Origin of the sequence: Bacillus sp. V33-4, from assembly GCF_002860225.1 — a bacterium.
Classification (GTDB): Bacteria; Bacillota; Bacilli; order Bacillales; family Cytobacillaceae; genus Bacillus_BJ; species Bacillus_BJ canaveralius.
The window spans coordinates 57,672-107,188 of sequence record NZ_PGVC01000027.1 but is presented as its reverse complement, the minus strand read 5'-3'; the positions used below and the strand labels follow the sequence as shown (position 1 = coordinate 107,188).

Sequence of the window (49,517 nt, the reverse complement as noted above, 5' to 3'; positions counted from 1 at the left end):
ACGAAATTATCTTTTATTTCTTTTCAACGAAAGTGGTTTGAATGCGCGCTTCCGATAGACTGGGCCTCAGAAATGGCACTCGTCATAAGTAAGTACAGTACGAATAACGGGATAGGTTTGTCTAATTATGGATAATCAACACTCATGTAAAATCATGTCTGATGAAAACAACATTCATACCATTCATCAGGCCGCGTCAGCAAAAGAATTTATGCAACCCGCCAGAACACCCGTGATTTCAAACGTGAGATGAATGGCGGGTGTTTTCTTTTGGTTTAAATACGGAACTTATGTTCTTATTTGTGTATAATAATACAGAAAGGCAGGTGAAGACTCAAATGAGTTCCGGTTCAAAAAAAATGTACGGAGTTCAAAAAGTACATTTAAAAAATCTTACCAAAAAGGAATTCTTAGCATTAAGACAGCTGTGCCGTTTAAGTAAAAATATGTACAATGTCGGTTTGTATAACGTTCGTCAACATTTTTTTGAAACAAAAGAATTTCTAACATATGAAAGTTGTGGTCGGCCACAACAAAGAGTGGAAACAACAAGTGAAAATGCGAAAAAAAGATAAACAGTCGTTTGTTCAAATCCCTCATTCACAGTGGATAAACAAGCTTCATTCCATGTGTAAACGCTATGGTATTGAATTGATCGTACAGGAAGAATCCTACACTTCACAAGCCAGTTTTCTGGACAATGGATGAACTGCCTATCTACAAAAAAGAAACAGAACCAGTTACAAAGTTCTCCGGAAGTAGAATTAAAAGAGGACTGTATCGCACAGGACAAAAGATACTTGTTAACGCTGATCTTAATGGTGCAGCCAATATCTTAAGAAAAAGTAACCATAATGTCCATATGGACAAAGTGGCTAGGGGGCTTTTGGCGGTCCCAATGAGAATTCGTATGGTTTAAACCTACAAGGTACAACCTAACCTATCTCATAAAAGAATCCCACGAATTAATTCGTGGGAGGTTCAAGCATTAATCGAAAGTCTTTCTGCTTAAAGATGATTGTGCTTCAGAATGAGTCTTTTCTCTCGCCAATACAACAAATAACGCTCCGGTGAGCACGATGATTCCGCCGCTTAATTGCAAAATCGACATGTTTTCTCCGAACAATAAGGTCGAGCAAACAATCGTAACGACAGGTTCTGCCATGCTCAGAATTGACGCTTTTGTAGGGCCGATTATGTTCATTCCCGCAAAAAATGTAAACATGGCGATAACGGTTGAAAACAAGGCAATGCCAACAATCGGAATCCAGCCTGACATTTCAAATTGAAAGTTAAGGGTGTTTGTTAATAAGCCGCCAGCTAAGAATGAGATCGAGGCAAATAAAGCAGTAAAGGCGCTTGTGATGATCGGCTGTACTTTTATAGCAACAAGGTTTCCGAAGATGATATAAACAGAGTACACAATCGCAGCGCCAAGGGCTAGCAAAAGTCCTGTATAATTTACATTTCCCGCCGGTGCACCGAGGATAAGGACCATCCCAAATAAAGAAACTATGATCGAAACAAGCAGCGGCTTTGATAGTTTTTCTTTGTTGATGAAAAAGGAGAGCACTGCCACAAAAACAGGATATAAATATAGAATTAATGCTGCTAAGGAGGCGGGGATATATTGAACCGCCACAAAGTAAAAAGTCGATTGTAAACTGTATAAAACTCCGCCAAGAATAAACAGTGAAACCAATAGTTTTTTCGTTATCGCCAATGGCTGCTTTTTTATCAGAGGATAGGAGAATAAAATCATCGCAGCAAACGCAAAACGTAAGAACAATAGAGTCGCCACACTTATGCCGCTGTCATAAGCATAAAGCGCAAAGATGGGCAGCAAACCGAACCCCGTTGCAGATATTAAAATTAAAAAAATACCCACATACATATTGCCAATCCCCCTATGACTCGCCTTGTATGATATTATTCCACCAGCCAATATACAATCCCTTTAAATTGTTTAGGAGATGTGACAAATTATTCCCGACCTTTCGACCTATAAGGAGCGGGCTGTTAGTAGTGTTTTTACAAATGGTATAGACAACTAGACTTAAATAATGATAATTTCAAAATATTAAAACTACTTTAGGAAGAAGTGATAAATGAATTTCTTTTAGGACTATCTTGAAAAGCGGTTTCCCCGAAGATTGATCAGTCTGAAAAAATAATCCCATCTAGGTCTTTCTTTACTATATTTACTTGTTTTTAACAAAAGCTGAACATTGGGCTAATGTGCAGTTGGTAATGTTGTAGTTGTGAATCTACTAATCTATTGGGGGGAAAGTGCGTGCATGCAATCAGGAAGACAGTAGTTTATTTGTTGGCTATTTTGCTAGTTTCACAATCAATTCTACTTCAAGTTTCGCCCGGTTCCAATACAGCGGTTGCGGAAACGGCAACGCCTTACTCGCTTGGTCCGGTTATTGAAGAGTGGGCGAGACCCGTTGCACCTGGTGTCCAGGAATCATTGATGACAATCGACAGCGGAGCAGGGCGGCAGGAAGCATTTGTCATGAACGTTGACACAAAGCATCCAGACATACATATAGAGGCAGGTCTTCCGTATGGAAAGGATTTTGGGATGCAGACTGTCCGCCAGCAAGCCTCGTTTGTATCGAAGCCAGGCAATGTGGTCGTCGGCGGCGTGAATGCCGATTTCTACAATACTTCAAACGGCATTCCATTTGGCTCGGTGATCCGCGATGGCAAGATTCTGCAAGCTTCCACTACTGAAACATTTGGCATCAAAGAAAACGGGGAAGCGGTAATCGGCTACCCCAATCCAAGATTTACATTGCTGGTTAACGGCGTGGACACAAAACTGAATGGTGTGAATGGAACACGAGGCACCAACCAATTGGTCGCCTATACTCCTGATAAAAAAACAACCGGAACAAATGCGTCGGGAACAGAGGTGGTGTTAACCCAAGTTTCCGGTGATGTTCGAGGAATTGGGACGATTACCGCCCATGTAGAAGACGTAAAAATCAATCAGGGAAATACGGAAATTGCCGAAGGAAAGCTTGTCCTTTCCGGCCATGGAACCGCAGCTGATTTATTAAAAAGCTTGCAGGTTGGCCAGCAAATTGAATTGCGGACTTCGGTCGCGGCAGGCTGGGAAGATGTAAAAGAAGGGCTGGGCGGGCGCATCATCCTTGTTGAAAACGGGCAGAAGGTTCAACTTGAAGAGGGCTCTTTTACAACGACGCGGGCACCAAGAACAGCGGCAGGTATTAAAGCTGATGGCAGTATTTTCTTTGTCGTGATTGATGGCCGGCAGCCGGGTTATTCCGAAGGTGTTACCGTTTTTGAACTGCGCGATCTGATGTTTGAAATGGGCGCCGTTGATGCCTTGAATTTAGATGGCGGAGGGTCTTCAACCTTTATTACCCGTACGAATGGGGAGAGCGGCTTATCCGTGGTTAATCATCCTTCTGATGGATTTGAACGAAGCGTTGCGAACTCTTTCCTTGTTGTATCAACAGTAGCTGAAGGCGCACTAACGCAGCTCGCTGTTCAGCCGGATCATTTATTGATGCTTGCCGGCAGCTCTTACGATTTTAATGTAAAAGGAATGGATGCAGCGTACAATCCTGTTGCAATGAACGGTGAACCGCAATGGCGTGTTTCCGATGGGGCAATCGGTTCAGTGGATTCAGCCGGAATTTTCACATCTGGGCAAACTCCAGCCAGCGGGGAGTTAATCGCCGACCTCAACGGCTCTACGGGTACGTCGCGAATTACGGTCGTCAACCAGCTTTCGGCACTGCACTTGCCGCAAGATAGCTTAACCGTTAAACGAGGGGAAGAGATGAACTTTGCTGTGAAGGCTATTTCAAACGGGAGAGCTGTTCACGCCCACCCGGCTAATTTTAAATGGGAAATTACCGGCGAAATTGGAATCATTAACGAAGATGGAACGTTTAAAGCGGCTGATAAAACCGGAACAGGTACGATCAAAGTCAGCTATGGTGATAAGTCTGATACGATGAATATTCAAGTCGGAAAAATGCCGGTTATTTTGGAGACATTTGAAAATGGTCTGGAGCATTGGGTGGCAAGCGGTGCCCGTTACCAATCACTTTCGATTCGCCAGACCACCTATCCGGAGCCGGCACGCTTTGGCAACCACGCACTGCAATTGAACTATGATTTTACAGGCACGATCGGAACATCCGGTGCTTATGCGCACACGAAGGAAGACATTATTATTGAGGACTACCCTGAAAAGATTGGGATGTGGGTATACGGCGATGGCAATGGTCACTGGCTCCGTTCGCAATTGAGGGACGGAAACAACAATGCTTTTCCAATCGACTTTGTGACTAATATGGATTGGGAAGGCTGGAGATATGTTGAAGCAAGCGTACCAGCTGGAAAAACAACGCCATTAAAGCTGGATCTTGCTGTTCGTTTAATGGAAACAAGCAACGATAATAAAAACGCGGGTACTGTCTATGTCGATAATATCCGTGCCGTTTACGGGGAAACAAATGACGATTTAGTCAATCCGGTCATAACGAAGGAATATCCTGCAGAAAATGAAGTAATCGTAACAAATGAATTAAAAATCAGTGCCACCGCCCAGGACAATGAAGGCGGCACAGGTATTAATCGTGAACGTGTCTGGATGTATCTGGACGGACAAAAAGTAGAGGCTGATTTTAATGCGGAAACAGGTGAGATTTCCCATATCCCTGATTTTCCACTTTTAGACGGTTATCATCAGGCGAAAATCGTCGTTCACGATCACTTCGGCAATGAAAGTGAGCGCGTCTGGCAGTTTGAAGTCGACAGTGCAGGCACGGGAATTAAGCCAATTTACGAAAAAGAAGCTTATGTAGGTAATGAGTATGTGGCTGCGCTTGAAACGAGCCAACTGCAAAATATGAAGGGCTTAAAGCTCCATTTTACTTTTGATAAAACGAAGCTCCAGGCAGCGCCAAATCAAGTACTGCTCAATGAGGACATTCCAGCTGATAATGTTGTGAAAAACGAAATTACAGCTGACGGCGATGTAGTTCTTGAGTTAAAAAATCTAGATACCATCCCTGGCGCAGAAACGATAACAGAATTAGCGAAGCTGCCGTTTCAGATCCCAACAAACGCAATTGAACCGATCTCGTTTCAGTTTGTTGAAGGAACTGCGACACTCGCAGGAAGGGACCAGGCTGTCAGCATTTATATGCCGGATATCGAGGCTCAAGTAAAAGCACATTACAACATTGCAATCGATCGGGCATCTGTCGGATTTGACTCCGAAATTACAGTTAGAGATGAAAAAGGCAGAGCGGTGAAAGGAGCGGTCGTTCAGGTGAAATCACCTGAAGCTGAGCTTGCCGTCATTAAGTCAAAACAAGCGGCATTATTCCGTGATCCCGACCGGAACAGTGAAGAACTTGTACTGTTTTCAAAGGAGGAGAGCACCATTATCCAGGAAAAGCAAGGTGATTGGTTAAAAGTGAAGTTTGGAAAGCTTGAAGGCTGGATCGAGACTGACAAAGCAAGCATATCTTCATGGGTATTGGGCACGACCGACCAGAAGGGGAGAATTAAAACAAACAGACTGTCGATCATTCCTGCAGAGCTTGTGATCCAGGCTCAAAAAGAAAGGCGCTACAGCTTTGAAACAAAGGTAAAGGTTCTAGATCACCTTGGTACACGAACACCGGAACGAACAAACCTTACTTTTAGCGAAAAAGAGAACAGAATGAATGTCACCTGGACAACTTCACCTCTTACATCGGCTTCAGTTGTCGAGGTTATCGAAACAGGCCGCTATGAAAAAGATGGATTTAACAGAAAAGCGGTCAAAAAAGTGAAGGGCAACAGCAGGGAGTATGCTTTTGACTCTGGTGAGGTACAGGTGCACTCAGCTTCATTAAACGGTTTAAAACCGGGAACTTCCTACACATATCGGGTAGGGGACGGTGCAGAGGGAGGCTGGAGTGAAGCGGCGACATTTACAACAGCGAAAAAGACCAATGACCCGTTCAGCTTTATTTTAATGGGTGATACCCAGGCACCTCCGAATCAAACTGAAAATGGATTTGGCGTTTTTACCGAGATTTTCAATAAAGCTAAGCAAGAGTACCCTGATGCATCGTTTATGGTTCATGTTGGGGATATGATCGATGACGGGAATCTTTACTCGCACTGGAATGCGTTCTTTGAATCAATGAAGGATCCGAAGCTGGCTGCGTCAACACCGATCGTTCCTACGGTCGGTAACCATGAAAACATCGGTACAGGTGTTGAAACCTTTAAACATCTCTTTAACACGCCAAAGAATGGGCCTGATCAATTTAAAGGAACCACCTATTCTTTTGACTATGGCAATGCGCATTTTGCCGTACTCAACACTGAAACAACGAAGGAAGGTCTCATCGAACAGGCCGAATGGCTCAAAGAGGATATGCAGGAAACCGATAAAAAGTGGAAGATCGTTGTTTATCACAGGTCTCCATACTACTCAAACCCGGCAGGCGGAAGCGAAACCGTGAAGGAAGTTTGGCCGAAAGTTTTTGATGAGCTCGATATCGACCTCGCTATTTCGGGCCATGACCATTCTTACGTGCGAACTTTCCCGCTTGAAAACGGAGCTGCGGCTGATCGGGGCACCACGTATGTGATTGCCGGATCAACCGGCAAAAAGTTTTATGCGACAACCCCTCAAGATTATATGGACGTTTATTTTGACGAAGACACGCAGGTTTACACAAATGTATTGATAGACGACCAGGGAATCAACATTTTAGTGAAAACACGTGATGGAAGAATCGTTGATAATCATACGATTACAAAATAGAAAGCTATAGTTGCAGAAAAGGGACTGAACTCAAAAAAGTTTTTTACTTTTGAGTCAGCCCCTTTTCTTTTTTAGCAATAAAAATAAACATATTGCCAGTCATGAAGATGATTAATAAAATCAGTTAAACATTTTTATTAAAAACATAGTCGGGTACCGTCTGGGATTTTAGCTTATTTTATTGCTAAGTAGGGCCAGTTCACGAAAAGTTTTTGTGTTCATTTCCGGCAACAGAGACCGGAACCTTATAGCCTTTTAAAAGGACGTTGGAAGTTTTGGTCTCGGCGTTTACGGCTTTTATACCGAACGCGCCGTTATCTCCTGCAGCCTTGACGTCTGCAATGCTGGCGTTTTTGACGCGCGAGCCAATGTCGATCGCTTTTGGTGCCGAATGGTCAATTCTGACATTGCGGATTTGGACTCGATCGGCGTGATTATCTCCGCCGAAAACCTTAATATCTGTGCCTGCTTTTTTAAAACCTCTGATTGTGATGTTGTTCAAGACTACGTTTCTCGCCCGATATTGGATCGCGATAACAGGATTTTTGTGATAGTTATACTCAGGATCGCCAATCAAAGTAAAATGGTTGATGACGACATTTTTATAGGCGGACACGACAAGTGCGCGCGGCGTCGAGCCTGCATATAAATCCGTATAAATTGGCGCAAGTGCCACGAGATTGGTTGCCCTGATATTAAAGGCTGTTTTAGACTCCGGGTCAGTGATTTTATGATGGCCGATATGGCGGAAGTTATAGGATCGATTATCATTGACCGAAATATGCCCGATAATCTGGACGTCAGCTGCAGCAGAGGAATTATGATGTGCTTTAATTTCGACGCCGCCGAAGCATCTTGAAGTAGAATTGTTGACGAGCCAAACGTGGCGTGAACCGTCATCGACTTCAATCCCGTTCGAATTAGAAAAGCCCTTATTATGGGCCCGGCCGCTCGGGTCACACATATGCGAATTCGAGATTAGGATATTGTCGCTATGATGCGTGGTAATCCCGTCATCCCCGAAGCCATAGCCGTTTAAGTGATCGAGCCAAACATACTTGCTGGGGCCACGTGCCCGGTATCCATCTCCCGAGTAGTTGTACAAAGTGGATGAAACATCGAAGCAATGCAGGCCCGGATTGATCCCTTCTACTCCTTTCACCCAGCCAAATGTAACATTGGCATAAGTGAGGCAGCTGGAATGATTGCCCCAAGTACTTGTTTTGTCGGTTGGGCAAAGCCTATCGGCATTCCAGTCCAAGCTCATCCCTTCGACTAAAATATGATGATTGCCTCGCCAATGGTTGGCGTTTGTAATCAGCCTTCTTCCTTTCGGTGCTTGATGATGCAGTTTTATCGTGGTCAATCCTTTTCCAGCGCCAACGAGACACGTCCATGAAGGAAGCGTGATTCCTTTCGTGATAAAAATCCCTTCAGGCACATAAACTTGTACCCGGCCATTTCCCAGTGCTTTTCGAAAAGCTTCGGTATCATCCGTAATGCCATCTCCGGCTGCACCGAAGTCCTTTACATTTACTTCGCTATTAATCTCATTTAAAAATTTCTTGTACTCTTCATCTAACAGCGGTTTCCACTCTGGAAAAATCTCGCCTTGTTCATTTACACATGTATCTGAAGAAATCGATGGCTCATTACTGGACGATGTTAATACAAGATCAGCCAGTAGTTTTGGGAGCCTTTTGATAAACAAGAAAACGGATCGGCGTTGTGTTCCAGTATACTGATATTTATGTTTATTCAGTTGCTGAAACAATTCATCGGTTTCCTTGATTGCCTTTTTAATATCAAGTTCTTTCTTCGAAATTTGTGATATCAAGGCGCGGTTCTTACGTGGGTCATGTTTTTTATCCAAATAAATCATCTTCATACCACCTTCACCTGAAAAACATTTCTTCATGATAAAAATAATATTCCCCGTCTGTCCGGAACTAACCGTAAGGCTTTATCCTTCTATTATATGTTTATTCCAAGTAAATAATGGTAATAGCACAAATGTAATTAACAATTAATACTTGGTTTACATGTGGCTGATAGGATGAGGATGATAAAAAAAGGAGGTATCAAGCAATGAAAAATTGGATGAAAAAATTTGTTATTGTTTTATTGGCAGTCTTATTGTTGCCAGCGGCTGTACAAGCAATTAATGGTCCGATCAGCAGTGCTGGCAGTCAGGATGGGGGAATTGGCAACAGCAGTCATTACCTCGATGAAGTGCCGAACATTTCAATGGACCCAAAAGTAAAACAGATTATTTATCCACTATTTTCAACACCTTCTGTAAGCAAGAAAGGCGAGTTATTAACCATTAAAATTGATAGCCAGGGAAAAGAGGCGGCAGGATGGAGCATCAAATTAAAGCAAACGAATAACTCTTCGTTAACAACAGAGTATGAGCTGCCTGTCCAAAAGGTATCTTCTGGCCAATCACACTGGAAGAAAAGCTCAACCATTTATGATGTCACCGTAAAAATTCCAAATGATGTTCCAGAAAAACTGTATGATCTTGAAGTTTCATATACCGGGAATGGTAAGCGAATTACTGATGATCAGCCTCATTCGGTTAAAGTGGTCAATGAATTTAAGAAAGATTTCACTTTCATGCATGTAACGGATACGCATGTCGGCTCACCCCGGAATTTAGGTGATCATGGAGACCCGGCTGCAACAGAGCCAGCACAATTAATTGAAGCGGGGCTTTGGAATCCTGATCCGGAAAAACGCTGGTTATATTTGCAAAAGGCAATCAAAGAAGTCAATTTGATGAATCCTGATTTTGTGGTTGTAACCGGCGATTTAATGTTCGGGCAAATGAATCCACAGGAATATATTTACGAATATGAAGAAACGTATAAATTTCTGCAAAAATTAAATGTACCGGTTTATTTGGTCCCGGGCAACCATGATTATTATGCGCAGGATGCGACGCTTGCCGATGGCGCCAAGTACTGGGAGCAATATTTCGGGCCACAGTATTTCTCGTTTAATTATGGACCTTATGCCCATTTTATCGGCTACAATTCATTCGACTGGCATAAATTTGACAGGAGCGGACATGGAACTCTCTCTGTCCCGACATGGGGCGGACAAATCCGCGAAGAGCAACTAAACTGGATTAAACAAGATCTTGCCGACAATGAGAAAAATGCACAGGCAGGGCAAGTTCGCGGGCTTTTCTCTCACCATAATCCGTTATGGCAGGACAGGGAAATTTGGCCGCACGACGATGCTGAAGTTCAGGAATACTGGAAACAATACGATGGCCAGCATAATCCGCAGCGTCTCGATACACTGATGCTCGGCGAAAAGCTTGGACTGAAATATGATCAGCAATGGCATGGGGAGAATGCAATTGAACTGATCGACGTGATGCAGCAACACAAAGTCAATATAAGCCTGCACGGCCATACGCATGTAGATAACGTGACTGAAAAAGATGGAGTCCTTTATACAACGACGGCTTCCGTCGAGTTATCTGGAAAGCCGTGGGTCGGTTTTAGAAACTTTAAAATGAGAAAAGGACAATTCACTTCTTATAATTATGAAGAACCGGGACGCTCAATTCCGATCTATATGAACGGAGAAACGAAAAGCGGCATTATGTCATTTGAAGCGAATTACAAAGCAGCAAACGATGGGCATTCGACCTCCCAAGAAGCAACCGTAACAAATCGTCTGAATAAGCCGCTTACAGTCACTGTTCCGTTTTATATGGCTGCAGGTGATTATCGAATTTCATCCGGAAAACTCAAACAAAATTACAGTGCAGACGGAAAGCAATACATCGAAGTAGAAGTCACTGTCCCTGCCGGAAGTGAGCAGAAAATTACTGTGCAGAAATAACTTGAAAACCCCCTCTCTGAGCATCGTTGCTTGAGAGGGGTTTTTTAATGGGATTTAATATTCCATTTAATGGTATCGCTTAAATAAAGCTGATTTTCGCGAGATTATTGATTTTTTCGCTTAAATCTTGTCACTTTTCGCTTAATTCCTCTTAGTTTCCGCTTAAAAACTCTGAATAGGCCAGCTGATCAGTATGATTATGTAAATATATGGAATAAATTGTAAATTTTCAGAGCTTTATGACAGTTACATTCCCTGACTGATTATATTTCTCCGCTAAATAGATCGAAAAAGAGAGTTTTTTGAACAGAAACACTAGATTTTTGTGCATTTGGTAGTCAACCAGCCTTTCGAAAGCGTTCTGCTGATTTATCCAAAATGTTTCCTTACCGGTGTCGAATCACTTTATTGTTACGGTTTTTTAAAAGATTCATGAAGAAAATTAGGTAAAAGGGCTTTTCTAGAAATCGGAATTTTGTGTTAATTGAGATTGATAAAGACCTAGCAAAAATAGTTTTGGTTCCTTTGTCCTGAATGAATATGCCCAATCTCATGAATTGCCGGTTTACATTCCTTAACACTCGGTTTAAAAAGTCCATTTATAATAAAGCCGATTCAAATAATTTATGCGGAAAGGGGAACGATCATGAATAATGAAAGAGTAATGGACGAATGGATTAAGAAATGGAGCGAAGAAAGTCTCGGAAGGAATATGGACCGCCGTGATTTTCTGCAGGGAGCAAGTAAAATTGCCACCTTGTCACTTGGGCTCGCGATTGCACAATCGATGGGCGGACTTGATGTAAGTGCAGCTTATAATTTCACGGAGTATCCGTTTACTCTTGGTGTTGCGTCAGGTGATCCTCTTTCAGACAGTGTTGTTTTATGGACAAGGCTTGCTCCCGACCCTTTAAATGGCGGAGGAATGCCGTCTAAAAAATTGCCGGTAAAATGGGAAGTGGCCAAAGATGAAAACTTTCGAAAAATTGTCCAGCGCGGCACGGAAGTAGCGGCACCTGAACTGGCCCATACCGTCCATGCTGAAGTCAAGGGATTAAAACCAAACCAGGTATACTTTTATCGTTTTAAAAGCGGAAATGAAATAAGCCCGACAGGTAAAACGAAAACACTTCCTTCATCCCGTTCCAGTGTTTCTAGCATGACATTCGCTTTTGCTTCATGCCAGCAATTTGAACACGGTTTTTATACGGCTTATCAGCATATGGCTAAAGAAGAGCTTGATCTCGTTTTCCACCTTGGCGATTACATATATGAATACGGGCCGAATGAATATGTTGCTCCAAGCGGTAATGTCCGCACCCACAGCGGTCCGGAAATTATTGCACTTCAAGATTATCGAAACAGGTATGCCCAATACCGTTCAGATGCTGACCTTAAGGCTGCCCATGCTGCCTTTCCTTGGGTTGTAACCTGGGATGACCACGAAGTGGAAAATAATTATGCGAATGTCACTCCCGAAAAAGGACAGTCGGTTGAGGAATTTATCAAACGCCGTGCAGCCGCCTATCAGGCTTATTATGAGCATATGCCTCTCCGCAGATCTTCCTTGCCAAAAGGAGCTGATATGCGGTTATATCGGAATTTTTCTTATGGTGATTTGGCGGAATTTAATGTACTGGACACAAGGCAATACCGTGATGACCAGGCGAACGATGATAAAAGCTCACCGCAAACACCTGAATCTCTTGATCCCAACCGCACACTTCTTGGCGATGAACAGGAACAGTGGCTGTTTGAAAACCTGGCTGGCTCAAAGGCGGCATGGAACGTGTTGGCCCAGCAGATCTTTTTTGCCCAGCGTAATTATGGTACGAGCACAGCTCCAAAATACAGTATGGACTCATGGGATGGCTATCCCGCGGCACGCGAGCATTTACTCAAATCTGCTGAAATCAAACAGGATTTAAACAACGTGGTCGTTCTAACCGGAGATGTCCATGCAAGCTGGGCAGCCAATCTCCATACTAATTTTGATGATCCCGATTCAAGAATTTTCGGTGCGGAATTCGTCGGCACTTCGATCACTTCAGGCGGAAACGGCGCTGATAAACGGGCAGATACTGACCGGATTTTAGCATTGAACCCACATATTAAATTTTTTAACGATTATCGCGGCTATGTCCGCTGCACGGTAACACCGGAACGTTTTCAAGCGGACTACCGGGTTGTTCCCTTTGTATCAACAAAGGGTGCTGACATTTCAACAAGAGCCTCATTTTTACTTGAGAAGGATCAACAGGGAATCAAGCAAGTGGCAACTGCACAAATCCTGCAAGGTGTCCAATTGTCAAATGAGGTTGAAGATGATCGTCACCACGCTCACCAACGAGCCCATGAAAAACAAAACGAAAAAAAGCGGGAGAAGGTAACAAACTAGTTGGAGCTCCCTATTAGAGCATCAACTTTCGACAGGAGGTGATCATGATGTTTTCGAACATTGGTATTCCGGGGTTAATCTTAGTACTCGTGATTGCGTTAATTATTTTCGGGCCTTCCAAGCTTCCTGAAATCGGCCGTGCCTTTGGAAGAACCTTATCAGAATTCAAGGGTGCAACGAAAGGGTTAGTATCCGATTCAGATCATGAGGACGAAAAAAAGCCGTCGCTTACGGCCGTTAAAAAAGAGGGATAACCATCAGATATTAAAAAAGGGTAGACGGGGGAAAGCTCGTCTGCTTCTTTTTTGTAAAAGTTCTTTGCAATCATATGGAGGATAACGACGAGGAGGTCAGCAAAATGGAAAGCAAGAATCTGCAGGTTTTCGGACATTTGGAAGAACTGCGAAACAGGATCATTAAAACATTAACAGGATTTTTGGCGTTCATGATTGTGAGTTTCCTGTTTGTCGAGGAAATTTATAAATGGCTGATTAAAGATTTAGATGGCAAGCTCACTGTTCTTGGCCCGGGTGAAATTCTTTGGGTGTATATGGTGATTGCCGCGGTATTTGCGATTGCCGCCACCATACCATTGGCGGCGTTCCAGACGTGGCGTTTTGTTGCGCCGGCATTAAAAAAAGAAGAGCGTAAGGTAACGCTCCGATTCATCCCTGGCTTATTCTTCTTATTTATTGCAGGAATCTCGTTCGGTTACTTCGTGTTATTTCCGATTGTTTTAGGTTTTCTTATTTCACTTTCAGCGGGACAATTTGAGACGATGTTTACTGCCGAGAAATACTTCCGGTTTATGATTAACTTGATTCTTCCGTTTGGATTTTTATTCGAAATGCCACTGTTGGTGATGTTTTTAACACGGTTGGGAATTTTAAACCCGATGAGGCTGGCAAAGGGCAGAAAGCTTTCCTACTTTGTCCTCGTCATCGTGTCGATTTTGATCACGCCGCCAGATTTAATCTCAGATATTTTGGTGATAGTTCCGTTACTGGTTTTGTATGAGGCCAGCGTACTATTATCCGCGATCGTTTATCGAAAGAGGCTGAAACGAGAAGGCACAGAATTATCAGTGGCTTAACAAGGATATATGCCAAACAGGCAATAAGAAAAGCGCAAGCGCCTTGGTCAGCCCCGACAAGCGCTGGAGGGCCTGACAGTGAAGTCGTTCTTTGACTTCATTGGCAGGACCGAAGCGACTCGAGGGGCTAGGCGCTGGAGCTGGACATCGAAACGCCCAACTCAGTTTTCAAAATTTATGCTTTCTTAAAATGATAAAAAGGATAGCCGCAAGCTCGGCTATCCTTTTGCATCTTATTTGCTGCCTTTCTCTTTTAAAACTTCTTGTAAACGGTCAGGGAAGTTGGTGAATATTCCAGTTACACCCCAATCAATCAACGTGCGCATATGTTCTTTTTCATTGACGGTATACGGATGTATTTCGAGGCCGTGCTGGCGAACTTTTTGTACATATGCTTTATCAATTTTGTCAAAGTTCATGCCAACCCCGATACTGTATGTTTTATAATCTTCCAGCTCATCGTCAGTAATCACGGCTGGCGTATCGTACCATAATAATTGTACAAGCGGGATTTCCGGCTCCAACTCATGGACTATTTTTAAGCTGTCAGCACTGAACGATTGGATGAGTACTTTGCCCGAAGAATCTTCCGAACCTGTTAATTTATACTTGCTAAGTACTTCGAGCAGTTTTTCTTCCATGCCCGGATAGACTTCAGGGGATTTCGTTTCGATATAATAGCGGGAGCCTTTACCGAATGTTTGAATGACTTCGTCAAGCGTCGGTACTTTTAACCCAACATACTCTTTTCGTGCCAATTCCGGATATTTTTCATTGAACCATGAACCGGCATCCAGCTCCTTGATTTCGGAGAGCGTGTAATCTTTAACATACCCTGTTCCGTTTGTTGTGCGGTCAAGGGTTTCATCATGCATCGCGATCAGCTCACCGTCTTTTGTCATTTGCAGATCAATCTCGATATAGTCTCCTTTCATTTTTTCCCCAAGTCCGTAAGCCAAAAGCGTATGTTCCGGGGCATGTCCTGAGGCGCCACGGTGGGCTACGTTTAAAATTTTGTTTGGATGCATTGGTTTAGCGGCGTCTGCATGTCCGACAAATCCGGTGCTAATTCCAACTAATGCGGCTGACATCAATACATTTTGTAAAAGTCCTTTCATCTCCTGTTTCCCCTTTCGTAGTTAAGATCATTTTTAGCATAATGGTTGGATTTTAAGTGAATATAAATAAATATTTAAAATAGGATGACAATGCTGTAACAAACATTGATTTATATTTTCCGGAAACATTTCCTTTTGAGGAAATGTTTTATAGAATAAGAGTGAGAATATTCAATTTTTCCTGCATTTTTTGAAATTATAAAATAATATTGATCAAAATTAAGGGAGTTTACATATGGGGAACAGTATACAGCCACATATCAGAATTGGCGAGGATTATCGGATTCAGTACGCGCTCTTGCCTGGCGACCCGGCCCGTGTTGATGAGGTCGCCAAATTTCTCGATCAAATTGAAGCCGTGGCGAACAACCGCGAATTTAAGACGATTGTCGGTTCTTATAAAGGAGTTCGTATTTTCGTGACTTCAACGGGAATTGGCGGGGCATCTGCCGGAATCGCTGTCGAAGAATTAAGGAATATTGGTGTTAACGTGATGATTCGCATTGGCAGCTGCGGGGCGAATCAGGCCGAGGTAAAATTGGGAGATTTGGTAATTGCGGGCGGTGCTGTCAGAAATGATGGGGCCTCAGATGCTTATATTGATAAAGCTTTTCCGGCAATTCCTGATACCGGCTTGCTGTTTCATGTGATTGAATCAGCTAAAAAGTCAGGCTATGCACACCATATCGGGAAAGTCAGGAGCCATGACAGCTTTTATACAGATGAAGAACAGCAAATCGATCAGTACTGGTCAAGCAAAGGGATTTTAGCTTCCGACATGGAAACAGCCGCACTGTTTGTCATTGGGGGATTACGCGGTGTAAAAACCGCATCTATTTTAAATGTGGTGGTAGAAAAAGAAGGAAACCTGGAAGGGGGGATTAATGACTATTTAGACGAAGCAAACGAAAGCAAGCTTGGCGAACAGAAAGAAATCATCACTGCATTAGAAGCCATTGTCTCTTATCATCATTCATTGAAAAGTTAAAAGGAGGTTTCATTTATGCAAAAGCAAAGTATGTGGTCATTTCGATTTTCTACTTCAGCCCTTGTGTTAATTCCGACTGCCGTAGGTATTAATTATATAGGGAAATTATTTGCAGGGTTGTTAAAGCTGCCGCTATGGCTTGATTCGATTGGTACCGTATTGGCAAGCATGCTGGCAGGCCCGATTATTGGAGCTTTAGCAGGTGCTATAAATAATATTATTTATGGGTTGACGCTCGATCCGATTTCGTTTGTGTACGCTATTTCAAGTATCGCAATTGGTTTGGCAGTCGGAATTTTATTTTATAAAGGCTTGATCTCGAGCTGGACTCAGGCTGCTATGGCCGGGTTGATTGTCGGCCTCGTTGCGACAGTTGTGTCGACGCCGATCAACGTAGGTTTTTGGGGAGGACAAACAGGGAACGTTTGGGGAGATGCGTTATACGCGATTATTCTGGCAAAAACAGACTCGATTTGGCTTGCATCCTTCCTTGATGAACTCGTCGTCGATGTGCCGGATAAATTAATGGTCGTCCTGATCAGCTACGGTATTTTCAGGGGGCTGCCGCAAAATGTGGTGCACTTATACGATAACAATCATAAATTGGAGACTCTTGACTAACCAGGCTGCCTTGCATAGAAAGATGGTGAACGTTTTTTGAAACCGATCAGTTTATATGCAGAGAGAAGATCAATCGTCCATGACATTGATCCGATAAGTAAGCTCTATTACATTCTTTTTTCAATTTTGGTGCCAATCATTTTGTCATCGCTCACGATCTCTTTTATATGCGTTGGACTTAGCGTTGTCCTGCTCTTTGCGGCTAAGGTGTTCAGAAAAACGCTGCCTGTATTCGGCTTTGTTTTTCTGATCCTGATTACGGTCTTCATCATCCAGGGATTGTTTAGTCCCGACAACGAAACAGCTCTCTTTCAGGTCGGCCCAGTTACGATGTATGAAGAAGGGCTGACGCATGCGCTGATGATTACTCTTCGTGTGATCAGTATTGTTGGTGCTTTTCTGATCCTTGTCCTGACGACGAAACCGGCGGATCTCGTCGAATCTCTCGTTCGTAAGGGGATGTCGCCGCGGTTCGGGTATGTGCTCAGCTCCGTTTTTCAAATCATTCCGGAAATGATGTCGACAATGGGCACGATTACCGATGCACAAAGGGCAAGGGGAATGGAGACAGAAGGCAAATTGAGCGTCAGGATCAAGGCGTTTTTACCGCTTCTGGGACCTGTCGTGTTAGGGTCATTGATCAATACGAAGGAACGAGCAATGGCGCTGGAAGTGAGAGGATTTAACTCCCCGACACCAAAGACCTATTTATATGAAGAAAAAAATTATACTTTCAGCAAAGCTATTCAGTGGACGCTCTTGGTGCTAACCGCATTTGCCCTCGTCTGGAGGATCGTTGCATGAATAAAATCATCGTCGAAAATCTTAAGTACAAATATCCTTTATCGGCAACGCTGGCACTTGATACTTTGTCTTTCGAAGTGGCAGAAGGCGAATTCATTGGAATTATCGGCGCGAATTCAGCGGGAAAATCAACGTTATGCCAATCAATTGTAGGCCTTGTTCCCCATTTTTATAAAGGTGCATACGGTGGAAAAGTAAGCGTCGATGGGCTGGAAGTCAAGAATCATTCTATCGATGAACTTAGCTTAAAGGCAGGCATCGTCTTTCAAAATCCGTTTACGCAGGTGACCGGGTCTAAGCTGACTGTTTATGAAGAAATTGCCTTCGGCCTCGAAAATATCGGCCTATCGCGTGTCGAAATGAAGGAACGGATCGATTATGTTCTCGACCTGTTAAATATCGCCCAATTGAAAGACCGCAATCCTTTTGAATTATCGGGCGGGCAAATGCAAAGGATGGCAATTGCCAGTATCATCGCCATGAAACCGGGTGTGATTGTTTTGGACGAACCGACTTCCCAGCTTGACCCGGAAGGATCCGAAGAGGTTTTTCAGGCTATTCAAGACTTGAGCAAACAGGGAGTAACGGTGATCTTATCTGAACATAAAATGGAGAAAATCGCCCAGTATTGCAACAGAGTGATGCTGTTAAATTGCGGCAAGCTGATCGATTTTGACACCCCGGAAAAGGTTTTTTCCCGCGAGGATTTAGAGGACTATGGTGTAAGAGCCCCTGTCTATACAAGGGTTTGCAAAGCGTTAAATACTAAAATCGCCGGTACGGATCTTTATCCTGTTACGCTCGATCAGGCATATATGGCACTCGGGGGTAAAAGTCGATGATCAAAGTTAGCAATCTATCATTTTCCTATCAGCAAGGAAGCCCGATTCTCTCTGGAATAAATTTGGATTTTGATACTAGGACGACGGCGATTATTGGTCAAAATGGTGCCGGAAAAACAACCTTCGTCAAATTGTTGAAAGGGCTTTTGAAACCGTATGGCGGGGAAATCTTTATCCAAAATCTTCGCGTCAACGATTCGACTGCGGCCGAGCTGGCCAAAACGATCGGGCTCGTATTCCAAAACCCAAATGAGCAAATATTCAAACGCAATGTATTGGATGAGGCCATGTTCGGCCCGCTTAATATCAAGATGAATGAAAATACTGCGCGGCAAAAGGCAATGGAAGCGCTGGAGATAGTCGGGCTTAACACCAAACTGGACGTCAATCCACATGATCTGAGCCTTCCGGAAAAGAAGCTGCTTTGCATTGCTTCAGTAGTTGCCATGGATACGGACATCATTATTTTTGATGAACCGACGATTGCCCAGGACCATGCAGGAAAAGAAAGAATCCGAAACATCATTAACACATTAAAAGAAAAGAACAAACTGGTCATGACGATCATCCATGACATGGACTTCGTCGCCGAGAATTTCGAAAGAACGATCGTTTTAAATGAAGGAAAGGTCATTCTCGACGGGGATACACGGAGCGTCTTCGCATCGAAAGAAATTTTGAAAAATGCCCATGTCGAAGCCCCGGGAATTACGCAGCTGGGAGAGAAGCTTGGTTATAAGGAGACGTTTTTGAGTGTTGAGGAGTTTATAAAAATGTATAAGCATGTAACTGAAAAAAAATAGTTTATAGCAGCAGTCTTACGGTTGCGTAAGGCCAATCACCAGACTGTAGTGTGATTTTTAGTTTTTTGAATATATTACTGGCAGTATTATAAAAGATTATTGTATGTTTACTGCTTTATCTCGATTGAATAACAACAAGAATAGCAGAAGATTATCACCTTAAAGGATGACTTCTGCTATTTTTAATAATGTTTTAATAGCTTCTGTTTATCCTTAGTACAAGTGATATGCCTAAGTCAAGAAGCGAATGTGCTCTTAATTGCAAAAAAAGCTATTATTTAAAAAGTTATGTTTGGCAAACTTAAGTAAATAGAAGAGGGTGGGATTAAATGAACTACATAGCTCACATCCGTGAAAGTGACAATCAGATACAAACCGTTGAACAGCATTTATTAGAAGCAAAAGATTTAGCAGAATCCTATGGCGAAAAGCTAGGCGTAAAACATTTAACAGGTCTTGCTGGTATGCTCCATGATTTAGGCAAATATACCACTGAATTTAGAGAATACTTATTGGAAGCAGTAAGTAATCCTGATTCTCCACCTAAAAGAGGAAGTGTCGATCATTCCACTGCAGGCGGGAAACTTTTGTATGAACTTTATCATGAAAAAAATATCATTCAATTTAAAGCGGTAGTAGCTGAAATTGTCGGAAATGCTATTATATCTCACCACTCTTATCTCCAAGATTTTTTTAATCCAGAGTTAGAATCAAATTATTTAAAAAGAGTTCGTGATAAAGAGCTAACTGAATTTGAAAAGACTAAGGAACATTTTTTTAAACATGTTATAAATGAGAATGATTTTTTTGAATATGTTGATCGGGCTGCAGTTGAGCTAGAGAACTTTTTATTGAAAGACGCTTCGGGAAGCAATGAGAAAAAAATAATGTTTCTCACTAAATTTATCTTTAGTGCTCTAATTGATGCCGATCGGACAAATACTAGACTGTTTGAGGAAAATAAGACTAACGAATCCAAAGCTAATCATGAAGGACTATTTGTCACTTACTACGAAAGATTATTAAATAAGATCCAATTATTTCATAAACATCCCGACGCAAATTCCCCAATTAATCTTTTAAGAAGAGAAATGTCAGATCAATGTGATCGTTTTGCTGAAAAGCGATCGGGAATATATACATTATCAATCCCGACCGGAGGCGGTAAAACATTAGCAAGTTTAAGATATGCACTAAAACACGCCAAGCTTTATAACAAAAAACGAATCATCTATGTCGTTCCCTTTACCACGATCATTGAGCAAAATGCAGAAGAAGTCAGGAACATTTTACAGGATGACGCGAATATATTAGAGCATCATTCAAATGTGATAGAAGATGCAAATGATGACGACGAGAATCGAGATGGCATGATGAGTGTGCAGCAAAAATTAAAGCTGGCCAAAGATAATTGGGATTCCCCAATTATTTTTACTACAATGGTCCAGTTTTTAAATGTTTTCTACGCCAAGGGAAGCAGGAATATTAGGAGGCTTCATAATTTAAGTGAGTCAGTTATTATATTTGACGAGGTGCAAAAGGTCCCGGTTTCTTGTGTATCATTATTTAATGACGCATTGAACTTCTTAAAGGAATATGGGCAAACAAGCATTGTCCTTTGTACCGCAACACAGCCTGCATTGGACTTTGTAGAACATAAGCTGGCAATCGATAAGGATGCAGAAATAATTAATAAACTTGATCAAGTTATTCATGCATTCAAGCGAGTTGAAATAGTCGATCTAGCAACGGATCAAACATTCAACAGTGAAAAGCTGACTGAATTCATTGAGGCAAAAATAGAAGAGGTACAGAGCATATTAGTCATTTTGAATACAAAATCGGTTGTAAAAGATTTATATACGCGATTGAAAAATAAAGAATCTGATATCCCGGTTTATCATTTAAGCACATCGATGTGTGCTGCACATAGAAAAGAAATCTTAGATGAAGTAAGATGGCAGTTAAAACAGGGCAATAAAATTGTTTGTGTGAGTACCCAACTCATTGAAGCAGGCGTAGATGTCAGCTTTGAATGTGTCATTCGTTCGCTAGCAGGACTTGACTCTATTGCACAAGCCGCAGGACGCTGCAATCGTCATGGGGAAATGGGAATCCAGAATGTTTATGTCATTGATCATGAGGGAGAAAACTTAAGCCGATTAAAAGAAATCAAAGTCGGAAAACAAGTTTCAAAAAGAATCTTTATTGATATGAAGCGTGATGAGCGGAATCATGGTGGACATATTCTATCAAGACAAGCGATGGAGAGATATTTTAAAGAGTACTATGACGAATTTGAATCTGACTTAAATTACTTTATCAGAAAGCTAAAGAAGGACATGACAGATTTGTTGTCTGCTCCTAGAAATGAGAATAGCTATCGCCAGGCTTATTATTATAATAACGGAAAAAAAGACATCCCATTATTTATTGTAAATAGTTATCAAACGGCGGCGGAGCATTTCCGTGTCATTGATGATCTCTCAACCTCGGTCATTGTTCCATATGAAGAAGGCGAAGATATTATCGCTGAATTAAATAGTAATAGATCGATTGAGGATCTCTCCCGTTTATTAAGGAAAGCTCAGCAATATACTGTTAATCTATTTAACTATGAAAAAGAACAATTGGCTAAAAATGACGGGCTTGTGTACTATCTAGACGGAAAAATTATAGCCTTGAAAGAAGGGGCATATAATGATGAATATGGTTTAGATGTTAATAATGAGAGCGGTTTTAAGTCAACAATATTTTAAAAAACCTATCTTCATTTAAGATAGGTTTTTTAATCATATAATATATATTTCAATCCGCGCTATTGATAGCGACGCTTTATTATATCATATTCAAAAAAAGTTCATAAATTTCATATAATATATTATTAAACTCTATTGATTTTGTAGGAAGAAAAAGGTATTATAAAATTGTTGGAAAAATCAAAAAAAAAGGAGGTGAAATGAAATGAGAAATTCTATTGAATTTGAAGTGTTTGGTGATTATGCCCTATTTACAGATCCTTTGATGAAGATGGGCGGGGAAAAGCTGTCATATCAGGTGCCTACATATCAGGCGCTTAAGGGAATTGTTGAATCAATCTACTGGAAGCCCACGCTGTTAATGGTAGTAGATGAAGTTCGTATTATGAATCCAATCAAAATGGAATCAAAAGGCATCCGGCCGATTGAATATGGAGGCGGGAATACGCTTGCCAATTACACATATCTGAAAGATGTCCGTTATCAGGTCAAAGCTCATTTTATCTTTAATCCCCACCGGCCAGATATGGCTTTTGATCGTGACGAACACAAACATCACAATATATTGAAGCGCTCCCTCAACGCTGGGGGCCGCAGAGATATTTTTTTAGGCACAAGGGAATGCCAGGGTTATGTGGAGCCATGTGTATTTGGTGAAGGCGATGGGTTCTATGATAATTATGGCAATATTCATTTAGGGACCATGGTTCATGGAATTAATTATCCTGATGAAACGGGTAGAAACGAAATGGAAGTGCGTCTATGGAATCCGGTGATGCAGAATGGGGTTATTCAATTTCTAAGACCGGATGAGTGCAAGCAAGTTCGCAAGATTACAGATATGGAACCGAAATACTTCGATCCTTCAAACGTGGAATCCGCAGATGAACTATTAAGACAATTTGAAGAGGGGGGTGATTAAATGAGCTGGTTATTGAATTTGTATGAGACGTATCAATCCAATTTGGACCGGGTTGGTGAGATTGGAAAGAAATATAATGGCCAAGAATATACACTGCTGCCAATCTCCCACACCACTCAAAATGCCCATGTAGAAGTATCAGTAACTGAAGAAGGTGAATTTCATTCCGCGGTAGTTATTGATAAGAACGATGCAAGCACGTTAATTCCATGTACAGAAGATTCAGCTAACCGAGCTGGATCAAAAATAGCACCTTATCCCCTTCACGATAAACTAAGCTATGTGGCAGGAGATTTTGTGGCTTATGGCGGTAGCATTAAAAAAGAAGAGCCTTTCTCATATTACATAAAACAACTAGAAGCATGGGCTAAATCGCCATATAGCACTGCAAAAGTAAAAAGTATTTATAAGTATTTAAGCAAAAAACGATTAATAAAGGATCTAGTAGAGTCAGGAATTTTGCATGTAGATGCCAATGGTCGATTAATTGACACCTGGGACAAAAAGGCTGAAGCGTTCTTGGGTGAAAAGCCTCCAATATTTTCGGCTGTTACAGGTGGTCAAGAAAGTGCCTTTATAAGGTTTAATGTGTATTCTCCGAATGAAATTTTAACAAAGGTCTGGAAGGATCCTGGTATGTATGAATCCTTCATCCGCTTTTACAAAGGTTTTTTAAGTGGTGATGATTATTGCTATGTAACAGGAGAATTGAAGCCAGCCACTGACAAGCATACAAACAAAATAAGAAATGCAGCGGACAAAGCGAAATTGATCTCGGCAAACGACACGAGCGGCTTTACATTCAGAGGGAGATTTAACAAGGCGAATGAAGTAGCCAGCATAAGCTATGAGGTTTCCCAAAAAGCCCATAATGCGCTGAAGTGGCTTATTAACCGTCAGGGGAAAACCATTGATCAGCGAGTGTTCCTGGTCTGGGGGAATGATGTACTTGATATTCCTGATCCAGCAGAAGATAGTTTATCAATCTTTGGAATGAGTTTAACCCCATTAGAAAAGAAAGAAATAAAGTCTTACACACATGGAGAATTTGCAAATGAAGTATTAAAGGCGATTGATGGCTATAGAAATAATTTATCATCAAATGCCAACGTAAATATTCTCATTCTTGATTCGGCCACGACAGGCAGATTGGCCGTCCTGTACTATCGCAATCTGGATAAAGAAATGTATCTCAACAGGCTGCAAAACTGGCATACGACTTGTGCCTGGGTCCATCGCTACCGTAAAAATGAGGCAAATGAGTTTGTGCAATTTTACGGGGCTCCGGCAACGAAGGATATCGCTTTTGCTGCATATGGGCCAAGGGCGAATGAGAAGATCGTCAAAGGTCTCATGGAGAGGATGCTCCCATGTATCATCGACGAGAAAAAAATCCCTCCCGACATCGTCAAAAGTGCGATTCACAGGGCTTCCAACCCTGTATCAATGGAAAAGTGGGAGTGGGAAAAAACACTCAGCATTACATGTGCATTAATCAATAAACAGGAGGGATACAATGTGGCATTAGATGCAGAAAATAATGACCGTGATTATTTATTCGGACGTTTACTGGCAATTGCTGATGTTTTGGAAAGACGTGCCCTGGGTGCTGATGAATCACGGGCCAGTAACGCGATTAGGTATATGAATTCTTTTTCACAGCATCCTGCAAGAGCTTGGAAAACGATTCAGGAGAGCCTGCAGCCGTATCAAGCACGACTAGGAACAAAAGGATTATATTTATCGAAATTAATAGATGAAGTGGCTTCAAAAATTGATTTTACGGATTTTAATAACAAACCATTATCAGGAAAATATTTATTAGGTTTTTATAGCCAACGGCATGAACTATATCAGAAAAAAGAAAACAATGATGCACACCAGGCAGCATCTAACTAAAAGGAGGAGAAAATAAGATGACAATATTAGATCATAAAATTGATTTTGCTGTTGTATTATCCGTAACGAAGGCCAACCCCAATGGGGATCCACTAAATGGAAATCGTCCGAGACAAAACTATGATGGCCATGGGGAAATTTCAGACGTTGCAATTAAACGAAAAATTAGAAATCGTCTTCAGGACATGGAGGAATCTATTTTTGTTCAGTCCAACGATAGAAACGCAGATCATTTTAAAAGTTTGAGAGAGCGTGCAGAGGCTAATCCAGAACTAGAAAAAATATTGAAATCAAAAAATAGTTCTAGTGATGAATTTGCAACAATTGCATGCAAAGAATGGATAGATGTTCGCAGCTTTGGCCAAGTTTTTGCATTCAAAGGCACTGGTACAGGAGCAGGTGTATCAGTTGGCGTGAGAGGTCCGGTATCTATTCATACTGCAACAAGTGTTGATCCTATTGATATTACAAGTATGCAAATTACGAAAAGTGTTAACTCTGAACCAGGGAAGGAGAAAGGTTCAGATACAATGGGGATGAAGCATCGTGTCGATTTTGGCGTTTATGTTTTCTATGGAAGCATTAACACCCAACTTGCAGAAAAGACTGGCTTCACACTTGAGGATGCAGAAAAAATTAAAAATGCGCTTGTCACTTTATTTGAAAATGATATATCAGCAGCTCGTCCTGATGGAAGTATGGAAGTTCATAAAGTTTTCTGGTGGGAGCACAATTCAAAGCTAGGACAATACTCTTCTGCAAAGGTACATCGTTTACTGGAAATTAACCGTGAAGTTGAAGAACCAAAAACAATCGACGATTATACCATCACGGTCAATGAATTAGACGGTTTGCGGTTTGAAATCATTAATGGACTATAATGATGAAGATAGCTATCTCATGTTATCCGGTATTCAGCATTTTCAATTTTGTAAACGCCAATGGGCTCTCATTCACATTGAACAGCAGTGGGAAGAAAACGTTAAAACGGTGGAAGGTCAGCATCTCCATCGAAAAGCTGATAAGCCATTTGTTAGAGAGAAACGTGGAAATAAACTCATTGTGCGGGCAATGCCTGTTAAGTCAAATGAGCTTAAGATTACAGGTATTTGTGATGTAGTAGAGTTCATTAGAGATGATACTGGTGTTGAAATAGTTGATGCTGAGGGGAAATACGTTGCATACCCAGTCGAATATAAACGAGGAAAACCAAAAATCGACGATTCGGATATTTTACAATTAACAGCACAAGCTATGTGTTTAGAGGAAATGTTACTTTGTGAAATAAACATAGGTTACATGTTTTATAATGAAACAAAGCACCGAGTCGAAGTACCCCTAACAACAGAGTATAAAAATAAAGTTAGGGCCATTGTCGAAGAAATGCACAATTATTATGATCGAAAGCATACACCTAAAGTGAAAACAGGATCTTTTTGCAAAAATTGCTCCCTTCAAAATATCTGTTTACCAAAATTAATGAATAAACGCTCAGTAAAAAGTTATATTGAAGGGAAGTTAAATGAATGAAAAAACTTCTTAACACGTTATTTATTACTCAACCAGACGTATATTTATCGTTAGATGGCGATAATATTGTCCTGCTTAAGGAACAGGAGAAGTTGGGCAGGCTGCCACTTCATAATTTAGAATCAATCGTCACCTTTGGCTATACTGGGGCAAGCCCTGCACTTATGGGGTATTGTGCAGATAGAAGTATTTCATTAGTATTTTTAACGATGAACGGACGATTTCTTGCGCGAGTTATTGGTAAAAGTAAGGGAAACGTCATTCTAAGGAAAAAACAATATAGTGTGTCAGAAGATGAAGGCCTGTCAGCGAAAATTGCCCGTAACTTTATTGTTGGAAAAATTTATAATAATAAATGGATCATCGAAAGAATGACAAGGGATTACCCGATGCGAATAGATGTCGCGCAATTTAAAGAAGTTTCGAAATATTTATCTTCCATTATTCTTGAGGTAAGGGTATGCGAAGATTTAGAAAGACTAAGAGGATTTGAGGGACAAGCTGCTATTAATTACAATAAGTTGTTTAATCAAATGATATTGCAGCAAAATGAGGATTTTTATTTTCATTCCCGTTCTCGAAGACCGCCATTGGATAATGTGAATGCTATGCTATCATTCGCTTATACTTTATTAGCAAATGATACGGCATCTGCTTTAGAGGGTGTTGGACTGGATGCATATGTCGGTTTTTTACATCGGGATCGGCCAGGGAGAGTATCCTTGGCATTAGACGTCATGGAAGAGCTGCGAGGTGTATATGCCGATAGATTTGTCCTTTCATTAATCAACAAAAAAGTTCTGAATAAAGAGGATTTTCTAAAAAAAGAAAATGGAGCAGTTATTATGATAGATGACGCTCGAAAGAAATTTTTAGCAGCGTGGCAAAATAAAAAGCAAGAAAAGATAACACATCCATATCTTGGCGAAAAAATACCCTGGGGATTAGTACCGCATGCACAAGCTTTGTTATTGGCCCGTTACTTACGTAATGACTTAGATGAGTACCCACCATTTTTATGGAAGTAGGTGTCGCATTTGTTAGTATTAATTACGTATGATGTTAGTACGGTTAGTAGTGCAGGACAAAAAAGGCTGCGGAAGGTCTCAAAAATATGTCAAAATTATGGTCAACGAGTCCAAAATTCAGTATTTGAATGTATAATTGATGCCACTCAATTTGCCACTTTAAAAATAGAACTTGCTTCTATTATTGATGAAGATAAGGATAGTCTCAGATTCTATCAGTTAGGAAATAATTACAAGACCAAGGTAGAACACATTGGTGTGAAAGAATCAGTCGATTTGGAGAATCCTTTAATTTTTTAGTGCGAATATATAGTGCACATTAATTTCCAGTAACATTCGCACCTAAATTTTTATCTGTTATTACCGAAATTTGTTTTTTTTATTATTAAGTTCTTTATTTAATAAAGAAAATAGTGTGTTTTTGATCAGAAATTGGGTATTACTAGGTTTTTTTGATCGAAAATCGCTGTCGCATCCTACATGGATGCGTGGATTGAAATATTTTCGATTCACTCCCTTTGTGTTCTCTTTCCGTCGCATCCTACATGGATGCGTGGATTGAAATTTTTTTCTCATGTGCTTCGCGGTGACAGGAGATAGTCGCATCCTACATGGATGCGTGGATTGAAATTCTCATACCGCACCTCACCTTTGGTCTTTGCCTTGTCGCATCCTACATGGATGCGTGGATTGAAATCTGGTACCGTCTACCCGATCCTGTTGTTCGTGATGTCGCATCCTACATGGATGCGTGGATTGAAATATCATCAGCATAACTTTCAGGGTGAACAGGTAACGTCGCATCCTACATGGATGCGTGGATTGAAATCTCCAATTTATATTGAGATAAAACGAGTATATCGTCGCATCCTACATGGATGCGTGGATTGAAATTCCAATTCTTTTTTGATATGTGTCAGCATTCGCCGTCGCATCCTACATGGATGCGTGGATTGAAATAAACTGAAGTTTTACACAATCAACTTTGGTTAGACGTCGCATCCTACATGGATGCGTGGATTGAAATTGGACTCACGCGGTCTCGTGTCCTCGGTCTCCTCGTCGCATCCTACATGGATGCGTGGATTGAAATTGGCTCGCGGTCGGGTGCATCATCTTATCAGGAGGTCGCATCCTACATGGATGCGTGGATTGAAATTCTTGAATGTTGCGTATGTGAAGGGATTTTTGCACGTCGCATCCTACATGGATGCGTGGATTGAAATTACTTTAAGCAACTTACTTTTCACCAGCTGATCATGTCGCATCCTACATGGATGCGTGGATTGAAATCGGGTTCTATACACCACTGTATTACTTAGGGAAAGTCGCATCCTACATGGATGCGTGGATTGAAATATTTTTGAGTCTGGCACATCTGATGCAAAAGCATTGTCGCATCCTACATGGATGCGTGGATTGAAATATAACAACATAATTTGTGTCCTTTTTTACTCTGGTCGCATCCTACATGGATGCGTGGATTGAAATGATCCAAAAGCTTATAAGATTGCCGAGGATTACCTGTCGCATCCTACATGGATGCGTGGATTGAAATCTTTTTGAAGGCGCCCTTTATGATCACGGAAATGTCGCATCCTACATGGATGCGTGGATTGAAATTACTTCCTCTGCTGCATATTTGAACACGGGCTTGGTCGCATCCTACATGGATGCGTGGATTGAAATAAGAACAGTATTTAGAACAGTTGTTGCGGTCTGGGTCGCATCCTACATGGATGCGTGGATTGAAATAGAAACAAACAAGCAAACAGCCGCAGATTATCAGTCGCATCCTACATGGATGCGTGGATTGAAATATAAATCTCATGAAAGCATGTTCTTCTGTAACCGTCGCATCCTACATGGATGCGTGGATTGAAATATCCCTTCGGTAGCAACTATCAATCAAGCGATACTGTCGCATCCTACATGGATGCGTGGATTGAAATATTTCCTTTATAAAATAGTTTCCAGCAATCTCTGTCGCATCCTACATGGATGCGTGGATTGAAATGCTGTAGTAGCAGAAGTAGATACTTGATATACCCGTCGCATCCTACATGGATGCGTGGATTGAAATACCGAATATCCCTCCTGATAAGATGATGCACCCGGTCGCATCCTACATGGATGCGTGGATTGAAATCCACTGCTCCTGGATCCGTGCCGCCATGTCCTGGTCGCATCCTACATGGATGCGTGGATTGAAATTCATCGACCCATCTTTCCGTAACTGGTGACTGAGTCGCATCCTACATGGATGCGTGGATTGAAATATAACAGATTATTTGAGATTGAGACTATTTTGCAGTCGCATCCTACATGGATGCGTGGATTGAAATCGCTGTAGCAAGCGTTACAGTTGCAGCTATCCGGTCGCATCCTACATGGATGCGTGGATTGAAATCCGAATCACCCATTTTTATAAGCGAAACTAATTCGTCGCATCCTACATGGATGCGTGGATTGAAATACCTGCTGGACCTTGTGGCCCTGTTGGACCAGTGGTCGCATCCTACATGGATGCGTGGATTGAAATATGTATGGCTTTTACAGTCCCATCTAATGTGACGGTCGCATCCTACATGGATGCGTGGATTGAAATACCTCCTTATGGGCAATAAAAAAGACAACCTATTGTCGCATCCTACATGGATGCGTGGATTGAAATTCCTATTTGGCATGGACCAGCAATGAAAACGAGTGTCGCATCCTACATGGATGCGTGGATTGAAATGTGAATATCTCATCCATTATTCTGAACAAAATAAGGTCGCATCCTACATGGATGCGTGGATTGAAATCATCCCAATCCGGACGATCATAATACCATAGTTGTCGCATCCTACATGGATGCGTGGATTGAAATAGAACCGTTGAAAAGACGTGTTTTTTCGTCTCCGTCGCATCCTACATGGATGCGTGGATTGAAATTTCCATACCGGTGAATTCATCAACTTCCTCGTACGTCGCATCCTACATGGATGCGTGGATTGAAATTGTGATAGCTGGTTGTGCTGCTGTTGGTAGATCGTCGCATCCTACATGGATGCGTGGATTGAAATATGCAGTATACTCACAAGTTCGGCAAAGAAGAAAGTCGCATCCTACATGGATGCGTGGATTGAAATAAATAATCCGATTGAAGAAGCTGGAACCATGCGATGTCGCATCCTACATGGATGCGTGGATTGAAATCGTTGTGGATTTGTATAATAATCCGAATATCTGCGTCGCATCCTACATGGATGCGTGGATTGAAATGAATAATTTCCATCTATTTTTGTTATTTTCGCTTGTCGCATCCTACATGGATGCGTGGATTGAAATGATCCAAAAATTTATGAAGCTGCTGAAAATTATTGTCGCATCCTACATGGATGCGTGGATTGAAATTACCCTAGCGGTTAGGCCGAGGGTAATGATATAGGTCGCATCCTACATGGATGCGTGGATTGAAATACATCATCGACATTTGCGCGGACAGAACCATCGACGTCGCATCCTACATGGATGCGTGGATTGAAATGTTTTTATGCCGGCACATAATGCCTCAAGCTTCTGTCGCATCCTACATGGATGCGTGGATTGAAATTCAGAAAAACTAGCGCATGCAATCTATTGGGGAAGTCGCATCCTACATGGATGCGTGGATTGAAATGGAGCTAACCTTTTCCGGATCCAACGAAGCTATCGTCGCATCCTACATGGATGCGTGGATTGAAATGCTCGTAACTCTGCTGTTTTTGAACTTCTACCGTTGTCGCATCCTACATGGATGCGTGGATTGAAATTTTATTGGATACGACAATTAAGCTAACCTCCTTTGTCGCATCCTACATGGATGCGTGGATTGAAATATTTTGTGACCCATTATTTTTTCCCCCAACTCAGTCGCATCCTACATGGATGCGTGGATTGAAATTTAAAAAATATTTTTTAACGGACTGAAAACATTGGTCGCATCCTACATGGATGCGTGGATTGAAATAAACAGTACACACACACGGTTTTGACTACCAAACAGTCGCATCCTACATGGATGCGTGGATTGAAATCATACGGCATGGGCAACAAATGCTACGGGTACAGCGTCGCATCCTACATGGATGCGTGGATTGAAATAACAATACTCCCGACTGTTACGGCAAACCTGATCGTCGCATCCTACATGGATGCGTGGATTGAAATACGTGATTTGTCACCACGAAGTTTATAAAGCCTTGTCGCATCCTACATGGATGCGTGGATTGAAATATTGCTTGAGAATAATAAAGGAGCTTCTGTAATTGTCGCATCCTACATGGATGCGTGGATTGAAATAATTCGTTTTGCTTGAAAATGATAACTGGTTTGAGTCGCATCCTACATGGATGCGTGGATTGAAATAAAGTCTGTTTGTGATTGTTCTAGTTTAATATCAGGTCGCATCCTACATGGATGCGTGGATTGAAATATTCATGCCTTATCTTTATTTTGGTCCGGACGCGGTCGCATCCTACATGGATGCGTGGATTGAAATCATTGGTCGGCCATCATAAGTTACAAACAAAATTGTCGCATCCTACATGGATGCGTGGATTGAAATCGTTTGCAGTAATCGTTTGGCTTGTTGTTAATAGTCGCATCCTACATGGATGCGTGGATTGAAATGACACATTAAAGGTGAGAGACAAATTGAGGAACTGTCGCATCCTACATGGATGCGTGGATTGAAATACAATTTCAACTTTGGTCAAAAAGGGAACCGCTGGTCGCATCCTACATGGATGCGTGGATTGAAATACTTCAATCATCACAGCTTATCAATTAGCATGCAGGTCGCATCCTACATGGATGCGTGGATTGAAATCTCGTCTGCATCCAGGTTATCGACTCCATACCGTCGTCGCATCCTACATGGATGCGTGGATTGAAATATTAGATCGGTTTTTAAGTTACCCACTTCTACCGTCGCATCCTACATGGATGCGTGGATTGAAATTCTGTAGTCAACCCGGATCACCTCCTTCGATGGCAGTCGCATCCTACATGGATGCGTGGATTGAAATACATCATCCACGAAATGCGCGTTAAATTACTCGTGTCGCATCCTACATGGATGCGTGGATTGAAATGTCTGTAAGTTCAGGTGATTTAGCATTTTGCTTGTCGCATCCTACATGGATGCGTGGATTGAAATATCTGTCATACTCTGGGTATAAACAGAAATAGCTTGTCGCATCCTACATGGATGCGTGGATTGAAATTTTCCGTACCGAAAAAACGATCGTGGGCAGAGATGTCGCATCCTACATGGATGCGTGGATTGAAATAAAACCTTGTTTATTACGATTCTTGTATCATTATCGTCGCATCCTACATGGATGCGTGGATTGAAATCTACTACTCTTATTATACCACTTGCAAGGATAAGAGTCGCATCCTACATGGATGCGTGGATTGAAATATACTGTCATAAATAACCGTATGAATTTTTCTCGTCGCATCCTACATGGATGCGTGGATTGAAATTGAAAACAACTTGAAATAAAACACATGTTCGTATAGTCGCATCCTACATGGATGCGTGGATTGAAATAGAAATGCTGTTTAATCTCGGCTGAATGATGGCGGTCGCATCCTACATGGATGCGTGGATTGAAATGAGTGTTATAGATACTATTGCGCCAGGATCGCCGTCGCATCCTACATGGATGCGTGGATTGAAATAGGATCCGTTGTGCATTTCTTGTCTGACCTAGACGTCGCATCCTACATGGATGCGTGGATTGAAATCTCCACTCTCCCAAGATTTGCAACGGTCTATTCTGGTCGCATCCTACATGGATGCGTGGATTGAAATTTTGCCATTCGCCTCGAACTTGTTGTTGCATTCTGTCGCATCCTACATGGATGCGTGGATTGAAATAGTTCTGATCAACTTACCATTATCACTGATGATGGTCGCATCCTACATGGATGCGTGGATTGAAATTTCCCTCATGATGAAGTGTCAGGATATAACATAGCGTCGCATCCTACATGGATGCGTGGATTGAAATCGGATCCGCGATCAAATAGACGATAATAAATGGGTCGCATCCTACATGGATGCGTGGATTGAAATATTCTGTGTAATGCGTATTGGTGGATTTCTTCGCGTCGCATCCTACATGGATGCGTGGATTGAAATATTAATTAGAACCTCCATCAATTACTGTAAAATCTGTCGCATCCTACATGGATGCGTGGATTGAAATAATCATCTCAAATGCCAAATCATTATTACCTGTGTCGCATCCTACATGGATGCGTGGATTGAAATGGAAAATGGCGCTCTTAAATGTCTAGTTGATTGGGTCGCATCCTACATGGATGCGTGGATTGAAATTCGTTGCACTCAGTTTCCCAATAGCTTCCGTTATTGTCGCATCCTACATGGATGCGTGGATTGAAATAATACCGCCTATCGTACCAATATCACAATGCTCGTCGCATCCTACATGGATGCGTGGATTGAAATAGGATGCGCCTCCATCATCGTGTTTGACCATTTTAGTCGCATCCTACATGGATGCGTGGATTGAAATACCTCAATATGGTGTAAATGCCATTTTTGCGGGTCGCATCCTACATGGATGCGTGGATTGAAATAAAAAAGCACGCAATTCAGCGCGAAAAAAGCTCGGTCGCATCCTACATGGATGCGTGGATTGAAATATTGTTGTCCTTTGTGGATGATGTGGAGTATGAGTCGCATCCTACATGGATGCGTGGATTGAAATTAGAGCCTGATCTAATACATGAGATTAGTTTGGGTCGCATCCTACATGGATGCGTGGATTGAAATCCATCTGTTATGTTTTATCTTTAACCCTTTAATGTCGCATCCTACATGGATGCGTGGATTGAAATTTAAGTGATGAAGAAAAAGCTGTGATGGTTGAAGTCGCATCCTACATGGATGCGTGGATTGAAATATCAGCAAACGGACAACGCAAAGCTTACTTTAATGACGCATCCTACATGGATGCGTGGATTGAAATCAGTACGATGTTTTGATAGGTTTCGAGATTGTAGTCGCATCCTACATGGATGCGTGGATTGAAATCAAGATGGCGGCCGATATCCTGTAGAGCCCTCATGTCGCATCCTACATGGATGCGTGGATTGAAATAGCTCCATGCCTCAGATCATTTGCACAGCCCATGGTCGCATCCTACATGGATGCGTGGATTGAAATGACAATACCAAGCTGCCATCCAGTATTCGCTAAGGTCGCATCCTACATGGATGCGTGGATTGAAATAACTTGATACAATTCATCGATTACCAGGTTAACCTGTCGCATCCTACATGGATGCGTGGATTGAAATCTGAAAATATGTATCAGTTGTCAGAAGATAAAGTCGCATCCTACATGGATGCGTGGATTGAAATGGATAGTCATAGGCTTCAAGTAGAGCTGTTTGGTGTCGCATCCTACATGGATGCGTGGATTGAAATTGTGCTTTGTAATCCCAATTGTTTGTGTCAAACGGTCGCATCCTACATGGATGCGTGGATTGAAATGAGTTGTCTGCAGCGTGATAGTCACCGACCATGACGTCGCATCCTACATGGATACGTGGATTGAAATGGAAGTCCACGCAGCTGCGGTCCATCCTGACCGGTCGCATCCTACATGGATGCGTGGATTGAAATCTTGTTCGTACATTGCGTATGTAGTCCGAGCAACAGTCGCATCCTACATGGATGCGTGGATTGAAATAGTTCTTTTATCCCGGATCGTAGAGAATCTTCCGTCGCATCCTACATGGATGCGTGGATTGAAATAAAACGCGGGATTAGGCTATGTGCTCATTCAGATGTCGCATCCTACATGGATGCGTGGATTGAAATACGTCCTGTAATACAATTGAGGCCAGAATCAAAAGTGTCGCATCCTACATGGATGCGTGGATTGAAATAATTTCGTCGTCACCGTCGGAGTTGGTTTGCTCAAGTCGCATCCTACATGGATGCGTGGATTGAAATGCCTGTGATTAAAAGCCTTCGGGCGGTATCTAAAGTCGCATCCTACATGGATGCGTGGATTAAAATTGAACTTTTGAATCTTTGGATAGTTTAACATGAGGAATGCTCATGTGATATGGATAAGTGAACTTATTTTGATAGGACAATAATCCACGAAAAGGCCCCGCCCAACAAGTCAGGTGAGGCCTTTACAGTTATTTCTATCCAATCATCCACTTCTCTAAATCACAAACAACTTTGCCATTTGAAAAAAAGCTGATACTTTCGTCCTCAACATCGGGAAAATATCTCGCTGTAAAAACTTCTTCCCCATCATTGACAAAAATTTCGATAGACGAAGTATCGAGAAAGATCTGCAGCTTGCAAAGCGTATCTAAATGACAGGCGCGTTGTTCTATCGTCCCGTCTTTGAAGTTTTTTCTTTCCAAAATCAGCTGTTTCGAACCTGTATGGTAAACAAGGGTTGAGTTATTTCGCAATTTGATTTTAAAAGTTTCTGCTTCAAACTTTTTAAAGTTCAGGATCAGTTCAACTGACCTTCCGCCAATTTCGTCAAAAGCAACATCACCATGTATTTCAGCATCTAAATGGGTGACCGGCTGATTCCGAAGCAGCTGCAATTCTTCAACTGGTTGTTGGATGAGCTTATCGTTTTTCAACTTCAGTTCCCGCGGCAATGTCAAAGCATGAATCCACTGGTGGTCGACGGTCGGCTGAAAAGGTTCATTTTCATCGGTCATCCCCATCCAGCCGTACATAATCCTTCTTCCTTTTGCATCAAGCATTGTCTGCGGCGCATAAAAATCAAAGCCGCGATCGAGCTCGGTAAAAGTACCGTGCTGGAAAGCTGGTGCAGCATAGTCCAGGCTGCCAATAAAATAGCCGGACTGAAAAAGATTGTTGAATAAGTTTCCTTCCGGCTCAAGTCCTTGCGGAGAGACAAGGAGGACATCTTTCCCGTCTAACTCAAACAAATCAGGACATTCCCACATATAGCCGAATTCACTTAATCCATTCATGCCAGACCCGGCAATAATGCCAAGATGCTTCCATTCATTAAGGTCGTTGGAAGAGAATAACACAGCCGCACCTTGTTCTGAAAGGGTCTGGGCACCGAGAATCATGTACCACATATCATCTTTTTTCCAAACCTTTGGATCGCGGAAGTGTGCTGTGTACCCTTGCGGAAGCTCGATTACCAGCCCTTTTTTATCAAAATGGATACCATCGCGTGAAACGGCCATACATTGGTAAGTTTGCCGCTGATCGTGTTCGTCTTTCACATTTCCTGTGTAAAATAAGATAAGTTTGTTACCATGCTTAATCGCACTTCCGGAATAGCAACCGTTTTTCTCATACCACTCACTGGGGGCAAGAGCAATTGGTTCTTCTCGCCAATGCACTAAATCCTCTGAAGTGTAGTGGCCCCAAAACTTGGCGCCGTGCCCGACATCAAATGGATTCCATTGATAAAAAACGTGATAAACGCCCTTATATTGGATAAGCCCATTTGGATCATTCAAAAGGCCGACAGGCGGCATAAGATGATACGTTAACCGATGGGGGTCACTATTAACTGTATTCTTAAATGTCTCTATCTCTTTATACACTTTTTCCATTAGTTGTTTTTCGTGATAAGTCATATTGAAGCTCCTTACGAATAAAAGACAGGCATGATTGGTTAGCCTGTCTTTGATTTTTTATTAGCCTTTTTGCTCGATTTCTTCCTTCATTTTATCTGTGTATCCGAACATCCATGTCAGTGCGAATGCGAGGCCGATGGCGATTAAGTTTACTAAAATGTACAGCAGTATTTGCCCGTTTAAGTACAACAAAGTACCCGGAATTACGGTAATCGCCATTCCTGTTGCTTTAAGGCCGAGTAGGGAGGACACAAGCCCGCCGGCAGCTCCGCCGATTAATCCCATGATAAACGGCTTGCCATAGCGCAAATTTACACCGAAAATGGCTGGTTCGGTAATTCCGAGGAAAGCTGATAAAGAAGACGGCAGGGCAAGAGCCTTTAATTTAGCAGATTTTGTTTTTAAACCAACCGCCAAAGCGGCTCCGCCTTGTGCTGCAACAGAACAAGTGATAATTGCGTTGTAAGGATTGTTTCCAAACTCTTCAAGCAGCTGAATTTCAAGTAAGTTAAAAATGTGATGGACACCGGTTACAACGATGAGCTGGTTCAAGCCTCCGATCAGCAACCCGCTAATTCCGAGTGGCCAGGAGAGAACTGCAACGGTACCGTCCAAAATAATGTTTTCCAGACTATGAAAAATTGGTCCAATCATAAATAAGGCCAGTGTAATCATGATCAGTAATGTTAAAAATGGTGTGACGATTAAATCCAAAGCTTCAGGGACCCGTTTGCGGATTTGCCTCTCCAGCTTTGCACCGATAATCCCTGCGATAAAGGCAGGAAGGACTGAGCCCTGGTAACCAACTACCGGAATAAATCCAAAAAATTCAAGTGGCTGCACGTCACCGCCAGCTACTCCCCATGCATTTGGCAGTGCTGGGCTGACAAGCATCAAACCCAAAATAAGTCCAATTGTCGGTGTTCCGCCAAATACTCTGAACGTCGACCATGCGACAAGAGCAGGCAGGAAGATAAACGCAGTATCCGTTAATATTTGCGTAAATAGAATAAAATTCTCGGAAATATCATCAGGTGTCATTCCAAATAAAGCCAGTATTTCTTCCTGAAGAACAAGGCCGCGAAGCCCCATGAATAAACCGGTTGCGACAAGGGCAGGAATGATCGGCACGAACACATCGCCGAAGGAACGGATTGCCCGCTGAAGGAAGGTGCCGCTTTTCGCTGCTTCTTTAGCCTGTTCAGCTTTAGACGACCCTTCCAAACCAAGGCTTGTTACCTCTTCATAGATGCGGTTAACGGTTCCAGTCCCAAAAATAACCTGGTACTGGCCTGAGTTAAAGAAAGCACCTTTAACCTTGTCAATGCATTCTACTTTTGACTGGTCAATCTTTTCTTTGTCATTGACCATGAGTCGTAAACGAGTAGCACAGTGGGCAACCGAGACAATATTTTCTTCTCCACCGATAGCTTGAATAAGCTCCTCAGCGATTTTACGGTTTTCCGACATTTTGTTCACCTCAATTAAATTTTGTGGAATCGATTACACATCGAAGTAAAAAATATGTAATCGATCGAAGTTGATTAGCTATGGAACCGATTACACACCCTATTATATACTGTTTCTTTTAATAATTCGATAGTTTAACACGATTTTTTTTTCTTTTTCTTCTCCGGGCCTGTTAATTTTATTTAAAATCTGCCGTGCCGCTTCTTCCCCGGCTCTTTCATAGTTAAAATCCATTGTGGTTAAGGAAGGCGAAACGTATTTGGACATCTCGGAGGCACCCATTCCCGCTACTGCAATATTTTCCGGGATGCGGTAACCAGATTCCTTTAAGTATTGCATCGCACCAACAGCCAATCTATCCGTAACTGCCAGCACGGCAGTTGGTCGTTCTGTTGCTTTTTCCAAAATTGTTTTCATTGCCTTATAACCTGACTCAACGTCAAAAATACCTGTTTGCTGCCAGTCATCCACGATTGGCAGATCGTGTTCCTTTAAAGCAGCCAGGTAACCATCCTTGCGGGAATGCCCCACCGATCGGTCTGCCGGGTCTACGCCGATAAAAGCAATTTTTTGATGTCCTCGATTGATCAGCAATTCCGCCATTTCTTTGGCCGCATAAAAGTCGTCGAAGACTACAGTAGATACATCTGGTATTTCCTGTCCGACTGCGACAAATGGAATATTCAGGTTCTCTATTTCTTTAAGCAGTTCATCATTTATATTCGTCGCGGAAAGGATTACACCATCAACATTTCGGCTTTTCAGCAGTTTTAAGTATTCAATTTCTTTTTCGGGCTCAAGATTGGTATTGGTAAGCAGGATTTGATAGCCCTCATCTGCAAGGATTTTATCTATGCCATCCACAAGCCTGCTTGCTGTTTCAGTACTGATTTTCGGCAGCACGACACCAACCACTTTCGTTTTTTTTGTGCGCAGTGATTTGGCATATTCGTTTGGAACATAACCTGTTTCCTCGATAACCGCAAGAACCCGCTTCCGGGCCTCCTCGCTGACATAACCCGAACTATTCAATACCCGGGAGACTGTTGTCCGGGACACGCCGGCCCGCTCTGCAATAGCATTAATTGTAATCAAAAAAAATCCCCCTAAGAAAGAATTATTCAGATTTTATTGTATAAAAGATTTCCTTCTTTTTAAATGGTTTATCGTGCGAAAGTCATTGTCTATTTCTGGACTAAACAACAATAACCGCAGCCTTAAACCAGCCTAATTGCTGTAAAAGCAGCGGTCACTTCGTAAAAATAGAATCATATTTTTCTAGTGCTCAATAAAATATCTTTTTCTCGGCTTTGCAGGATAGAAAACAATTGATGGCTGTGTGATGCGAATATCAGGAAAACCTTCAATTGTTTGCACCGCACGCTGGTCCGTAAATCTCTCCATATTCACTATATTTAATGCGCCTGTTGAGCAAGCTTCAACGCAGGCAGGGGGAAGGCCTTTATCCTGGCGGGGATAGCACATTTGACATTTGCTTACTTTTTGCCTCTCATAATCAAATTGCGGTGCACAGTAAGGACAAGCAGATACACATAAACCGCAGCCATTGCAAAGGTTTGAATCGATTAGGACAATCCCGTCATGGCGTTTCGCAAACGCGTTTTCAGGACACACCCTGAAGCACTCGGGGCTGTTGCAATGATTGCATGAAATGGAAAGATGGATCTCCTTTGAAAGCTTTGAAACTTTCCGCCAGCGTATCGACCCGTCAGTATGGTTTTCATTTCGACAGGCAATTTCGCAAGCTTTACATCCCAAACAAATATCTGCATTAAAAACAAATCCAATTTGTTTATTCATATGTCTCATCCCATCTCATAACATCCACATGGCTATCATAAAAATTCGAACTGGATTGGCTCCTGACCGCCGGAAGATGATTAACGATTAGTTGGTTAATTGAGTTATCGCTGGTTTGATTGACACGGACAATACCGATAGGGAGGTATGGATTTAAGGTGGCTTTCGCTTTTACCGAACCATACTTATTATAAACAGATACGAAAGTTCCTTCTTTGATGCCTTTTTCGAATGCAGCTTCGTCGTTGATCTCAACAATCGTTTCTTCCGGCTCCGGGTTTAACCAGGTTAATGACTCATATTGCGAATGAATTTTCAGCAAAGATTGCGGTGATAAAAGCCTGAATGGATAAGAGCAATCTTCGTCAGATTGATACTCGGATGGCCGGGAAAATAAGTTACTTTCCAGATCAGGCGAATAAAAATAAAATCTTTCTTTTTTGGCTGGTACTTCATATTCTTTTTTTCGGAAATGCGGCGCTGCCAGCAAGTCTTCATAGCTGTTTAATGAATAGAGATCTTTAATATCTGGTGTCAGTTCCTTATTAATCCAGTCAACAGGTTCAAGTTCCGCAGGGAATGTTGAAAACCCGGGTGAAAGTTCATTTAGCTTTCTTGTTAATTCCCGGGCAATCTGCAGGTCACTTTTTGCCTCAAAGTAAGGCGAGATAGCCTTTTGATTAATGGATAACCAGTGATGCCAATAGCTTACATGAAGATCATCCTCTTCAAAATGGCTCGCAGCCGGCAAAACAAGGTCGGAATACTTGGCTGTCTTCGTCATATATAAGTCAACCGTGACAATTAATTCCAGCCTCTTAAATAGTTCTTCCCAATCTTTTATATTCAGGTCTTGTGAAAACGGGCTCCGGGAAGCAATCCACAAAAATTTTAAAGGCGGATCATCAAGATTATTCGCGCTTAAAGCAAAATCAATATTATTGATACAACGGGAAGCTTCAACATAAGGGTGTTTTTTTTCTGGATGATTCGATAGTGCCAATGGAAAATCGTCAATGTCATCATGCATAAAATACGCTCCGCCATTGGGTATGTCGAGATTCCCGGTCATCGCAACCAAAGAGTTAATGGCTTGAATGCTATCTCTGCCATTTTCATTGCGCTGCATGCCCAAACCGCTCCAGGTCGCAGCAGGTTTAATCGTGGCGTACAACCGTGCAAGCTCTTCTATTGCCTCCAATTTAATGCCTGTCTCCCGGCATACTGAGTCAAGTGCTATTCGAGTCATAACGTAATTTTTGAATTTTTTCCAGCCGACTGTGTTGCCCGGACTAAAATCCTCTGAACAGCTGCGTTGAATCAACAGCTTTGCGATTCCTAACGCAAGCAAAGCGTCTGTTCCAGGTTTAATTTGAATATAAAGATCCGCTTTGACGGCTGTTTCAGTTAAGATTGGATCAATGACGACTATCTTGGCACCCTTTTGCTTTGCTTGAAAAATAAATTTCATTTGGTGAATGTTCGTTGCAGCTGGATTAGCTCCCCAGATCACGATTAATTTTGCGCCTGCCATATGTTCTGGATTAGGGCTGACCACATGGCCAAAAGAGGCTTTTACTGCCTGAAGCCCGGATGATGCACAAATATTTCCGATCGGTTTTGTATGCGGGCCGATACCATTAAACATTCCTTCGACTGCATAATGAAGCATTCCTAAATTCCCGGAGAATTTATTGTAACCGGCTGCCAGGTTTGATCCATATCGGTTATATAGTTCAAGCAGTTTTTCAGCAATGATTGTGTATGCTTGATCCCAGGAGATTCTTTGCCAGTTCCCGGACCCGCGCGGCATTTGCAAAATCGGATATTTTAAGCGGGACGGATTATACACATATTGTGTGTATGCATATCCTTTGGCGCACAGTCTTCCCTGTGTATAACCGTGCTTCGGGTCACCGCTTACTTTTATTAGTTTTCCATTTTCGACGTATGACAAAATGCTGCATGTTCCAAAACAATTCCGCGGACAAGTATTGCGATAGATTGAAGTCTCCATTTCCACCACCATCCATTACAGTTTATGGAGTTGTTTAACCTTTAAAGCTGCTGCAATGTTCAATTTTGTGTTAATATCATCTATTTTTTGATCCAGTATTTCTTCAATTTTTTTAATCCGGTATCGTAACGTATTACGGTGCAGGAATAACGCTTCAGATGCTTTTTTCAGATCGTACTGGTTATTGGCAAATTGCTCGAGTGTATACATGAGTTCGCTTTCATTTACCTCATCGTATCTTTGCAATTTCCCTAATATATGATCATAAAATTCTTTTAGATCCTGCAAGTCATGCTTATATAACACTCTTGCAAGTCCAAGATCGACAAAGAAGGGGATGTCTATTTTCAATAGCAGTCCTAACTCAAACGCCACCTTTGCTTCCTGATAGCTTCTGAAAATCTCTTCCGGATTTAGATATATTTTTCCTACTCCGCAAGCCACTCTATTTCCTAAATTAGTCTTATTGATCAGCTCAAAAATATGAAGTATTAAATCAATCAGAGTCTTTCGGCTATCCAGCTCGTGTTTGTTGTCAGTCGGCAAGATAGCGATTACTTCGTTTCGTTTCGCAATCGTGGTCGGATTTATATGATGTTGATGTAACACTTTATCGACTACATATAAAAGAATATCCATTAATTGTTTATCTGTTGAATAATAATCGTAATCTTTTATCGAAAACACCAACACAACTAAAGGTTGATCAAGATCCCAGTTCCATATTTGTCCATAGGACAGAATATCTTCTTTTTTCTTGAAATTCCCGTAAAGCAAGTCAAACAAAAAAGCGTCCTTGAACCTAAGTGTTTCCTGTTTAATATCCATTTTTTTTCTTAATTCAAGCGCACATAAAGATGAAGCAAAGTGCATCAGCGATCTATACTCTTCTATATCCTGTATATTTGCCTCATGTAAGAGGATAAAAATATATCCAGTGATCTGGCTGCTATATGTAATGGAGCTTCCGACCGCTTCTGTATGGTAGTTCGCAGAAGAAATCACACAATGAAAAAAGGTCTGTTCTGAAGCCATGCCGGAAAGCGGTTTCATTTCGATTTCTATAGAACTGATAGCCTGATCATAGGCTGACGAGGAGATTACGTTATAGAATGGGTCCGTAATGATGACCGGGAATGATATTAGCATTGATAGTTTAGTTGAAATTCCGCTCAACCCGTCGCCAGAAGCAATCAGCAATTCCTGAATAAAATCAGGGATGTTATAACTCTCATTCATTCACCCACCATTCCTTTCTAATAAGTCCAATGTACTATACATCATAGCTTAGACCTGTTTTAGGGAACAGTAATCAATGTCACAGGATATAAAAATCATTGTCAAACGGTACAAAAATCAGAAGTTAATTTTGTACTTTGCGGCCGTATAAATCTCTTTTTATTCATTTTATAATAAAAGCAAGTAAATAAATGTGAATAAATTCACATGTTTGCGGAATAGTTCTTTTTTATCAGGAGTAAACCAACAATAAGTTAATTGTCCAGTTCAAAATAAATGAAAAAGGAAGTGCCTTATGCTGAGGAAAATCACGAAAGACAACCTTGGAACGGTAAAAAATAAATCCTTCCTAAAATATGCACAAATATACACAAATATAGAAACCGAGACTATTAAAGCGATAGAATCATTCGGATTGCCGCTTCAGCAACGAGAGTTCAATAAAGACAGAGGAAAGAAATTAACACAATTGCGGGCAGCCGGGGCAATCCTGCGCAATAACGATAAAAGTATTGCGACAGGCCGGATTTCCAGTGCATGCGAAGCTTGCCAAACTGGTGAAGGAAGCTATACGTCTTTTATTTCGTTAAAATGCCATCGAAATTGTTATTTCTGTTTTAACCCGAACCAGGAGGACTATACGTTTTATACAGATCGACAAAAAGATATTAACAAAGAGCTGCTCGAATTACTGGAGAACGGTGTTGAACTCAAGCATTTAGCACTTACTGGAGGAGAGCCTTTACTTTTTAAAGAAGAAGCGATTGCTTTTTTTGAACTGGCCAATGAGAAAACGCCGCAGACGTATACAAGATTATATACAGCCGGAGATTTGCTGGATGTGGGTACTTTTGAACGACTAAAACAAGCAAATTTGAGTGAAATCCGCTTCAGCATTAAGATGGAGGATTCCGTCCAAAAGAGAAAGCATATTCTTGGGAAAATCGCCATGGCAAAAGAATATATACCTTATGTTTTGGTCGAAATGCCTGTTATTCCCGGTACGCTCGAGGAAATGAAAACACTCATTTTGCAATTGGAGGAAATCGGGATTTACGGAATCAATTTATTGGAGTTTTGTTTTCCGCTTGGGAATGCTCAAGCATTTAAAGACAGGGGATTTATATTGAAAAACCCGCCATATGAAGTGTATTACAACTATTGGTATGCAGGCGGGCTGGCTGTCGCTGAAAGTGAGGAAATGTGTTTAGAACTGCTGGAGTTCTCTTTAAAAGAAAAATTGAATCTCAGTGTTCATTACTGTTCTCTTGAGAATAAACATACAGGCCAAATCTATCAGCAAAATTTCGATCACAAACCTCTTGATGAAAGTTACCTATTTTCGAACCAAGACTATTTCTTAAAAACAGCGAAAGTGTTTGGAAAAGATAAACGAAAAGTGCTTCCCGTTTTAGCTCAACACAAAATTTTTCATATTGAGAATAGAGAACATGATTTTGTTCAATTTCCAATCGAGGCAATCGAACGTGTAGGAAAAATCAATATAGAAATAGCCATTTCTTCAAATGTTGTTGAGCATGTCGATGGTGAGGCTGTTATACGCGAAGTAAGCGTTGAATGGACAACACCTGGTTTATTTCAATTGGACGATATTGTCGGTCCGGTCGAACAAGGAGGAGAAATAAGATGAATACAACTATCAACCTGCCAGACTTATCGAACATTTTTTACGCAAGACAATATGCTTACGATATATTAAGGAGATTTTTTATCGAAGAACCTTCAAGGGATTATCTCAAACACTTTGTCCAACAAAATATGATCCATCTATTCCCGTTCCTTGAGGAATCAGAAGACCTTAAGGAAGGGATTGATCTTGTCACGAATTATTTGAAAGAATTCGATGTTGTAAACAATGAAGATCACTTCGACAATTTACATTGGGATTATACAAGAATGTTCATAGGACCATACGAGGTACCGGCCCCGCCATGGGAATCGGTGTACGTAAGAAAAGACCGGATGATTTTTCAGGAGTGTACGATGGATGTACGAAAGTCATATAACAAGTTCGGGTTTGCAGCGAGTGATGACAGTATTGAAGCTGACGATCATATTGGGCTCGAATTGGATTTTGTTTATCACCTTAACGAACTATGTATCGATTCGGCAAATAAAAAAAGCGTTCATTCTATAAATGAAGTGAACTACTTACTAAATGAACAGCAGCAATTTATCAAAAAACACTTATCAGCCTTTGTTCCCGCGTTCAGCCAAAAAGTGATCGATAGCGCAGACAGTCAGTTTTATAGCGGGCTTGCCAGAATATTGAACCATTATATAAAAGCGGATTCACAAGTTCTCCACGAGCTTTTGAATATAGATTTTGTCAATTAATTTCAGTTTGAAAGGAGTATTACGATGTTCGATCTATTAAAAAAAGCGGAAGAATTTAAGATGTCGAGACGATCTTTCATCGGCTGGTCTTCTGCGATAGCAGCAACCGCTGCAGTGCCTGTAGCACGAGGATTGGTTGCTAAAGCAGAAGAAAACAGTAATTCGGAAAGCAGCAGCAATGAAGAAATTTGGAAGTCTGCTGCTTGCTGGCACAATTGCGGCGGCCGCTGCGTGAATAAAGTTCTTGTCAAAGACGGAGTCGTTGTCCGCCAGAAAACGGATGACACACACCCGGACAGTCCTGATTACCCGCAGCAAAGGGGTTGTATAAGAGGCCGTTCACAAAGGCAGCAAGTATTTGGTGCAGACCGCTTAAAGTATCCGATGAAAAGAAAAAATTGGGCGCCAGGCGGCGGCAACAAGGAGTTGCGGGGGAAAGACCAATGGGTCCGGATCTCATGGGATGAAGCATTGGATATCGTCTCAAGTGAAATTAGCAGGATATCCAAAAAATATGGAAATGAAGCGATCTGGGCAACAGGTGCTGGAGAAATCTCAAAAGTAATGGCGGTTAACGGTGGTTGCACTACTGACTATGGTACTACCTCATGGGGTGCCTGGAAAGATGCCTCAACAATGATGGGAATGGCTGAAGGATGGATTGATGTAGGTATAAACGATCGATTGGATTTACGCAATTCGCAATTAATTGTGTTATGGGGAGAAAATCCAGCCTGGAGCAGTCCGGGAAGTCCAACCTATAACTTCTTGCAAGCGAAAAAAGCGGGTGCCCGTTTTATTTCGATAGATCCAAAGTATACTGATTCTGCTCAAGTGCTCGAAGCAGAGTGGGTACCGGTTCGGCCCGGAACAGACCATGCATTGGCGTTAGCGATGATGTACACATTGCTGGATGAAGATAATCCTGCGACAAACTCACTGATTGATTGGGACTTTTTGAACCGATATACGGTTGGATTTGATCAAGATCATATGCCGCAAGGTGCTGATCCAAAAGATAATTTTAAAGACTATCTGCTTGGAACATATGATCATATGCCAAAAACACCGGAATGGGCTGCTGAAATATGCGGTGTACAACCTGAAAAAATTCGTGATCTTGCCAGGCAGGTTGGCTCAACGAACCGTGTAGCACTTTTGACAGGCTGGGGTCCGGCGCGCATAAATGATGGAGAAGGATGGGTTCAAGCCTTTTCAACGCTGGGACTCATGACTGGACAGCTTGGAAGGCCGGGACAAATGACTGGAGTTAGCTGCCACAGAGCAGCCGGAAATGGCGGTCCGTGGTTGGTAAAAGGTGGTATGGCTGGTTTGCCAACTCCAAAGAATCCTGTCAAAAATTCGATTAATCATAATGAAATATTTACAGCCGTTCTTGATGGCAAATACCTGCAAAAGGGTGAGGGAGAAAAACAAGCCAATATTCAGCTGATTTATCATCAAAATAACGCAACTTTACAAACACGCGGGGCGATCAAAAAAGGAATAGAAGCACACCGTAAAGTGGAATTTGTTGTTAGCCACGCATACGTTTTGAATACAAATGCCAAGTATTCCGATGTTGTTTTGCCTGTCACGACTGAATGGGAAAGAGAAGGCGGAATGCTCGAGGGGAACCGTGAAATATTTATTGTCTATACAAAGATCGTTGATCCACTTTACGAGGCGAAAAGTGATTCTCTGATCGCAGAAGAACTTATGAAGAAGCTCGGTAAAGATCCTAAAGAGCTGTATCCTTTTGATGAAAAGCAGGCATTTTTTAATAAACTGGCAACAAGTACGGTAATTGCAGCCAGTGGAACAGGCTATGAACCGCTTGTCACGATTACAGATCAGGATATTAAAGAATGGAAGGTTCAAGGTAAACCTCAACAGGGCAGGATTATGCTGAAAGAATTTTTGGAAAAAGGCGTCTATCAGGTCGAGAGGAAACCAGGCGACAATTTCGGGCATATCGCCTATAAGAAATTTATTGATGACCCGACTGGCAGCCCTTTAAAAACGAAGAGCGGAAAGTTCGAAATTTACTGCAGTACCATTAATGAAGCGTCAAAAGGGTTGTGGACAGAAATTTCCCCAATTCCAAAATACACAGCAAAAACAAAAGGATACGAGGATACCTTTGCAGATTGGGAGAGTAAAAAGAAAGGAAAATATCCTTTCCAGGTTTACAACCCGCATTATTTAAGGCGGTCACACAGCACTTTTGATAATGTTCCATGGCTTCGGGAAGCCTGGCCAAATCCAGTTTATATCAACAAAAGTGATGCCAAGCTTAAAGGCATTAAGGATGGAGACACTGTATTATTATCGAGTGAGTTCGGAAAAACACTTAGACCTGCATCATTAACGGAAACTTTAATGCCTGGTGTCATTGCTTTGCCGCATGGTGCATGGGTGGAAATGGACGAGAAGGAAGAAGTCGATAAAGCCGGAGCAGATAATATGTTAACAGGTCCCATTCCGACAGGTTTAGGGACATCGGGCTGGAACACAGCGATTTGTGATATGGAGAAATGGGAAGGTGAACCACTTGAAGCAGATGACAAGTGGAAACAAAGGGTTCTTTTCTAAGGAGGTATAGTAGAACATGGCTCAAATGGGTTTTTACATTAATATGGCTATATGTATTGGCTGTAAGACATGTGTTGTTGCATGTAAAGATAAAAATGATCTTGAAGTCGGAAGGAATTATCGAAGAGTATATGATTTTGAAGAAGGAGAATATCCGAATCCGGCTATCTCTCATTTATCGATCTCTTGCAACCATTGTGAAGAACCTAAATGTGTAGAGGGTTGTCCGACGGGCGCAATGTATAAGCGAGCAGAGGATGGCGTTGTATTAGTAGACCACGATAAATGTGTCGGCTGCAAGTATTGCCAATGGAATTGCCCTTACAGCGGCCCGCAATATAATGAAGAACTAGGTAAAATGACGAAATGTGATACATGTATTGATTTGCGTGAAAAAGGGGAGGAACCAGCTTGCGTCACTTCCTGTCCAATGCGCGCAATTGAATTCGGGCCAATTGAAGAGCTGCGTAAAAAATATGGAGATGTGAATGAGGTAAAAGGGATGCCAAGTGCATCCATCACGAAACCTAATATAGTTTTACATGTGTAATATTTCACATGGAAGGGGAAGAGAATCATGAATGAATGGGCGTTATTAATCTTTACAGTTTGTATGCAGGCCGCGATCGGCGGGATGTTTATGCTGTGGCTGTTCCATAGGAAACTATCGAAAATGGGCGAGGAAAAAACATTTTCGATGATGAGAATTCCTTTGCTTGCGATTGCCGGGTTATCGATCATCGGGCTCGGGGCATCATTCGCCCACTTGGGTGCACCAAGCAATGCCTTCAATACGATCAGGCATTTGGGCTCCTCGTGGATGAGCCGCGAAATATTGGCGACCGGACTGTTTATTGGCGCGGCTTGTGTCA

Annotated in this window: 33 protein-coding genes and 1 CRISPR repeat array (1 of these 34 only partly in view); of the genes, 24 read left to right on the top strand and 9 right to left on the bottom strand. The window is 41.8% G+C overall.

All coding sequences use genetic code 11. The features are described from left to right. Positions 1–338 precede the first annotated feature (338 nt). Entirely contained in the window at positions 339–575 is a 237-nt protein-coding gene (locus CVD23_RS21955; protein ID WP_180955633.1) for a hypothetical protein, read from the top strand. Beyond that, positions 511–708 (top strand): IS200/IS605 family accessory protein TnpB-related protein, encoded by a 198-nt coding sequence (locus CVD23_RS10960; protein WP_101666035.1) that lies wholly within the window; start codon positions 511–513, stop codon positions 706–708. The genes CVD23_RS21955 and CVD23_RS10960 overlap by 65 nt, the downstream gene beginning before the upstream one ends. A 280-nt stretch (positions 709–988) precedes the next feature. On the opposite strand, the gene CVD23_RS10950 is transcribed toward CVD23_RS10960, so the two are convergent. Beyond that, positions 989–1,894, bottom strand: coding sequence for a DMT family transporter (locus tag CVD23_RS10950; RefSeq protein ID WP_101575141.1), 906 nt, complete (start codon positions 1,892–1,894; stop codon positions 989–991). 399 nt (positions 1,895–2,293) lie between these two features. Here CVD23_RS10950 and CVD23_RS10945 point away from each other — a divergent pair, with 399 nt between their 5' ends. Further along, complete coding sequence (locus CVD23_RS10945; RefSeq protein ID WP_101666033.1) at positions 2,294–6,814, top strand: phosphodiester glycosidase family protein; 4,521 nt, start codon at positions 2,294–2,296, stop codon at positions 6,812–6,814. A gap of 199 nt (positions 6,815–7,013) precedes the next feature. On the opposite strand, the gene CVD23_RS10940 is transcribed toward CVD23_RS10945, so the two are convergent. Further along, positions 7,014–8,696: a glycosyl hydrolase family 28-related protein gene (locus CVD23_RS10940; protein ID WP_101666032.1), complete on the bottom strand. Its 1,683-nt coding sequence runs from the start codon at positions 8,694–8,696 to the stop codon at positions 7,014–7,016. Between the two features lie 206 nt (positions 8,697–8,902). Between CVD23_RS10940 and CVD23_RS10935 the strand changes: the two genes are divergently transcribed. The 4 genes from CVD23_RS10935 to tatC all read left to right on the top strand — a co-directional run bounded on the left by CVD23_RS10935 (position 8,903) and on the right by tatC (position 14,166). Further along, positions 8,903–10,675, top strand: a complete 1,773-nt coding sequence (locus tag CVD23_RS10935; protein WP_101666031.1) for a metallophosphoesterase family protein — start codon at positions 8,903–8,905, stop codon at positions 10,673–10,675. Positions 10,676–11,321: 646 nt separating this feature from the next. After that, positions 11,322–13,073 carry an alkaline phosphatase D family protein gene (locus CVD23_RS10930; RefSeq protein WP_101666030.1) on the top strand — a complete coding sequence of 584 codons (1,752 nt, stop codon included), beginning with the start codon at positions 11,322–11,324 and terminating at the stop codon, positions 13,071–13,073. A gap of 47 nt (positions 13,074–13,120) precedes the next feature. Beyond that, a complete protein-coding gene (locus CVD23_RS10925) occupies positions 13,121–13,327 on the top strand; it encodes a twin-arginine translocase TatA/TatE family subunit (RefSeq protein WP_101575146.1) in 207 nt (68 codons plus the stop codon). 104 nt (positions 13,328–13,431) lie between these two features. Next, entirely contained in the window at positions 13,432–14,166 is a 735-nt protein-coding gene (gene tatC, locus CVD23_RS10920) for a twin-arginine translocase subunit TatC (RefSeq protein ID WP_101575147.1), read from the top strand. 233 nt (positions 14,167–14,399) lie between these two features. Here the strand turns inward: tatC and CVD23_RS10915 are convergent, their stop codons facing one another. Then, positions 14,400–15,284, bottom strand: a complete 885-nt coding sequence (locus CVD23_RS10915; RefSeq protein ID WP_101575148.1) for a glycerophosphodiester phosphodiesterase — start codon at positions 15,282–15,284, stop codon at positions 14,400–14,402. A 235-nt stretch (positions 15,285–15,519) separates the two neighbouring features. On the opposite strand from CVD23_RS10915, the gene CVD23_RS10910 reads away from it, so the two are divergent. From CVD23_RS10910 to cas2, 12 genes are all read left to right on the top strand, one after another. Then, positions 15,520–16,272, top strand: coding sequence for a nucleoside phosphorylase (locus CVD23_RS10910; protein ID WP_101666029.1), 753 nt, complete (start codon positions 15,520–15,522; stop codon positions 16,270–16,272). 15 nt (positions 16,273–16,287) lie between these two features. Beyond that, a complete protein-coding gene (locus tag CVD23_RS10905) occupies positions 16,288–16,893 on the top strand; it encodes an ECF transporter S component (protein WP_101666028.1) in 606 nt (201 codons plus the stop codon). A 36-nt stretch (positions 16,894–16,929) separates the two neighbouring features. Beyond that, complete coding sequence (locus tag CVD23_RS10900; protein ID WP_101666027.1) at positions 16,930–17,697, top strand: energy-coupling factor transporter transmembrane component T family protein; 768 nt, start codon at positions 16,930–16,932, stop codon at positions 17,695–17,697. After that, positions 17,694–18,539, top strand: a complete 846-nt coding sequence (locus CVD23_RS10895) for an energy-coupling factor ABC transporter ATP-binding protein (RefSeq protein WP_101575152.1) — start codon at positions 17,694–17,696, stop codon at positions 18,537–18,539. Before CVD23_RS10900 ends, CVD23_RS10895 begins: the two co-directional genes overlap by 4 nt. Then, positions 18,536–19,342, top strand: coding sequence for an energy-coupling factor ABC transporter ATP-binding protein (locus tag CVD23_RS10890; protein WP_101666026.1), 807 nt, complete (start codon positions 18,536–18,538; stop codon positions 19,340–19,342). The genes CVD23_RS10895 and CVD23_RS10890 overlap by 4 nt, the downstream gene beginning before the upstream one ends. Before the next feature lie 329 nt (positions 19,343–19,671). Further along, positions 19,672–22,101 (top strand): CRISPR-associated helicase/endonuclease Cas3, encoded by a 2,430-nt coding sequence (locus CVD23_RS10885; protein WP_101666025.1) that lies wholly within the window; start codon positions 19,672–19,674, stop codon positions 22,099–22,101. A 205-nt stretch (positions 22,102–22,306) separates the two neighbouring features. Further along, positions 22,307–23,023, top strand: coding sequence for a type I-C CRISPR-associated protein Cas5c (cas5c, locus tag CVD23_RS10880; RefSeq protein WP_101666024.1), 717 nt, complete (start codon positions 22,307–22,309; stop codon positions 23,021–23,023). After that, entirely contained in the window at positions 23,024–24,922 is a 1,899-nt protein-coding gene (gene cas8c, locus CVD23_RS10875; RefSeq protein WP_101666023.1) for a type I-C CRISPR-associated protein Cas8c/Csd1, read from the top strand. A 17-nt stretch (positions 24,923–24,939) separates the two neighbouring features. Continuing rightward, positions 24,940–25,803 (top strand): type I-C CRISPR-associated protein Cas7/Csd2, encoded by an 864-nt coding sequence (gene cas7c, locus CVD23_RS10870; protein ID WP_101666022.1) that lies wholly within the window; start codon positions 24,940–24,942, stop codon positions 25,801–25,803. Continuing rightward, positions 25,793–26,452 carry a CRISPR-associated protein Cas4 gene (gene cas4, locus CVD23_RS10865; protein WP_101666038.1) on the top strand — a complete coding sequence of 220 codons (660 nt, stop codon included), beginning with the start codon at positions 25,793–25,795 and terminating at the stop codon, positions 26,450–26,452. The genes cas7c and cas4 overlap by 11 nt, the downstream gene beginning before the upstream one ends. Beyond that, positions 26,449–27,480, top strand: a complete 1,032-nt coding sequence (cas1c, locus tag CVD23_RS10860) for a type I-C CRISPR-associated endonuclease Cas1c (RefSeq protein ID WP_101666021.1) — start codon at positions 26,449–26,451, stop codon at positions 27,478–27,480. Before cas4 ends, cas1c begins: the two co-directional genes overlap by 4 nt. A gap of 9 nt (positions 27,481–27,489) precedes the next feature. Next, positions 27,490–27,780 carry a CRISPR-associated endonuclease Cas2 gene (cas2, locus tag CVD23_RS10855; protein ID WP_101666020.1) on the top strand — a complete coding sequence of 97 codons (291 nt, stop codon included), beginning with the start codon at positions 27,490–27,492 and terminating at the stop codon, positions 27,778–27,780. A 168-nt stretch (positions 27,781–27,948) separates the two neighbouring features. Further along, positions 27,949–35,568: a CRISPR direct-repeat array (repeat unit 32 nt; unit sequence GTCGCATCCTACATGGATGCGTGGATTGAAAT). 134 nt (positions 35,569–35,702) lie between these two features. Here cas2 and CVD23_RS10850 read toward each other — a convergent pair. The 6 genes from CVD23_RS10850 to CVD23_RS10825 form a co-directional block, all read right to left on the bottom strand. After that, positions 35,703–37,145 (bottom strand): glycoside hydrolase family 32 protein, encoded by a 1,443-nt coding sequence (locus CVD23_RS10850; protein ID WP_101666019.1) that lies wholly within the window; start codon positions 37,143–37,145, stop codon positions 35,703–35,705. Between the two features lie 60 nt (positions 37,146–37,205). Next, entirely contained in the window at positions 37,206–38,615 is a 1,410-nt protein-coding gene (locus CVD23_RS10845; protein WP_101666018.1) for a sucrose-specific PTS transporter subunit IIBC, read from the bottom strand. A gap of 102 nt (positions 38,616–38,717) precedes the next feature. After that, positions 38,718–39,710 carry a LacI family DNA-binding transcriptional regulator gene (locus CVD23_RS10840; protein ID WP_101666017.1) on the bottom strand — a complete coding sequence of 331 codons (993 nt, stop codon included), beginning with the start codon at positions 39,708–39,710 and terminating at the stop codon, positions 38,718–38,720. A gap of 183 nt (positions 39,711–39,893) precedes the next feature. Then, positions 39,894–40,436, bottom strand: a complete 543-nt coding sequence (locus CVD23_RS10835; protein WP_101666016.1) for a 4Fe-4S dicluster domain-containing protein — start codon at positions 40,434–40,436, stop codon at positions 39,894–39,896. Then, the gene (locus CVD23_RS10830; RefSeq protein WP_101666015.1) at positions 40,429–42,453 is read right to left on the bottom strand and encodes a molybdopterin-dependent oxidoreductase; all 2,025 of its coding nucleotides are present in this window, start codon (positions 42,451–42,453) and stop codon (positions 40,429–40,431) included. The genes CVD23_RS10835 and CVD23_RS10830 overlap by 8 nt, the downstream gene beginning before the upstream one ends. Positions 42,454–42,468: 15 nt before the next feature. Beyond that, positions 42,469–43,692 carry a PucR family transcriptional regulator gene (locus CVD23_RS10825; RefSeq protein WP_101666014.1) on the bottom strand — a complete coding sequence of 408 codons (1,224 nt, stop codon included), beginning with the start codon at positions 43,690–43,692 and terminating at the stop codon, positions 42,469–42,471. A gap of 295 nt (positions 43,693–43,987) precedes the next feature. Here CVD23_RS10825 and CVD23_RS10820 point away from each other — a divergent pair, with 295 nt between their 5' ends. The 5 genes in view from CVD23_RS10820 to CVD23_RS10800 are tightly spaced (at most 27 nt apart) and all read left to right on the top strand, a layout consistent with a single transcriptional unit that may run on beyond the window. Next, a complete protein-coding gene (locus CVD23_RS10820) occupies positions 43,988–45,343 on the top strand; it encodes a radical SAM protein (RefSeq protein ID WP_101666013.1) in 1,356 nt (451 codons plus the stop codon). Continuing rightward, a complete protein-coding gene (locus CVD23_RS10815) occupies positions 45,340–46,050 on the top strand; it encodes a TorD/DmsD family molecular chaperone (protein WP_101575161.1) in 711 nt (236 codons plus the stop codon). The genes CVD23_RS10820 and CVD23_RS10815 overlap by 4 nt, the downstream gene beginning before the upstream one ends. A 24-nt stretch (positions 46,051–46,074) precedes the next feature. After that, positions 46,075–48,645 carry a molybdopterin-dependent oxidoreductase gene (locus CVD23_RS10810; RefSeq protein WP_101666012.1) on the top strand — a complete coding sequence of 857 codons (2,571 nt, stop codon included), beginning with the start codon at positions 46,075–46,077 and terminating at the stop codon, positions 48,643–48,645. A gap of 16 nt (positions 48,646–48,661) precedes the next feature. Continuing rightward, complete coding sequence (locus CVD23_RS10805) at positions 48,662–49,195, top strand: DMSO/selenate family reductase complex B subunit (RefSeq protein ID WP_101666011.1); 534 nt, start codon at positions 48,662–48,664, stop codon at positions 49,193–49,195. A 27-nt stretch (positions 49,196–49,222) separates the two neighbouring features. Next, positions 49,223–49,517, top strand: partial view of a dimethyl sulfoxide reductase anchor subunit family protein gene (locus tag CVD23_RS10800; protein ID WP_101666010.1) — the start only. Its footprint extends 551 nt past the window's final position; the window shows 295 of its 846 coding nt (coding positions 1–295); its start codon is at positions 49,223–49,225; its stop codon lies beyond the right edge, outside the window.

Coding starts and splice junctions, on each gene's coding strand:
- CVD23_RS10805 (WP_101666011.1), top strand. CDS start 48,662: ATGGCTCAAATGGGTTTTTACATTAATATGGCTATATGTATTGGCTGT.
- CVD23_RS10960 (WP_101666035.1), top strand. CDS start 511: ATGAAAGTTGTGGTCGGCCACAACAAAGAGTGGAAACAACAAGTGAAA.
- CVD23_RS10950 (WP_101575141.1), bottom strand. CDS start 1,894: ATGTATGTGGGTATTTTTTTAATTTTAATATCTGCAACGGGGTTCGGT.
- CVD23_RS10820 (WP_101666013.1), top strand. CDS start 43,988: ATGCTGAGGAAAATCACGAAAGACAACCTTGGAACGGTAAAAAATAAA.
- CVD23_RS10810 (WP_101666012.1), top strand. CDS start 46,075: ATGTTCGATCTATTAAAAAAAGCGGAAGAATTTAAGATGTCGAGACGA.
- CVD23_RS10835 (WP_101666016.1), bottom strand. CDS start 40,436: ATGAATAAACAAATTGGATTTGTTTTTAATGCAGATATTTGTTTGGGA.
- CVD23_RS10905 (WP_101666028.1), top strand. CDS start 16,288: ATGCAAAAGCAAAGTATGTGGTCATTTCGATTTTCTACTTCAGCCCTT.
- CVD23_RS10890 (WP_101666026.1), top strand. CDS start 18,536: ATGATCAAAGTTAGCAATCTATCATTTTCCTATCAGCAAGGAAGCCCG.
- cas8c (WP_101666023.1), top strand. CDS start 23,024: ATGAGCTGGTTATTGAATTTGTATGAGACGTATCAATCCAATTTGGAC.
- CVD23_RS10815 (WP_101575161.1), top strand. CDS start 45,340: ATGAATACAACTATCAACCTGCCAGACTTATCGAACATTTTTTACGCA.
- CVD23_RS21955 (WP_180955633.1), top strand. CDS start 339: ATGAGTTCCGGTTCAAAAAAAATGTACGGAGTTCAAAAAGTACATTTA.
- CVD23_RS10940 (WP_101666032.1), bottom strand. CDS start 8,696: ATGATTTATTTGGATAAAAAACATGACCCACGTAAGAACCGCGCCTTG.
- cas1c (WP_101666021.1), top strand. CDS start 26,449: ATGAAAAAACTTCTTAACACGTTATTTATTACTCAACCAGACGTATAT.
- CVD23_RS10895 (WP_101575152.1), top strand. CDS start 17,694: ATGAATAAAATCATCGTCGAAAATCTTAAGTACAAATATCCTTTATCG.
- tatC (WP_101575147.1), top strand. CDS start 13,432: ATGGAAAGCAAGAATCTGCAGGTTTTCGGACATTTGGAAGAACTGCGA.
- CVD23_RS10830 (WP_101666015.1), bottom strand. CDS start 42,453: ATGGAGACTTCAATCTATCGCAATACTTGTCCGCGGAATTGTTTTGGA.
- CVD23_RS10850 (WP_101666019.1), bottom strand. CDS start 37,145: ATGACTTATCACGAAAAACAACTAATGGAAAAAGTGTATAAAGAGATA.
- CVD23_RS10910 (WP_101666029.1), top strand. CDS start 15,520: ATGGGGAACAGTATACAGCCACATATCAGAATTGGCGAGGATTATCGG.
- CVD23_RS10825 (WP_101666014.1), bottom strand. CDS start 43,692: ATGAATGAGAGTTATAACATCCCTGATTTTATTCAGGAATTGCTGATT.
- cas5c (WP_101666024.1), top strand. CDS start 22,307: ATGAGAAATTCTATTGAATTTGAAGTGTTTGGTGATTATGCCCTATTT.
- CVD23_RS10935 (WP_101666031.1), top strand. CDS start 8,903: ATGAAAAATTGGATGAAAAAATTTGTTATTGTTTTATTGGCAGTCTTA.
- CVD23_RS10930 (WP_101666030.1), top strand. CDS start 11,322: ATGAATAATGAAAGAGTAATGGACGAATGGATTAAGAAATGGAGCGAA.
- cas4 (WP_101666038.1), top strand. CDS start 25,793: ATGGACTATAATGATGAAGATAGCTATCTCATGTTATCCGGTATTCAG.
- CVD23_RS10845 (WP_101666018.1), bottom strand. CDS start 38,615: ATGTCGGAAAACCGTAAAATCGCTGAGGAGCTTATTCAAGCTATCGGT.
- CVD23_RS10915 (WP_101575148.1), bottom strand. CDS start 15,284: ATGAAAGGACTTTTACAAAATGTATTGATGTCAGCCGCATTAGTTGGA.
- cas7c (WP_101666022.1), top strand. CDS start 24,940: ATGACAATATTAGATCATAAAATTGATTTTGCTGTTGTATTATCCGTA.
- CVD23_RS10925 (WP_101575146.1), top strand. CDS start 13,121: ATGTTTTCGAACATTGGTATTCCGGGGTTAATCTTAGTACTCGTGATT.
- CVD23_RS10885 (WP_101666025.1), top strand. CDS start 19,672: ATGAACTACATAGCTCACATCCGTGAAAGTGACAATCAGATACAAACC.